The organism is Calothrix sp. FACHB-168 (assembly GCF_963889195.1).
Classification (GTDB): Bacteria; Cyanobacteriota; Cyanobacteriia; order Cyanobacteriales; family Nostocaceae; genus Aulosira; species Aulosira anomala_A.
Window position 1 is genome coordinate 1 of sequence record NZ_CAWPNJ010000059.1, and the last position, 51,489, is coordinate 51,489.

At 37.6% G+C, this 51,489-nt stretch carries 25 protein-coding genes and 8 pseudogenes; 14 read left to right on the forward strand and 19 right to left on the reverse strand.

Annotated elements, in window-relative coordinates:
* The 3 genes and pseudogenes from AACW45_RS29815 to AACW45_RS29825 all read right to left on the reverse strand — a co-directional run.
* Window positions 1-494, reverse strand: a pseudogene (locus AACW45_RS29815) (hypothetical protein); the annotation flags it as partial.
* Window positions 495-622: 128 nt separating this feature from the next.
* Window positions 623-2,323 carry a hypothetical protein gene (locus tag AACW45_RS29820; RefSeq protein WP_190636686.1) on the reverse strand — a complete coding sequence of 567 codons (1,701 nt, stop codon included), beginning with the start codon at window positions 2,321-2,323 and terminating at the stop codon, window positions 623-625.
* A gap of 97 nt (window positions 2,324-2,420) precedes the next feature.
* Complete coding sequence (locus AACW45_RS29825; protein ID WP_190636688.1) at window positions 2,421-3,788, reverse strand: hypothetical protein; 1,368 nt, start codon at window positions 3,786-3,788, stop codon at window positions 2,421-2,423.
* 806 nt (window positions 3,789-4,594) lie between these two features.
* On the opposite strand from AACW45_RS29825, the gene AACW45_RS29830 reads away from it, so the two are divergent.
* The gene (locus AACW45_RS29830) at window positions 4,595-6,736 is read left to right on the forward strand and encodes a lipoxygenase family protein (RefSeq protein ID WP_190636689.1); all 2,142 of its coding nucleotides are present in this window, start codon (window positions 4,595-4,597) and stop codon (window positions 6,734-6,736) included.
* Window positions 6,737-6,758: 22 nt separating this feature from the next.
* Here AACW45_RS29830 and AACW45_RS29835 read toward each other — a convergent pair.
* The 4 genes and pseudogenes from AACW45_RS29835 to AACW45_RS29845 form a co-directional block, all read right to left on the reverse strand.
* Window positions 6,759-6,939: pseudogene (locus AACW45_RS29835) on the reverse strand (transposase); the annotation flags it as partial.
* A gap of 223 nt (window positions 6,940-7,162) precedes the next feature.
* Window positions 7,163-7,351 (reverse strand): annotated as a pseudogene (locus AACW45_RS29840) (hypothetical protein); the annotation flags it as partial.
* Between the two features lie 37 nt (window positions 7,352-7,388).
* Complete coding sequence (locus AACW45_RS38505; protein WP_242045789.1) at window positions 7,389-7,469, reverse strand: hypothetical protein; 81 nt, start codon at window positions 7,467-7,469, stop codon at window positions 7,389-7,391.
* A 132-nt stretch (window positions 7,470-7,601) separates the two neighbouring features.
* Window positions 7,602-7,727, reverse strand: coding sequence for a hypothetical protein (locus AACW45_RS29845; RefSeq protein ID WP_339385102.1), 126 nt, complete (start codon window positions 7,725-7,727; stop codon window positions 7,602-7,604).
* A gap of 657 nt (window positions 7,728-8,384) precedes the next feature.
* Here AACW45_RS29845 and AACW45_RS29850 point away from each other — a divergent pair.
* On the forward strand, window positions 8,385-10,715 hold the full coding sequence (locus AACW45_RS29850) for a CHASE2 domain-containing protein (protein WP_190636691.1): 2,331 nt from the start codon (window positions 8,385-8,387) through the stop codon (window positions 10,713-10,715).
* A gap of 176 nt (window positions 10,716-10,891) precedes the next feature.
* Here the strand turns inward: AACW45_RS29850 and AACW45_RS29855 are convergent, their stop codons facing one another.
* The 5 genes from AACW45_RS29855 to AACW45_RS29875 all read right to left on the reverse strand — a co-directional run bounded on the left by AACW45_RS29855 (window position 10,892) and on the right by AACW45_RS29875 (window position 19,274).
* Entirely contained in the window at window positions 10,892-12,259 is a 1,368-nt protein-coding gene (locus AACW45_RS29855; protein ID WP_190636693.1) for a hypothetical protein, read from the reverse strand.
* Between the two features lie 76 nt (window positions 12,260-12,335).
* On the reverse strand, window positions 12,336-15,032 hold the full coding sequence (locus AACW45_RS29860) for a hypothetical protein (protein WP_190636695.1): 2,697 nt from the start codon (window positions 15,030-15,032) through the stop codon (window positions 12,336-12,338).
* 48 nt (window positions 15,033-15,080) lie between these two features.
* Window positions 15,081-16,235, reverse strand: coding sequence for a TRAFAC clade GTPase domain-containing protein (locus tag AACW45_RS29865; RefSeq protein ID WP_190636696.1), 1,155 nt, complete (start codon window positions 16,233-16,235; stop codon window positions 15,081-15,083).
* A 136-nt stretch (window positions 16,236-16,371) separates the two neighbouring features.
* The gene (locus tag AACW45_RS29870; protein WP_190636698.1) at window positions 16,372-18,699 is read right to left on the reverse strand and encodes a dynamin family protein; all 2,328 of its coding nucleotides are present in this window, start codon (window positions 18,697-18,699) and stop codon (window positions 16,372-16,374) included.
* A 179-nt stretch (window positions 18,700-18,878) separates the two neighbouring features.
* Window positions 18,879-19,274 carry a hypothetical protein gene (locus AACW45_RS29875; RefSeq protein ID WP_190636700.1) on the reverse strand — a complete coding sequence of 132 codons (396 nt, stop codon included), beginning with the start codon at window positions 19,272-19,274 and terminating at the stop codon, window positions 18,879-18,881.
* 337 nt (window positions 19,275-19,611) lie between these two features.
* On the opposite strand from AACW45_RS29875, the gene AACW45_RS29880 reads away from it, so the two are divergent.
* Complete coding sequence (locus AACW45_RS29880; protein WP_190636702.1) at window positions 19,612-20,310, forward strand: DUF928 domain-containing protein; 699 nt, start codon at window positions 19,612-19,614, stop codon at window positions 20,308-20,310.
* Window positions 20,311-20,645: 335 nt separating this feature from the next.
* On the opposite strand, the gene AACW45_RS29885 is transcribed toward AACW45_RS29880, so the two are convergent.
* The 5 genes from AACW45_RS29885 to AACW45_RS29905 all read right to left on the reverse strand — a co-directional run bounded on the left by AACW45_RS29885 (window position 20,646) and on the right by AACW45_RS29905 (window position 33,798).
* Window positions 20,646-20,804 carry a hypothetical protein gene (locus AACW45_RS29885; RefSeq protein ID WP_190636704.1) on the reverse strand — a complete coding sequence of 53 codons (159 nt, stop codon included), beginning with the start codon at window positions 20,802-20,804 and terminating at the stop codon, window positions 20,646-20,648.
* Between the two features lie 97 nt (window positions 20,805-20,901).
* Window positions 20,902-23,631: a CHAT domain-containing protein gene (locus AACW45_RS29890; protein WP_199331267.1), complete on the reverse strand. Its 2,730-nt coding sequence runs from the start codon at window positions 23,629-23,631 to the stop codon at window positions 20,902-20,904.
* Window positions 23,632-23,649: 18 nt separating this feature from the next.
* Entirely contained in the window at window positions 23,650-28,137 is a 4,488-nt protein-coding gene (locus AACW45_RS29895; RefSeq protein ID WP_190636706.1) for a two-partner secretion domain-containing protein, read from the reverse strand.
* A 116-nt stretch (window positions 28,138-28,253) separates the two neighbouring features.
* On the reverse strand, window positions 28,254-30,044 hold the full coding sequence (locus tag AACW45_RS29900; protein WP_190636708.1) for a ShlB/FhaC/HecB family hemolysin secretion/activation protein: 1,791 nt from the start codon (window positions 30,042-30,044) through the stop codon (window positions 28,254-28,256).
* 301 nt (window positions 30,045-30,345) lie between these two features.
* Window positions 30,346-33,798, reverse strand: coding sequence for a two-partner secretion domain-containing protein (locus tag AACW45_RS29905; RefSeq protein WP_190636710.1), 3,453 nt, complete (start codon window positions 33,796-33,798; stop codon window positions 30,346-30,348).
* 249 nt (window positions 33,799-34,047) lie between these two features.
* Between AACW45_RS29905 and AACW45_RS29910 the strand changes: the two genes are divergently transcribed.
* The 10 genes and pseudogenes from AACW45_RS29910 to AACW45_RS29955 form a co-directional block, all read left to right on the forward strand.
* Window positions 34,048-34,194 carry a hypothetical protein gene (locus tag AACW45_RS29910; RefSeq protein ID WP_190636713.1) on the forward strand — a complete coding sequence of 49 codons (147 nt, stop codon included), beginning with the start codon at window positions 34,048-34,050 and terminating at the stop codon, window positions 34,192-34,194.
* The gene (locus AACW45_RS29915) at window positions 34,191-35,747 is read left to right on the forward strand and encodes a hypothetical protein (RefSeq protein WP_190636715.1); all 1,557 of its coding nucleotides are present in this window, start codon (window positions 34,191-34,193) and stop codon (window positions 35,745-35,747) included. Before AACW45_RS29910 ends, AACW45_RS29915 begins: the two co-directional genes overlap by 4 nt.
* A 15-nt stretch (window positions 35,748-35,762) precedes the next feature.
* On the forward strand, window positions 35,763-37,310 hold the full coding sequence (locus tag AACW45_RS29920; protein ID WP_190636717.1) for a DUF1822 family protein: 1,548 nt from the start codon (window positions 35,763-35,765) through the stop codon (window positions 37,308-37,310).
* Window positions 37,311-37,393: 83 nt separating this feature from the next.
* Entirely contained in the window at window positions 37,394-41,881 is a 4,488-nt protein-coding gene (locus AACW45_RS29925) for an nSTAND1 domain-containing NTPase (RefSeq protein ID WP_190636719.1), read from the forward strand.
* Between the two features lie 399 nt (window positions 41,882-42,280).
* Window positions 42,281-43,063 (forward strand): C39 family peptidase, encoded by a 783-nt coding sequence (locus AACW45_RS29930; RefSeq protein WP_190636721.1) that lies wholly within the window; start codon window positions 42,281-42,283, stop codon window positions 43,061-43,063.
* Between the two features lie 15 nt (window positions 43,064-43,078).
* Entirely contained in the window at window positions 43,079-45,385 is a 2,307-nt protein-coding gene (locus AACW45_RS29935) for a dynamin family protein (protein WP_190636723.1), read from the forward strand.
* 128 nt (window positions 45,386-45,513) lie between these two features.
* Window positions 45,514-47,427 carry a dynamin family protein gene (locus AACW45_RS29940; protein ID WP_190636725.1) on the forward strand — a complete coding sequence of 638 codons (1,914 nt, stop codon included), beginning with the start codon at window positions 45,514-45,516 and terminating at the stop codon, window positions 47,425-47,427.
* Window positions 47,428-47,553: 126 nt separating this feature from the next.
* Window positions 47,554-49,593, forward strand: coding sequence for a dynamin family protein (locus AACW45_RS29945; RefSeq protein ID WP_190636727.1), 2,040 nt, complete (start codon window positions 47,554-47,556; stop codon window positions 49,591-49,593).
* A gap of 155 nt (window positions 49,594-49,748) precedes the next feature.
* Window positions 49,749-49,898, forward strand: a pseudogene (locus tag AACW45_RS29950) (TnsA endonuclease N-terminal domain-containing protein); the annotation flags it as partial.
* A gap of 54 nt (window positions 49,899-49,952) precedes the next feature.
* Window positions 49,953-50,291 (forward strand): annotated as a pseudogene (locus tag AACW45_RS29955) (transposase-like zinc-binding domain-containing protein); the annotation flags it as partial.
* A 213-nt stretch (window positions 50,292-50,504) separates the two neighbouring features.
* Here the strand turns inward: AACW45_RS29955 and AACW45_RS29960 are convergent.
* A pseudogene (locus AACW45_RS29960) lies at window positions 50,505-50,744 on the reverse strand (IS1634 family transposase); the annotation flags it as partial.
* A gap of 31 nt (window positions 50,745-50,775) precedes the next feature.
* Here AACW45_RS29960 and AACW45_RS29965 point away from each other — a divergent pair.
* Window positions 50,776-51,189, forward strand: a pseudogene (locus AACW45_RS29965) (cysteine peptidase family C39 domain-containing protein); the annotation flags it as partial.
* A gap of 71 nt (window positions 51,190-51,260) precedes the next feature.
* Here AACW45_RS29965 and AACW45_RS29970 read toward each other — a convergent pair.
* A pseudogene (locus AACW45_RS29970) lies at window positions 51,261-51,386 on the reverse strand (IS4 family transposase); the annotation flags it as partial.
* Between the last annotated feature and the right edge of the window lie 103 nt (window positions 51,387-51,489).

Consider the following 51,489-nt stretch of genomic DNA (forward strand, 5'->3'; position numbering starts at 1 on the left):
AATGAGTCTAATTTATACCGTTCTATTTCCTGTGGGCTGGCTACTAATATTAAAGCGCGTAAATCTCTCCTACCAATGGGGGGAAATCGACGGTCTGTAATCGCTGGTATATAAAGTGAATATGGTGTGCGCTGTTCTAAGCTTAATAAATGCCATCCATCATCGATGTTGGCGCAGAGTCTTTCCCAACGCAGGGTTCTGATTTCTTTGTCTTCAGCTTCAATAAATAACAATACCCTGACTATGGTGTCTGAGTCCCGCAAGGCGCTGACAAAAGCGTCTCTGATTTCTTCTTTAAATAGCGCTTTCCCTAAAAATGTACCGTAGTCTTTGGTCTGTCCTAATAAGCTGGTGAGTTTTTCTAAGTCTGCTGATGTTAGTTCGAGAATTCCTTCCGAACGCGATGAGAGCAGTTCACCAGGGCGACTATGTTCTACAACAATCGGCCAGTGATTTGCTGATTTGCGCTGGATGTTGATCTCGAATGTGTTCATAGTTTTTCAGCTAATAAAGACCCTGGCATATACAGCAGATTGTATTTAAAGGCACTGCTCTGCTACCCCTACCCGCGTACTCATTATCAAGAAAGCGCGTAGTAGCAAACGCTACTACGCACCTATGGTTATTTCAGCTTTTTCAACGCCTCTAATAAACTCATCACTCCAGAAATAGCCGCCTCAAGCTTTTCTGTGCGAGTTGCAGAAGCTTGATCGACATTTTGAATAAACTGTTCTAGAGCTTGATTTAAATCTGTCTGCGCCTTTTTAATTGCTGATGTATCACCAGTGCCATTAGAGCTAGAGGTATTTGGTGCAGCAATCGCAGCAGGTAATTTCACTGACTCTATAGTTTGTCGCTCTGAAGCATTTTGGCGATCGCTCACTACCAACCGCACTGCAGGATCGCCGACAATGGCATAACTACGAGCATCGTTGTTTGCTGTCCACATTCCCGCCAAGCTGACTGGATTGGCTGTCGCGCCAAATTTGATTTCTTCGAGTTCAGTACTCAAATCAGAAGAAAGTTCGGCATAGCGTTCGTTGAAATACTCAACCGCAGACCCTACAGGATGACCCTCTAACAACCGCTTCAAAGTACTTTCAAATACTGCTAACTGCTTACCTGTTTTCTCCCAAACAAACGAACAACCCCAAGCTCTTTCCACATGACCAATTACAGCTAAGGCTCCGCCGTTGGGATGGCTAAGTAAACGCCGGGGTAAAGGTGCAATAAATGCATGGGGAGCAATAGTGGCTCTTTCATTAGAGCCTTTTTGATGGGCAAACTCATCTAGTTTGGGTGTACCCGCACCGTAACAAGCAAAGTGAAAAGCAATTAAGCCTAACAACCGCGCATCAGCGCCAACATCATCTGCTGAAAAGTAAAAGTCTTCTGGTATCGGCTTACCGCGCCATTGTATAGGGCCTGGCCAGTCTTGGCACAGTAGGGCACCTTGATGGCGTAATTGTCGTTCATCCCCATTGGGAAAACCCATACCATGACTACCAGTGAATAACAATGCAGGTGTGTCTTCACCGCCTAAGAGTTTCTTGAGTCTGGACTTGGTGGCTTCTTGTGCCAGGATAGTTTCAACTTTCCAATCTTTTTGCTCTCCAACCATCCATTCAGCAAGAGGTTGAATTAAGTTCTTCGCACTTAATTGTGTAGCTGCATCACCACTGGTTTGGACGCCAAAAAAGCTAGCGCGCCGAGGAAGTGAAAACCCTGGACTTTCAGCTTGTACGACGCTCCGAGCATATTGGGCATACTCTTCAGGGGTATCAAAGTAAATCCGACCGACTGCATACTGCACATCCAGTTGGTACTGAAAGCGATAGGGAATTGTTTCTGGATCGCCAACAATCAGCAGATAATAAGGCATTTTTTCTGGATCTGCTGGGCCTGGCCCAACTCCATGACGCGCCAAAAATGCATTCTTGGACTCCCCAGGACGATAACCTCTAGGGCCAGTATATTCCTGATAATAATGGTCGTAATTTTTGGTTGCTTGTCTTTGGCGATGCTCTAGCAGTTCCTTGAGCGCTTCTTTAATAGCGGGATCGGCATTATAGGCAAAAATAACTCCCCAACCTGTTTCAGCCAGATTTTTGGGATCTACTCCTTCTATCGGGGCAAAGTCTGGTTCTAGACCTTTGACATGGAGATCCTTTTTCTTGAGTTCGCTAATTTCTATTGGGTCGAAGTCTTCGCCTTGAGCAATTCTCGCAACTTGTTCCGGCGTTAAAGGAGGTAACAAATAACCTCCGGAAGCGCCATCAATGCCATTGAAATATAGTTCTTCTGTAAGCTGTTCTACACTCATGCTCTTTGTCTCCTGATGTTTGTGCCAGATATACGTTGTATTGAGAGGGCATTGCTTACCCCATCTGATTGAGAATGATCCTCATAACCTGTAACTGCTAATTAACGAGGGCAGCAGACCAAACAGCATGAGCTACAGCAGGATTATCAATCGCGTTGTGTGCGCCTACAAAAGGATCGGGATTGGGAACAGTAATATAATTGCTGCTTTCTAAGTTGTAAATTTTACCTGGTTTAAAATCATAGGATTTGTTGGGGTTGAGCATATCGATATCCGTAATATCTAAATCTTCCCCTTGAATTCCATAGAAACCTATGCCGCCGACACCTGGATAACTTGGTTTGGAGACATCAAAATGGATATCTTGGCCGATTCCTAATCCCATTGTTCCAGCTACAGGATAAGCTACCCTGACGGCATTATCATAGCGAGATTGAGTTGTGATAATTGGCCCGGACACTTTGCGATCGCTAATGATGGGGTGAAAATAACCAGTAAGATTGTTTCTGTAGGGAACCTTAGCAGTGTAAGACCAAAGCGATACAGCTCCCTGAATTAAGGCTAGAGAATTAACTGGGCGCACAAGTCTATTATTATCTTTTGTACCTGCAACTGTTGCCGATACAAAAATCGTCCCAAAGCTATGCCCCATGAGGTGGAATCGGACGCGATCGTCTGCGACTTGTTGCAGTTTGTTTAATAAGTTAAAGCCACTAGTTTGACCAATTTTACGCGCCAGGTCTTTCATTTTCCAGAAAGATAACAATCTGGGTACATTCAAAAACTTATCCCAAGCTGATGCAATTCCATCGCCTATTCCAAAGCTGACTTCTCCGGTCTCTTCTTCTAAACTGGCTTGGTATACAGTTTCCGGATCAAAATTTAAGGGTTCGGTGTCGTTCCATTCGGAAGTATCTTCACTTTGATTGTATGAGGATGCTTCCATAAGCAATACCTGATAAGCTGCCGCAACTTCTGGTGGTAAGTTTTCTGGTGGCGTGTCATATTCAATAGCCGCACTAAAAATTGTTCTGAGTGCTTCTCTACTAGCTTCTGTGTCTGAAACTTGACGAGCATAATCCTCAATCAAATCATTCAATTGAGAGTCTGCTGTGTCAAAAGAGGGAATTTGAGCGTTTAAGTTTTCATTTCCCCAAGGCTTACTTGGCCAATGCAACCCAATAAGTAATGGACTAAACCCAGGTTGTAGCTGTTGCATTTTTTGAATGTCAGCTTGGTTATCTGCCATAGCTGCAATCCAGCGTTGGTATTGGTCTTTGGCAGCCGGAATGTCTCCTTGCCATCCATGACTCATCAAGAAAACATCTGTAATCGGCTGACTAGTTAAAACATCTAAGACTTGTTGACTAGTTAACTTGCCATTTTCTGGACGTTCGTGGCCTTTCTCATCAAAAGAAATTAGATAGTATTCCAAAGAAGTACCACGTACTTTTTCAAGCGCCATAGGTTAGCCCTTATACATAAAATCTTAGTAATAAACCATACTTCACTTATGAGGATAATACAACTTTTCTTAAATCCGGAAAGAGAAAAATAATCTACAGAATGCTGTGTTTTTTGTATAAAAATATACAAAAAATATATCAATGATAAGAATGTATTAATCTCAAAAAACGCCTTTAGTCTCAATAAAGTTAGCTTATTGACATTTTTTATCTAAAAATTTTACTTCTAAAAAATAAAATCAACGATAAAATCAGATTTTTGCATTAAATGCAAAGTAAGTGCATTTTGTCAATACAGCAATTGGATGATATATTGCAATATTTCGTTATTATTAATTATTTTAATCAGATATTCTGTACACAATGTTATTCTTAAGACATAATTAAATAACATCAAACCCCAGCCGCATTGAGTATATAAAAGTACAGTTAATGCGTTTTTGTGTGACAAGGTTAAAAAATAATTGCACCCTCTAAGTAAGTAGACTTAATTAAATATAAGTCGTCATAAAGTAGCTGAATTCCGGCAGGATGGAGAAACAACAAGGCAATTGTAAAAGCTGGGATTGCTACTCTTCTGCTATCGTGCTACGCGAACAATTTCTCTCAGGTAAGAAGTAGGTTACTCTCTACAAGACACTACGTGTAGCGTCTCCTTGAGGAAAAACTATATGCTGGGAACACAGCATATTATATTTATTTACATCTGCATACTTAGTCTTAATTAATTACTTCTATCCTTGTCAAAATTAATTCTGCTCAACGCTCAACCATCCATGACAATTGATAGCTAAAGGAGAAAAATATGCTGAATCAACAAGATTTGCTTTTACTTTTGTATAAGCTTGTAGATCGTTATATCTTGACTCAAGGTGATAGATATGAATACAACTACAACTATCTAAACCCTTTGGCGATGACAGATGTGCCGAAAATGCCATTAATCAATTTGCCTCGATTGCCAAAAGATGAGCTTCCTAGCCGGGAGTGGCTACTTTTAGTATTAAAGGCAATAAGTGTTTATAATATCAATAACACTTCTAAAGCTAGTGGTGGTAATGTCTCGTTTAGTACAGATGATGTAGACAGCGATAGCATCTTTTTAAGCGATAAAATTAATTCTTTAGAGACAATTGAGCAGGAGATAAACGAAGTTAAGACGACAGAAGATGTCAATGATATTGCTTTTCAGCTAGTATCAACTCTCAAAGAAGTTAACGAGCATCTCTCAATTAATGAACAACTTGATGAGTATCGCAGTCAAAATGATGCTAACGCAACAGATAGTAATACTCAATTTTCATTTGAAGAAGAGTTCCAAAAAATTGATGCTCAGATTGCTGAACATTTAGAAGAGAATCCAGATAATATTTCCTTCGATTTGGATTCTAGCGAACAAATTGCGATCGCTAATTTAAAAAATATCATCAGATATAACGCTCAGTTATTAGAACTTGCTGATATGCAAGCTACTGAGAATGCTGAAGATGCGGCAAATGTTAACTTTGGTTCTGTGGGAGATAATTATTCACATACCCTTGAGGATTACGATAACCTATTTCGACTGATAACCAAACCAGAGATTTCTGCAAAATTCCAACAGGATATAGTTTTTGCCTATATGCAGGTGGCTGGGCCAAATCCAGTCATGCTCAAGCAAATCAAAACAGCAGATCCACGTTTGCCCATCACTGGCGAACAATACCAACAAATTACCGCTAAAATCATTGGTAAAGCCGATTCTCTAGATGTAGCGCTGCAAGAAGGTCGAATTTACTTAGCAGACTATTCTCTATTAGAGGGTATGGCAAATGGGAATTTCCCCAGAGACCAAAAATATATTTATGCTCCCTTAGGACTATTTGCAGTTCCACCAGTTGGTAGTTCCTCTCGCTCTTTGATACCAGTTGCAATCAAGATTCAACAGGCTCTATTTACACCACTACATACAGGAACCTGGATGAGTGCTAAGAGCATTTTACAAATGGCAGATAGTAACTACCATGAGGTTTATAGCCACTTAGGCCAAACTCACTTATTTATTGAGCCTTTTGTAGTTGCAACTAATCATTTGTCTAAGGATCACAATCTCAGAAAACTGTTGAAACCCCATCTAGAAGGTACTGTATTAATCAATTATGGCGCTCATCAATCTTTAGTAGCACCAAAGGGTTCTGTAGATAAGTTGCTAGCTAGTAATATTAACTCTGACCACAAGCTAGCTGTCACAGGAGCGCAGAGTTGCCTATTTAACTTTAATGAAGTTGCATTTCCCAAGACTCTAGAACATCGAGGTGTTAACGATCCGAATCAACTACCTATTTATCCTTACAGAGATGATGGAATGCTGATTTGGAATGCTATCCATAATTGGGTGAAGGGTTATTTAAGCTCTTACTACAGTACAGATTCTTCCGTTGAGAACGATCAAGATTTACAGAAATGGGCTTCGCAATTAGTTTCTCCAACAGGAGGCCGCTTGAAGAATTTCGGTGAGGATGCTCAAGGTAGAATTAAGACGCTCAATTATTTAATTGAGGCTGTTTCAACAGTTATTTTTACTGCTAGCGCTCAACATGCTGCTGTTAACTTTGCCCAACGTGGTTTAATGCTCTATCCGCCAGCATTTCCTTTAGCACGTTATATTCCTGCACCAACAGATCCCAATCAGCAAGAAAATTTTCTAGATGGTTTACCACCACTAGATAGAGCTACAGACCAGATTAATTTACTGTATTTACTTGGCTCTGTTTACTACACGAAGTTAGGCGATTACACTAACTCTGATTTTCACTCTTCGCCACGAGTACAAGATGCTTTGAACAATTTCCAGAAGGAACTCAAAGATATTGAGCAACAAATTCGGCAACGTAATCAAAGTAGCGAAAGATTATTAGCTTATGAGTATTTGCTACCTTCCAAGATTCCTCAAAGTATTAATATCTAAGAGGGTGTTGATAAAATAAAAATTAAGCAGTAGAGCAACGATGATTGCGGGCTAATCTACGTAACATAAGATTTGTCATAGCCGCGCATATCATCGTTTCACTGGTTTGGGGATGATACTCGTAATCCTTACACCAGACGATAGCGACCTAGCCACGCCAGTGTACGCTCTACGACCCAACGGCGAGGTAATACTTTAAATCCGTCTGTGCGATCTGCGCTTCGCAGCAGCGCTTCGCTATCGCAACGTTTAATAATGGCAGGGTGAAAAGTGGTGAACTTGTAGCTTGATCATCGCTGCTGGCGCGAGCCTCATTATTCCTTGGCGAATGCTTGTAATACCTTATCTGTATAGGTGCGTATCTTGGTTCAAGTAGCCAGAAGCTTTTGGTTACCCGAATTAATGTATATCTGTACCCATTCAAAATTACATGCCAGCAGCAGTAAATGCTTGACTCAAAACATCAACCAAATTCAAACTTTCTGCCCATTGTGTCAGGTATGTGTAATCCAAACCCTCTGCCTGCAACTTTAATATCCCTAACACATCGCGCCACTGTTTTTCAGATTGACTCCCTTCACCCCATCGCAATTTTTGTAGAATTGTATCTTCTGCTTGCGGCTGGTAAGTCAATTTTGAACTGATTGTTGTTTTAGCTAACTGCATGTTCTGTAAACTGACACTTAAATTGTGAATGAAAAGCAATCACCATATCTTGTTTAGTTATTCCCAAATTAACCAGTTCTTCTGCTACTTTATCTTCTGTTCTATTGTGTTGTAGCTAGACTTTTTATTCTTTAATATCAATGTGTAAAAAGCAACCATAAATGCGGCGTTGATTTGAATTAGAACTCATCTTGGCTGATTACTTTTCCTTTGCTCGCGCTTTCAGTAAAATCATCAGATGTTCTAATTGCTCGTAAACATCTAATTCTGCTATTTCTATTTGAGTGAGTGAACCAGAGCGATTTTTTCTAATATTGACACTCAAACACACCTCGAAACTCGAAACATACATTGAATTTACTACAAAAAGGGAAGTCAGGGCTGGCGATGGCAGCCCTGACTTCCCCTCTCTATAATGATTATCATTCTTATATATTGGGGATTTTATTTCTTGGAAGTCCCTTACAACATATTGCCACTGCTTGTGCAATCAATTTAAGTCGGTTTTTTAACTGGTCTAATCATGCTACTAAAGCTCCCACTCGTACTAGTTCTTTTGCTAGATTGCGTGTTCATTTTGCTTAACTAACAAGTCTTAAATTCATGATCATTTCTTTGGCAGGGAGACTTACAACTGCCTTGGTCGCCAATTTTCATGCTCAAAAAGGTGCGCTGATTTGAAGCGCACCTTTTTGAGAGGACTTGTTGATTGTTTATTCCCAACGCCAGTTGACTCTTGTGGGGTAATACCCCCTATGCGCCAGCTGTATCCTAAAAGAAGTTGGGTCACTTTTTCTTGCTTTCTATTCATTGCTGCTAAATGCCAATTAGTCCAAACTCAAGTATAAAGAAATAGTAAAGAAACGGTAAAAATATGTGCAAAGCTATTTTGATGTTCTTTCTTAATCTAAGATTATTTTATACATCCTTGCAGGTAAGTAACTACAGGGTTGGTATCATAAAACATAGCTCTGATATCAAAATGAGCAAATTAGTTATTCTTAAATTTAGTGAAGGAAGCTTTGAACAGGGTTTTCCTGTAACTTTGCAAGCTGGTGAAGAAGATAAACCCATGCTTGTTCAGGAAATAGGAAAGTTACCGCCAAGACGAGAGATTCTGGAACTTTATGAAACTTGGTATTTTTTATATATTAATCTAGGCACAAAATCTAGAGTCTTAGAAAAGCGTAGCGGACAAATCACGAATATATCTACTATTGAAAGCTGCCAACAGGCTGGAAAAATTTTAAGTAAAAATTTGAATGATTGGTTGTCTTCTCAGGAATTTATAGAAATTAAAAATAAATTATACCTATATTTAAAAAAAACTGATTCAGTCAGGATACTGTTAGAAACAGATAATCTTCAACTTCAACGTTTACCTTGGCATGAATGGAATTTATTCGCAGACTATCGCCTAGCCGAAATTGCGATCGCTCCACCAAGATATGAAAAAGTAGAACAATTAATCAAATCTGGCGATCGGATTAAAGTTTTAGCAATCTTTGGCGATAGTAATGGTATTAATACCGAAGAAGACAGAAAACAGTTATTAAAAAATATACCAAATAATACAGAAATAAGATTTTTAGTCAATCCAAAACTTAATGACATTAATCAGCAACTGTGGGATGAAAGATATGATATATTGTTTTTTGCTGGTCACAGTGAAACTGTTGCAAATACAGGTAAAATTTATATAAATTCAGAAGACAGTTTAACAATACCTCAATTGCAATTTGCTCTTCGACAAGCAATTGAAAGGGGATTAAAAATTGCGATTTTCAATTCATGTGATGGTTTAGGGTTAGCGCAAGATTTGATTAGTTTGCATATCCCGCAAATTATCGTGATGCGGGAAAGAGTTCCAGATTTAGTAGCGCAAGAATTTTTAAAATACTTTTTGCAAGAGTTTTATCAAAATAATCTTTTTTATTTAGCAGTACGCAGAGCGCGGGAAAGGTTACAAGGCTTAGAACAAAACTATCCCTGTGCTTCTTGGTTACCCATCATTTGTCAAAATCCTGCTTTTAATCCTCCCAAATGGCAAGATTTGTTTGCAATCGAGTCTGTACACCCAAGTACAACGCAACATAATCTAATTAATAATTTTATCTCAGCAAGACCGCGAAATTTTTTAATAGTGCTTTTTGCTAGTATATTTTCGACAATAGCCGTAATAGGAGCTAGACAAACAGGATTATTGGAAAAATTTGAATTAATTGCTTTCGACCAGTTAATGCAAATACGTCCCGAAGAAAAAGTAGATGAACGTCTTTTAATTGTTAAAGCAGACGAGCAAGATATCCATAAATATAACTTCCCATTACCAGATAATATTCTTGCTCAAGCGATAGATAGATTAGAACAATATCAGCCTACTGTCATTGGTTTAGATATCTTTCGCGATGTTCCTAGAGAACCAGGTTATGCTCGATTAGCCAAACAATTTCAAGAAAATTCTCGTTTAATAGCTGTTTGTCGGGTACCAGATGAGAGAGTTCCTAATAATCCCGGTATCGCAGCACCGAAAGCAATAACAGCAGAAGGGGTTGGTTTCGCAGATATCATACTTGATGCTGATCATGTTTTACGTCGTCATCTTTTATTTTTAACACCGCAACAAAATACTGTTTGTAATTCCCACAATTCTTTTAGTATTTTATTAGCATTTAATTATTTAGCATCAAAAGGTATTCGACCTTCACTAATTGAAGAAACACTCATATTAGATTCCGTTGATTTTCGTCCTTTACCTTATCAAGGTCGTGCTGGTGGGTATCATGATATTAATGGAGAAGGAACACAAATATTATTAAACTATCGAGCGACTAAAGACGTTACACAAATTGCCAAAACAGTCTCATTATCGCAAGTTATTAATGGCTCAATCAAAAAGCAAGATGTTGAAAATCGGATTGTGATTATTGGAGTTACAGGTAAAACTGATGGTGGTGATTTGATCGATACTCCTTATGGTAAAATTCCAGGATTGTTGGTACAAGCACATGCTGTCAGTCAGATACTCAGTGCAGTACTTGACCGACCCAAACGAGCATTATTAAGATTTTGGTCGCTAGAAGCCGAAATACTGTGGATTTGGGGTTGGTGTTTGGTAGGAGGTATTTTGGTTTGGCGTTGGCGATCGCCCTTATTTATAATCATAACAATTACAGCTGCTACCGGGATTCTCACCGGATTATGTTTGTTATTGTTAATCCAAGGTATTTGGGTACCTCTTGTGCCATCAGCTTTGGGATTGATTATTACTAGCGGGTTTGTCATCATTTATCAATCTTATGACAGTCATTGAATCGGAGGAGAAGTTTGTAATCGGGCTGTCTTGTGATTAAAACTACAAGTATCGCTGTTATCCAAGCTTTCTGAAAGACAGCGCAACTATGAACAGCCCAATTAAACAAACGCGCAATTAGAAAGTAGTATTTTACACCTTACTTCAGATGAGACTTGAATCAAGAATTCGTTCAATTAGTTTCTTGAAGGCAATACAAAACCTACAATATGAGGAGTTTGAACTGTCTTAGGACTTTTTTGTTCATTTTTTAATTGGTATTTTCTTTCATCGAAATACCATTTTCTAAATTCATCTCGTTTGTTGTCGGATATGTACCATTTTTCAACGTTATCTTCTATATGTACCTCAACCCATTTCAAGTCAGAACTACGCATAGTTTCTAGTAAGAGACGAAAATTTTCGCTTTCTTTGTTTTGAATTAAATTTTCATAGTTAATCAAACCTGTTTCTAGATTTACTTCCTTAAATAAAGTATCTAGAAAACCTAATGCTGTACCTTTTAAAGGTAAATCCAATTTTATTTTTTTACGTTTATCAATTGCTGTTCCTAAAAGGATAATCAAACCATCAACACCAATTGCAAGTAATATTGCAGCGATCGCGGAATCTTCTCCTTTCATTACCTTACGATATGGTGTAAGCAAGGGAATACCAGTGTCCTCATCTAAAAACTTAGGACGTAATTTGTTAAGATTACCTTGATATTCTTGCGGTCGGTACTTATTGGGAATCAACTGTACAGCTTGAATTGTATCCTTGAAAATTTCTTGCGGTGAATCTCCCTGTTTCGGGGATGGATATTTTTTGTCAAATTCAATTACGCTCGGTTTTAGTTTTGCTAGCTCAGATTCTTTTTGTTTAATTTGAATTCTGATTTTTTGAGCTTCATTCCCATCACCTCTTTTACCTGTAAAACTGTTTCCGGGCTGGTTGAGTTCTCTATCTAAATCGATTCGTAACTGCTTAATCTCCCCTTCTAGTTCGCTAACATTGTTTTTTAAGGGAGCAATTACTTCTGTATATACTTCCGCATTAGCAGCAACAGCACGTTCAAACGCTTTTTTTCCTGTATCCTTTGCTGTCAAATGGTCATAATAAGCAAAAAAACTAGTGTAGACGCTGATAAAGGAAAATACTCCAACAGTTAACCATTTACGAACAGGAGCATGTTTTGCAGCAGAACCAGAGAGCAATAGAAAAAGCATTAACTGAATAATTCCACCACTGACATATCCAACTAATCCAGGAAATATCTGAGCAGCTCCTACCATTGTAGTGTAACCACTACCTAAATTTAAGACCGAAAGAGCAGTCAAAAGCACTTTATCTTGAGGTATTTTATCTTGAGTTACTTTATCCAGCTTTTCATTATCTATGTCAGCATCGTTAGTATATATTGTCTTTGGTGTTTTCGGACGATTTAAATTACAACCAGGATAAGTACATTTATCTCCTGTATTTATATGTTCGATGTGACCTTTTTTTCCTCCGGTTTTATTACCGTAGCAATACCATGTAGTTCTAATATTTTCGGATGTCATGATTTTAATTCCTATGGTTTGAAGTTTCACATGTATTTTTTTGGATGTCGTAATTCATAATTGATGATATTGAGAATTAAGACATAATTGAATTTTTAGACAAGTCTTGAATGGGTAGCATAATTTTTTCCACAATATATTGAAGTAGGGGGTTATCTTTTTGAGTGGAAGCAATATCCGTAATGATTGTTTTTCGTGCATAAATATCTAACTTCCATGTATTTTCACTATGAGTGAGTAACTTAACAATTTCATGAGGTTGAAGAGAGAGTTTGGAAATAAGAGAACTGACAAGTTTCTGTATCTCTGATTTATGTAATTTTAAACGATAACAATCATGAATAATCTTTTGTCCTGTTTCTAAATTTGCAGAATCTTTGATAATTTTTGCTGCATATTGATAAGTAATATCTTTTTCGCGATCGCTCAAGTTTACTTCCTCCAGTGATATGACTGTTTCTTGTTCTAAATACCAGCTAACACGAATAAGTTCTAACCAGTCACTACTCTTTAAATATTGATTATTTACAGAAACTATGAAGTTCCATAAATCTAATTGTGTTGAGTTAATGCTTTTATTGGTTAGCCATAATTGACATAAATATTTCAATAAATATCCGCTAATTAATTTAAAACATTTTTTCTTGACTAAATAATGAGATAGAAGCAGTATATTTTGAGAATTATTCAAGTTATAACTGATGAAATCTTGGATTATGTCAATGTCTAATTTTGACCAAGTATTACTAATAAATAAACTTGAAGAGTTGAGCGAATTATTTTGCAGAAGTGATATCCATTTTGTTAATATTTCGACAGAAAAGAGAGGAAAAGGATTAATCTTTTTATCTAAGAATTCAATCTGTTTCTGAGTGTCTTTACACAAGATATTAACAAGGGAATACCAATGACTCCAATTACCAGAATCATTTTCTATTTGATTCAATATTTCTCTAATTTCTGGCTTTAAAGACTTAAAGTAACTAAATGTTTGTGAGAATTTCTCAGTATTTAATTGCAAATGAGGATTTTTTTCGACACTATTTTCAATTAATCTATGTAGTAAAGGTAAACTTTCTTCATAACTGATTCCCGCACAACGATTTAAGAAAGAATTACACGCTTTATCTACATTATGAGAATCCATCTCCATCTCATCAGCAATATCTAAGATACAAGTGAGATTATTTTTTGGATTTTCAAGTAATAAATCTAGATATTCTTTAACTTTCGGGAAAGACTTCTCTAAATATTGTTGATACAAATTGCTACTGTGAATTTTTTCTATATCTACGTAAGCGAGTAAATAAACTATACGTCCGAAATAATTTACATGAAACCTCTCGAAAAATTTGTCATTTAGGAAAACAATATCTAACAGAATAAACTTGTCATTATAATTTGAGAATATACTGATTTTTTCACCAAATTGAACGGCAAGTTTCCATGTTTTTTCTATATCTAGTAAAGATTTACTCTGAAGAATCTTGATGCAAATCTCGCTTAAAATATTTGCAATATGAGAATCATTAATATCTACAATATCAAATAATTCAAATATTAATTTCTCAGCCAAGTTTAAGTTATTTGATAGCCGATGTTCTAGAACATAAACTAATTGCTCTAATTTGAATTTTTGCGTCACTCTTAGAATAAATTGTTCATAACCCAAGCAAGAAGTTTCTAATCTTTCTAGCCCTTGCCATAAACATAATAAGCTATCTTGGTCTATATCTTTCTCAATTATGGCTTCTGGATTATGGAGTATTGGGATATATTTATACCAGGTATCTATTTGATATTTTTCTGGTAGTAAACTGGGAATTATTTGAGCTAAAATATCAGCTTGGTTGAGATTATCTAATCTAAATTCATCACCAGTAAGTTTTTCTAAAAATGTAAGCATTCGTGGAATGCTATCAGAGTCAGCATCAACATAAGCGACGATATCCTCTACATATAGATGTTCTAAGAGATTGTTATCGACTTCTGGTAAGAATTCTTTAGATTTACGGTTTAACCATAAAGTACTTGGAGGTAATTTCCGAGAGTCGGGATAACCATGAGTTTTTATAATTAAATCTGCCCAATCACATCGATTTTCATCTATATTTCCTATAGCGACAGACAATGAGTTACGACAATTCAGAGGTAACAATGATAAGATGCTATCTAAAAACTTCTGAGGAATAGTGGTTGTTTCTCCATCAATGGTTAGTATAATTTTTTGCTGATTTAACAAAGCTGACAGAACTGATAATAATAGCGATCGCTGATTAGCTTGCTTGTCTTTCAGGGAATTTAAGACTTCTAAAATTTCCTCATCAGATGAGTCAGCTTTGGGGGATAGCTGAATTAGTTCGGGTTGGAAGTATTGGATATCTTCGACTAAAGTATCGGGAAAAGTTGGTATTAATATATTCCACAACCTAAGTAACAAAGTAGAATTGTTAACTATATCTTTTCTGGGAACAAAGATATAACGTTGTTGAGTGTACGAAGTTCCTCCACTTGCTTTATTTGCTTGTTCGGTTTGTATGAGTACTAGATAATCTTGTGGAAAAAAAGTACCTAACTGTTTTTTGAGTGGAAATATACCAACCGCTTTTTTATTACCTTCTGGTGGTTGTGACCCCCAAAAGCGATACTCTTTTTGTGCTATTTTCTGTAGCTGTTCCTGATGTTCTTTCAAATCAGGAGTATGAGCAACTAAGCAGTAACCAGAGTTCCAATTGTAAAATTTACCGTAGATAAATTGGCTGTATCCGAGCATTTTAAATTAACCTCCCTAATATGTAAACGCCAGCTAAAGTTACTTAAATTAGTCTCTAATACCAGTAGGAGGGTGTAACTGAATCCCCTCGATTAACCATTCAATTGGTTCGAGTACGCCAAATGGTCTTAGCTCCGAACCAGGTTTAATTTTTCCTCCAGGATTTTTTGATTTCTGATGATGTGTTTGTTCACTGGAGTTATTAATATCACCCCAGTCATTACTTTTGTTACTACCCGATGATGCTGATTGATTTATATTGTTGCTGTAATTTGGGTATGGTTCGTTGTTAGAACCACCATATATATGCTCACCATTATCATCTTGATTCCTTGTAGGTTCATTTTGTTCGGGAAGATATGGTGAAAGCCATTTACCATTTTCTTCATAGCGTCCCAGTACAGATGTATAAAAAAATTGGCAACGATTATGTTCACTCCTGATATTGCGTTGATTTTTATCTGTTTCTAACCAGATATCATTCTTTAATTTGTTAAGTGTCATCATTGGACGTATTAATTCTTCTACATAGGTATCTGCACCTTGGTTCTTGGCTTTTTCCCAAATCTTGTCATGGTCAACTTTTGTGACACAAATAGCAATATAATTCTCTAAACGTTTTTTTTCTTGATTATTTTTTTCTCGATTTCGAGCGTTAAAATCTATAAACAAGTTTCGGAGCATAGTTGAATATTTTGCTTTACCCTGATTTTGCTCGTCAGGATCTGGATCGAGCAAGAATATAATTCCGTCACAACCCATGAGATAATCAATAACATCTGCCTTTGGATTATCTGGGTCATCTACTAAATATTTTTTATTCTTATCTCTTAACCTCTCGTAAAATTCTCCCGGTGCATCAATAAATTTTAATGTAATCGAACCTTGATATTTGCTATTTTCTCTTGTTAGCTTATAGCTGTATATTTTTAATTTTTCATTCTCATCTGGTTCGGTTCTTGCTGGAAATTCACAATTTTCGATTGCTTCTGAATTCCTTGTAATGAATTCATCCGCTTCCTCATTTCCGGGTCGAACTATCCACCCATCTGATTCTTTCAGTACGTCATATAAAATTGTTAGATATGTGGTTTTCCCTGCACCACTAGAACCCCAAATACCTATACGAATATCGCTTGGTAAGATATGTTGAGGTTCAATATCTTCCACTTGTGTTTTTGTTTTACTCCAATTAAAAATCATGATTGTTACCACCGTAGATAAAATAAATGTTGATTTTTTTTGGTAAGTTTGTTCGATATGGCATTTTTATGCTAACAAGGTACATTTTATTTTTATTGATTGAACGTACCTTATTAGACCAGTAAATATCAGATAGCTAGTTAGACTCTCTTATCTGCATAATTTCATAATGTTTTTGTTCTAATCTCTCCATATCAATCCATTCTTGGTCTAGGTTAAAATCCTTGCGTAATGCTTCTATTAAATTAGGATTTTTGTGATTACGTACATCATAAAATCCACCATCAATCACATCAAGTAAGTATTCTGTAATGAGAATTATTTCGTATAAATAAAGGTTTAATAGCAAATTCACACAGTCTCTAAGCACAAACTTCTCATAGAGACTTTGAACTTCTTGAAGTAAGGGTTGGAGGTTTGAAGGATTAACATCTGGTGTTTGAGGAATTTGTCTGAGTTTTTCAAATAGTTGCTTTTGTATGGGTTGTTCACTATCAGTTGATTTTGCAGTAAAGAAAAACTCAGGTCTAGCCATTACTGCAACAGCAATACGTTCTGCAATTTTCTCCATCGTTTTTTCTGTGTTTTCATTCACAAATAATCTAAGCTCCGATTTAACCTTCATTGTTTCTAAACTTCCATAGGAGCTATGAGCTATTTTGTCAGCAATTTGGGAGCTTTCTAAATGACTAATACAAGTACTTATCAAATAAGTAGCAAGTGTTGATAGATTAAGGTTTAGCTGTTTCCAAAGTTCAAGCTGAAGTTCATCTAAGAAATTTTCATAAAATACTTTACCTCTTATTTCTCCTTCTAGTCGTGAGGGTTTAGAATAAAAATTTTCTTTCCATAATAAAGGTGATTTTTTCTGAATTTCTGAATTGATCAGATTACAGATTTTATTTGCTTCCCTTTCTAATTCCTGACGTAATTGTGGCAAACTACTAATTTCTGCTTTCTGAAATGTGAATACAATATTTTTAATGAAAGATTCTCTCTCATTTAAACAGTCATCTATTTTTCTCTGGATATCTACCTTTCTTTGCTGACGATTCGATAAAGATCGAGTCAACTTATTATCAAGTGCATTAATAATCATGTCTAAGGCCTGCTTACCATCATTTATTTGACTTTCTATGCGACGCTCCTTGATAAATTTGGTAAGTTCTTGAACAAGTTTAGGTATATTACTAGCTTCTAAAACTTCGCGATCGCTTTTACCCTGAACTTTGAGACGAACTTTTATTGATTCGTATGTTTCCCTATCTTTTAAATCAATACCTTTGAGATTTTGTTGGGCTGCATACGCACCCCACGCTGAAGTGAGAAAATATGGTTGTTCTCCTCCTCTTTTTGCAAGTAAAGGATATGTTGCATAACCAGGAATTAACAAATCCATTACCTCTTGCATATCTTTAGGTAGGTTGTTCAGATTGCCAATATTATCAACCATGATGCTATCTTTAGCATTTAGGACTAGGAAAACTTTTTCACCCGATTCTGTACTATTTTTAATGCTGATGCGATCGCGGATTCTATTTAGCAGATACTTATCTCCTTTTTCCAAAATTCTAGGTGGACGCGAGATAAAAATAACAGCATCTGCATCTTTAATTCCATCAGCAATAATAATGTCATGTAATGGACTACCATCTAAACCGGGTAAGTCAACTAAACAAACATTTCTGGGTAGTTTTAGACTCTGTAAATTATCAAAATGGCTTTCTGGTTGTATGTGATAGGAAACAGTCTTCACCAAACCGATTAACCGACTAATTGAATTTTCCTCATTCAGAGAACTATTTTCATCAATAAGTTCCATCAGATATCGCTTATCTTGAGGAGAGTCCAAAGACAACTCATTTTGTAGTTGATTTAAGGAATTATTTGTAATATCAGCGTAGCGAACAATAATGTCAGCTAATATCTTGCGAAGTTCAAAAAACTCATTTTTTTCCTGATCATTAAGTTCGCGCGTTGGTTCTAGTCTAGATAAAATACTTGCAAATTTAGAATCTAAGCCACCTTGGAGTGATGAACCATCTATACTATAGCGTCGAAGAAATTCTTTAATTAAATCACTTATATCTTTCTCATTTCGATAAGTAACTATCGCTTTTTCTGCACCACCTTGGGGAACATCCAAAAATATTTCTAATGCAGTTCCTGTTGCAGCTTTTCCAATTGCTTTAGTTAATACTAGAGACCTTCCTAGTAAAGCATTAATAAGCGTACTTTTTCCAGCACCTGTTTTACCAATAATTGCTATACGGTAAGGTTTGGAGTAGTCTAAAGCCTTTTGAGCATGTTTAATTATGTTATCAAACTGTTCATATTCGTCAGTAAATTTCTCAAAAAAAGCCTCTACTTTTTCTAAGCGTTCAACTTGAGTTGCAAAACGCGCTACCTGTTGTTCATTCGCATCTGTGAGGTGTTTGGCAATATCTTCAACAATATTTCTCATGATATTATACCTATTTTAGGTTTTACGTCTTTTTATGGATTAATTTTGAAATTGATTGCTGCGTACATCAAATCAAAAAAATCATCCTAGAAATGAACTATCGCGTGACTAAATTAGTAGAGATTAGCCGATCTGGTTTCTAAAATGGGACTTTGCCATTTCTCGAATTTGTTCGAGGGTCAAATCACATCCTTCTGTAATCCGTAGTAATAATCTTTAAAAGAATTTCCAACTGCGTAAGCGATCGCTGCGACCGTTGGAGGTTGAATTAGTAACGCAACCCAGATATTTACACTAGGAATATATTTAAGTAAACCAGTTCCAACATAGGAAGCTGTTGCAACACTTCCTACTCCAGTTGCGATCGCTTTACCCATATCCACTAGGGTATCCCAACTCAGGGTTACACCGTAAACTTCACCGATTGCAGCACCTAGTTTTGCGAAAACCGCTCCCACAGCCAAAGTATCAAAAGCAGGAGGTAATAAGTTAGCCACTAAAGCCCCAAATATCCATCTAGCAATAATTTCGTCAGCTTTTCGATCCATCATTTGTACATCTTTTGACCAAGACATAAATTTATCTTGTGAGAGTTCCTAGAAGTATCTCGTGTCAAATTTTTGCTTTATGCAGTATCAGTGAAATTTTTTTTTACTTTTCTGTGTTGGTGTAAATTTTCTCAGCTTTACCAAAACTTTAATTTTTATCTACCTTAAGATAGTTGTGCATAGTTTTTATATAAGTATATTTACTGCCATTTTTAGCAAATATTAACTGTATTTAAAATTATCTAAAACTTAGTTAGAACTTAGTAAAAGGCACGTTACTGTTATTAAAGTGTGTGACTCTTTTTTCGCTGACGCAATCAGGCAATAACTTGTATTCCAAAAGTCAATCTAAAAAATTATCAAAATGAATAAGACTACTACAAACCAGATAATTTTAACTTTAGTAATTTTAATAGTTATATTGACTAATTTTACAATTCTGATAACAGAAGCTAACGCTCAAACGACTGCAAGAAAAAGCCAACGGGTAACTTTCACACCACCAAATCGGGGTAAGCCGAAAGACAGGGGAGTTGCTGGTAGTCGTAGAGGTTGTCCGCTTATCAAACAACCTTTGACTGCTTTAGTACCAGCAAGAGATGTTAACTTAACATATTCCGAACATCCGACATTTTTATTTAATATTCCTGTATTACCAGTAGAAGCTAGAACGGGAGAATTTATCGTGCAAGATATGCAAGATAATGATATTTATCGTACTTCCATCACATTGCCGGAAAAAGCAGGTATCATTAAGGTCAAGTTGCCAGAATCAGGGCGATCGCTAAGTGTTAATCAAACCTATCAATGGTATTTCAAGATATATTGTCAACCTCAAGATAAATCAATTTATTATTTTGTTGATGGAAAGGTGGAACGAGTTTCGCGGAATAACTACAGTAGCGAAAATATTTGGTTTGATAACTTGACTGATGTAGCTGAAAAACTTCGCACTTCTCCGCAAAACCCCACAGTTAGGGAAGAATGGACGGCATTTTTACAAGATGGCGATTTAGCAGAATTTGCAAATCAGCCATTATTGCCTTGTTGTTCAAAAGAGTAACATATTCTGATAAATACAGAAATAAAAGTCTGCATTCTGTATAGAATTTCAGTGTAATGTCATAATTAATATTCAAATATAATTTCTATATTGATAGAAATTTATCAAATAAAACCTGTCCAAAAATCTATAAGGTAGTAGATGAAATATGCTAAAAACAATCAAATATGATTTGACTTGTTCTTCTCTTTTTGGTTTATTAGACTTCTTGCATAAATATTTTTGGCGTTGTTGAGTAAAGATGAAAAAGCTCACGCAAAGGCGCAAAGAATAACGCGAAAATTATGACTTTTGCAAGAGGTCTATTTTGGACAGGTTTATTGATAAATTTTAAACTAAATAGCAGGTAAGAACCAAATCACTAAAACAGTAATCAATCCTCCCAAAACACCTAAAATGAACCAAGTTGTTTTATCTCGACGTTTGCTTTCTGCAATCTTAGAACACAGAAAACCCATCCCAATCCATAATAGTAAGATAAATAGCTGTTCCATTTGTTTTGAACCATCCTTGTTTTTTATCTCTATGAGATTGTCATGATGAGAAATGGAAATATGCAGCTATTCATCTAAGTAAGTCATAATCTTTCCCTCATAACCAGTTACCAACTAAGGTATAAGGTGCCCAAAAATACGGTTGGCTTTTTTCCTTCAATAAGAATTTTTGAGCATTTTGCAGGGCTTGAGCTTTTGTAATATTGGGATTAGTTAACTCCTGATAAAATTGTTTCATCAGTAGGCTGGTAGATTCATCATTTACATTCCACAAGGTTGCTACCGTACTACGCGCACCTGCACGGATAGCAATACCAGCAAGTCCTAATGCAGCCCTTTCATCCCCAGAAGCTGTTTCACAAGCACTAAGAACTAATAATTCTATTGGTTGCTGCTGGTTTGGCTTAGTGTCGGTAGTGCGGAGTAAATTATTCAGTTCTTTAGCTTTGAGTAAGTTATCCCATAGCAGTAAAAAGGTTTTTTCAGGATCGGAGCTAAATTGTCCGTGGGTAGCTAAATGTACGACGGAATAATTTTCTCGATTAATTTGACGCTGTAGATTAGATTTGGTAAATTGCTTGTTCAATAGTTGTTTGCTGTCTTGAACTTGGGATTGAATTTCTTGCAATTCTGCTTGTACATATGTAAGTCCATTGAAATTTTGTGCTTCTATATTTCTTTCTTCGCTTATTCCCGCCACGATCGCGCTTAGTTTGACCTTAGCTAAAGGACGGGGGTTTAATAACTGTAATCCGGGAGTGAGAGCGATCGCGTATTTTTCGATTAAGTAATTCTGTCCGTCGTAAAGCGCTCCCATCGGTATATTTCGCAACCCTCCATCAAGAACAAATACTAAATTTTGTATATTGCTAGATTTTAATTTTTCCTGTGCAGGTGCAATCAACCAGTTATAAACCTCTTGTGATAAGGTTCTTACTTCCTTTGTTTTATCTACTTGAGATAATGCTTGTTGCAGTCGCTTTAAGGTATTATTTGCTAAATTTTGTGCGAGAGGGGTGCTGTAGCGTTGTAAATCTTCTCCCGGTAATTTCAGGATAACTTCTAAGCCATGTTCTAAGAAGAAAGCATACAATACTGCTGTGCTGGAATTGGCTTTATCAACTATTTGGTCAATGATTTGCGGTTGAGCATCAACGCAGGCTTCACGGAAGAAATCATCTAGTTCTGCTAACTGTAAAGATTCAATTACTTCGCGAGCTAATTTTAAATTTGGTTGTTTTTGTTTAAGTAATAAATCGACTAATTCCCGGTAAACAGGCTCCACACTTTTACGGAAAGAAAACTGAATATCTGGGTTTGTAGCTACTAAGTCGCTACGTAAAGATTGCAAGTTTTTAAATGCATCAGTATAGTTAGAAGTAGCCTTGTTAAAATCTTTTTGTTGTCTGCCTATCCTTCCTAACTGCCATTGCCAACGGTAGGCAATATCGGGGGCTTTGGCGTTAATTGCTAAATTTAAGGCTTGGCTGGTAAAGCTATCTGCTTCTGGTAATTTTTGTTGTTGTTGGTATATAGCGCCGCGATAACCAAGGCTATAGGCTTCTGCTCGTTTGTCTTGTAAAGTTTGTGCTTGTTCGCTAGCAGTAATTAGTATTTTTTCAATATCTGGCCATTCAGGGACAAGCAAATTTGGGATTTTGTCTTGAAAATTATTATTTCCAATTTGTGTAAGTTGTTGATTATAATTTGATGTAATGCATTGTTGAAGGATTGGAGAATTAAATTCCTGTTCTTTTAAACTTGGTTGTTTTAAACAGATTAAGCTTTGAGTTAGATTAATTTTTCCATAAATATTTGAACTAGTAGCTGGTAAATTATTTAGTTGTTGTAAAATCGGATTCCACATTGCTTGGGCTGGTTGCCATTGCTGGGTTTCTATGAGTAAATTTAGATGATTTAGCTGTGCTTGAACTTTGACAGTGGGGTCGGAAGTATTTTCTGCTTTTTTGTAGTAATTAATTGCCTCGAAAATCTGTTTTTGAGAACGTGCTAAGTTGCCTAAACCTAGGTAAATAGTACTTTGGTCTTGGGGTGGTTGTAACGATTGGGCTATTTTTAAACTTTGCTGCAAGTTAGCTTCTGCTTGTTGTAAATCACCAGTGAGATTCAGAGCATTTCCCAGCATTAATAAAGTTTTAATTTTTAATACTGAATCTGGTTGAGTTTGCAAAGCTTGTTTTACTTCATCTAATATTGTAATTGCGCGTCGGTAAAATCCTAAATTTTGAAAAGCTTGTGCTTGATGAAGTTGACTTTTAATTTTTCCTATATTATCTGAGAGTTTGGAGTAAATTACAGTGGTTTGTTGCCAAGTTTGCACAGCAGAAGCCGCATCTCCTGTTGTTAATTGTAATTCACCTTTAATTTCTAAAGCTTGAGCTAGTATTTTTTGTTTATTTTTATCTAGGTTAGCTTGCAATAAATTAAGACTATTTGTAATTGCTTCTTTGGCCTTTTGCCACTGTCCTAATTGTTGATATGTTAAAGAAAGATTACCTAGTGCTGTTGCTTGATTAATTTTATCTCCTACAGTCGCAAAAGCCTGAGATGCCTTCTGCCACAATTCTACAGCTTCGGTATATCTTCGAGATTCATATAATTTTTTGGCTTTTGTAACTAGCTGCAAACCATTATTTTGAGCTTGAATAGTAGTTGCTGGCTGGGTATTTTGGGCAATTACTGGTGTGGTTGCAATAACTATAAAAAATCCTGCGATCGCTAAAATTAAAAAGCGGGATAAAACTAGCGACTTCCAGTAAAAGTATTGTCTCCAAAAAGCTGGTTTAAATTTCTTCACTTTCATCATCTTAGATTTATTTTCTAATTACTTTGCCGGACAAACTGAAATACTATGAGCTTGTCGCTGTATTTTTGTACCATTAGCAGCATAAGCAGTCAAAATCACCTCATCGCCGTCAGCAACCCATCCTTGAGCAGGTACTACTTTATTGGCATTAATTGCTACAGGCTGTTGTTGGGAAATATCGTTAGAGGTTTTAGTTGGTGGTTGTGTTGGAGTTATTGTTAACGCTGCTGGTTCAAGCAAATCAACTTCTAATATATCTGTATGCAAAGCTTGACTAGGACTAGGTGGTAAGCCTCCTTTTCCTGTAACAATAAATTCGCTACCCCCTCGCCGCAAACAAGGATTTTGAGCAATTAAAGCATCTGGGTCGATAATTGTTTGGGGTAATTCTATTGTCCCTTGACTGGGGTCTAGATCCGGTTGATTTATTTCTGTGCTACCACTTAAAGCAGGGTTTGCACCTGTAGCTGTAATATCGCTTTCTGGAGTTGGAAAATCACGGGTTTGAGTACCGAAGATGCGTTGAGAAGTTATTCTTACACGCCCCCCACGAAAATTGCTAGAATTGGCGCTGATATCGCTGTTTTGTAAGGCTGCTAATACATCTGCGTTAATGTTAATGTTACCACCGATAACGTTTTCGCCTGTGGCGTTGGTGACAATGTTGCTGTTGTGACTAAGGATTAAAGCGCCAGTATTTAGATTAATTGTTGCTTGTTCGCGGTTGGGGTCTTTATTGGGACTGCTGGTGTTAGCATTGAGAAAAGCGTTGTTGTCTAGGCGGATGCGCGAGGCATTGATGGTCATGATACCTGCGTTACCTGTTCCCTGACTGTTGACAAATACCCCAGCGCGATCGCTTATAAATAAATTTTGGGTGTCCACCTTCAAATCTCCTGCATCCCCTGTTGAATCTCTTTCAGCAGAAGCAAATAAACCACTGGGAAAACGACCATCAGCAGACCTACCAATTAATTCAATTTGACGTGAGGCATTTACAGTTAAATTTCCGCCTCGACCAGAACTAAATGTACTCGCTGATATCTGCGCCCCATCCCGCACTATTATATTTTGGGTATCAACCTGCAAATTCCCTGCATCTCCTATTGAACCTGCATAGGCAGAAGTACTCACACCACTAATACTACCATCCGCAGATGTACCAGTCAGTTGCACGCTATTGGCAGCATTGATAATTAAATTCCCTCCTTTGCCTGTACCAAATGTAGCAGTACTAACTGCTGCTCCATCTCGCACAAGTAAATCTTGAGTTTTAATCGTTAAACTTCCTGCATCTCCGGTTGAACCTTCTTGAACAGAAGCCCCCAAACCACTAAGAATAGAACCATCCGCAGACGTACCAATTAATTCCACTTTTTTAGAGGCGTTTACAGTTAAATTACCTCCTTTGCCTCTACCAGATGTTGAAGCACTTATCTGTGCCCCATCTCGCACAAGTAAATCTTGGGTGTTAATCGTCAAATCTCCTGCATCTCCTGTTGAACCCGATCCAGCAGAAGCACCCAAAGCACTCAAAGAACGACCATCAGCAGAAGTACCAATGAGCTGCACCTTGTTAGAGGTATTAATAGTTAAATTACCTCCTTTACCTGCACCGAATGTACCAGTATTAACCTGTCCACCATCGCGCACAAGTAAATTTTGGGCGTTAATCGTCAAGTCTCCCGCATTTCCTGTTAAGCCTTGGTTTGCTGATGTACTCAAGCTGCTGCTGTTAAAAAAACCATCAGCAGAAGTACCAATAATTTCTACGGTACCGCTTGCATTGACTGTTAGATTACCTCCCTTGCCTGTACCATATGTACCAGTATTAACTATTGCTCCATCTCGGACAAGCAAATCTTGGGTTTTGATCGTTAAATCTCCTGCATCTCCAGTTGAATTTTGATTAGTAGAACTACCCAAGCCACTAACAAAACGACCATCAGCAGAAGTACCAATGAGCAGCACCTTATTAGAGGTATTGACTGTTAGATTACCTCCTTTACCTCCACCAAATGTACCAGTATTCACCTGTCCACCATCGCGTACAAGTAAATCTTGGCTGGTAATCGTCAAATCTCCTGCATCTCCAGTTGAGTCTGATTCAGCAGTAGCATCCAAACCAGTAAAAAAACGACCATCAGCAGAAGTACCAATAATTTCCACGCTACCGTCTGCGTTAACAGTCAAACTACCTCCTTTTCCTTGAGCAAAAGTAGAAGTACTGACTCGTGCGCCATCACGAATACTGAAACTACCTGCATTAATCTTTATACTTCCAGCATCTCCAGACCCGAAAGTAGCAGTAGAGATATTGCTACGACTATTAGGTGAGCTAAGTGAGCCACCTACAACCTCTACCGAAGCTTTGACATCTATGGTCAAACTTCCTGCCTTGCCTGTACCAGATGTCAAAGTTGTGATAATTCCACCTTCACGAATACTTAAGCGACCTGCACTAATGTTAAGGCTGCCAGCATCTTTAGAGCCAAACGTACTAGTAGAAATAGTACTTAGAGCATTGGGTGAGCTTCCCACAACCTCTAATAATTCTGTAGCATTTATTGTTAAATCTCCTCCCAGACCAAACTGAGTATTAGTGGTAATTTCTCCACCATCATTAATGCTCAATCGTTGCGTATTAATAGTTAATTCCCCGCTCTTTCCAGTACCAAACGAACTGGTTGCGAACCTACTTCCTGTAGTCTGTGTCTGTCCAGTTTGTGGATAGATAAATGTTGTTGTGCCGCTCAAAGTAACGGAATCTGAAGCGTTAACAAATAAATTGCCGCTTCTACCACTTCCTGATGATTGTGTACCAACATTTCCACCGTTAGCAAGGGTAAGCGATCGCGTATTTAGTTGAATATTTCCACTATCACCTTTACCAGTACTGGAAGACGATATTGATGCTATACCATTTAAACCATTCAACAGAATTGAATCATCAGCGACAATCTGAATATTGCCACCATCCCCTTCATCAAGATTTGCAGAAGTAATTGAGGTATCCCTACCATCAAGTGTGAGGGTTCTGGTTTTGATTTCAATATCACCGCTTGGCTGATTATTAACCTGACCAAAACCAGATGCATTAGAGGAACTCACAATTGTACTTTTAGTAGTGAGCGAAATGCCTTCTTGAGCCTTTAGAGTTATCTTTCCACCTTGCCCTTGCCCATTATTAAATGAACTAATTCCAGATTCGTTGTTGAAATTTATGTTTCGAGCCACAATTGTAATATCACCAGATTTACCTATTGGATTGACGGTTCCAAAAGTGCCAATATAACTATAGCCATCGAGACTGACATTCTCTTTCGCATTTAAAATAATATTTCCCCGACTCCTCGTACCAATGCTAGCTACTTGGCTTTGGTTTGTCAGGCGAATAGATTGGGCATTAATTACAATATTTCCAGTATCGCCCAAAGAGTTTTCTGCACCTTGATTACCAATACTACTAAGATTATCCAGTGTGATATCCCCAGTTGCATTAACTACTACATCTCCGGTAGCCACACCTGGTGTACCTTCCCCAGATTGAAGTATTGAAGTAATAAAACTTCTTCCAGAAAGGCTGATATTACTACCGTTGACTGTAATTGCACCCCCTCCTGATGTACCAATTACACTATTATCAGAAAGACTGATATTACCAGCGTTAACCGTAATTTCACCTCCTCCTGTTGTCAAAACCAAAGCGTTTTTTTGAAACAATACATCCGCCCTTAATACACCTTCAGGAAAGGCTAACTGCATTTGATTACCGTTTCCAACCAAACCAACAGAACCGACTTCTGCAAGTCCCCCTAATTCTGCACGATTATTTACCACACCCCATTGACCATCATCAAAGGTGATATTTCCACCTACCCAATAACGGCTTCCTTGTTGCGGCGCAAATGAACTATTAAGTGCAGCATCATTAGCATTTGGACGAATACGATTGGTGATTCCCTGAGAATTAGTATTAATTCTTGAAAAAAACAAAGCTGAAGGCTGAATAGTTAATAAGGGTGGTGGTTCGGGATTCGTCGCCTGAAAAAATCCCTGTTCTCCAAACTGCACAGCATTCGCAGTAGTTGCGACAAATGAACCCCGCACATCTAATCTTGCATTTTCCCCGAATAAAATCCCATTCGGATTTATCAAAAACAAATTTGCATTGCCATCAACGCCCAATATTCCGAAAATATTCGCTGCACTATTACCAGTCACCCGCGTCAAAATATTTTCTATTCCTGATGGATTGGCAAAATAAATTCTTTGCCCATTATTAATATTAAATTCACTAAAACTATGAAAAAGATTGATACCTCGTTGCGCTCCACCGTCAATTTTGTCTGCATTTACGCCGTTAATTAAAACATTTGGTGTAAGTCGGGAAGCTTCTACACCTAAAGTATTATCAGGTATGATTTGAGCTTTAACTGTTTTATTAAAAAATATTAAAAAAAAGCATCCGAATAATATTTGCAGTAAATTATTTATCTTATTCATTAGATATTATTTGCAAATATAAGAATATGGGAATAAAACTTAAATTAGAGACATATTCGGCAATTTACAAGTAGTTTTTACAAAAATTGACTAATAAGAGCGAAAAAATCAAAGTTCTAAAACGGACTATAATTAACCGAAAAATACAAACCATTTTCTTGTAATGTCTTTTTTCCCCCTCCACCATCAATTAACGGTATCCCCCAATCCAAGCGAATATCCAAGGAGTTTCCCATTTGCCATTGCAAACCCAGACCTGTTGCTAGCAGAGTATTAGTATCTCCCCTTGTTTCTGTTGAACTGTTCCAACCCACACCAAAATCAATAAATGGCGCAATTCGCAAAATCCCCCGCGATTCTGGTACTCTTAGAATTGGTATTTGCACCTCTGCGGATAAAAACGCACCGTTATCTGTTAGTAATAAATCTTGTCGATAACCTCTGACGCTACCAAATCCACCGATCGCAAATTGTTCTAAGGGTACAAGGGAACTACCAGCCAATTGCAAGTCGGAACGTAACAAAAGTAAGGTTTCTGGTGCAAGCAAGCGTACATATTGACCTTGAGTGCGCCAGCTAAAAAAGCGGGTGTCTGGTGGTGTATTATTAGTTGTGGCGTTGAATGCGTCTATACCGATATTAAATTGCGATCGCACCGCAAAAACTTCTCGCGGATTGCGGGTTGTCCATTCTTGAAAAAATCGTAATGCAGAGATGCGAGTTCTACCATTTTCGTCTGCACCTGGAGATAAGGGAAAGTCAAATCCCAGGAGTTTGGTTTTACTTTCCTGTTGGGATAGAGTTAAACCTAAAGCAAATTCCTGGGATGGTTTTTGCAATAGAGGTAAACGCAGACTTATTTCCCAAGCCGATGAATCGCCGAGAATATCTAAACGGTCAAATGGTGCTTCGATGACTTCAGTATTATTTCTGCTATAGTTAAACGTAATTGTCTCATTTCTGGGACTTAAGGGGACTATATAGCCAATTTCCCAAGCGTTACTACCATCGGTATTTGTGTAAGTAGCTCTAATTCCATCACCCCAACCCAATAAATTGCGCTCGTTAATCTGGATACCTCTACGAAAAGTACCGACGCTGGGTGCGCGACCGTTATCTGCAAAGATGCGAGTTGAAAAGGAGTCTGCTTCTACAACTGTGACTTCTAATAAACTTAATTCTGGATTGACTCCAGCAGTTAAATTGGCGGAAATATTTTGAATTAAGGGGTCGAGTTGCAATAGTTGCAGTGCTTCCAATAAATGGTTACGATTTAAAGGCTTTTTTGTCGCCAGGGCTAAACGACTGCTAATATACCCGGGGTTAAGTCTGCGCATACCTCTGACTTTGATTGCTTCGATACCCCCTTCCACAATCTGAATTTTCAGAGTACCACCTCTGCGGGGAAATTTTTGTCCTGCGGGAATAACCGCACCTGAATTTATATATCCTGCATCTTGATATTTTTTGTTAATAATTTCTTCGATTTGCAGAAGTTGAGTAAAGGTGATTGGTTGATTTAAAAGTTGTTGAATATTTTTATCTGTAATTAATTCTTGATTGCTAAAAGCTGTATTACCGCTAAATTCAATCTGTTTAATAATAAATGTACCCGGAATTGGTATTGGTTTTGGTTGAGTTTGACTGGGAGAGGGAATTCCTAGGGGTTGTTCTTCAGGAGGTCTAACCGGAGTGGGGGGTGGTTCGGGAACGGTGGGGGTGACTGGAGAAGGTATTTGAGTAATTGTAGTAGTCTGAGCAAAGACACCTGGACTAAATAGGGTGGCGATCGCCCCAAATATTATCCCATAAATCAGATATCCCCGTTGAGATTCTCTGTATTCAACTTTGCCATGTAATCTAGTTTTGTGAATAGGAAGAGAGTAATTATACTTAAAATTTATCATATAACTGTTCTCATACAAAGCCAGCTGTTTGTGAAATTACGTCAAAATTTAACAGTGAAAAATTCCAAAATTTCTACTAATTAGCTGCATATTATACAGAACTATTAACGATATAAGGATGCAGGTAAGCAACAAAGAGCTGTTAATAATACCTAAAACAACAAAGTTATCATTTTTGATACTTTGTTGTTTTAGGTTTTTATTTGCTCAATTAGAAAAGTTGGGAATGTTATCCAGTAAAGGTTGTAGTTAATCAGCCAAAATTATTCTACCTCCCACAGCATAAATCGAATTTTCATGTTTATTTAGGATATGCACAACCATCAGAGTGATTATCGGATTTTCGCGAATTATCAGTTGTAAGTATCACTTCATCTTTCTCGTTAACTATCCATCCAGTAGCAGGTAATATCTGAGTTGAGGTTTGAGAGAAAGGAAGATTTACCAATAAGAAATCACCAGATTGACCTGATAAACTGCTGGAACTTACAGGTTCAATTAAATTTACCTCTAGGTTACTATCTCCACTTAAAACTTGACTCGGATTTGCTGGTAAACCCCCTCTTCCCGTCACAATAAATTCGCTTCCAGCACGCTGCGTACAAGGATTTTGAGCAACTAATGCATCCGGATCGATAATAGTTTGGGGTAGTTCTACTACACCTTGAGAAGGGTCTACATCGGGGGTATTTAAAGTGATTTCACCATTAAGCGTGGGAGAAAACTGAGAAAAAGCTGTAATATCACTCAAAGGAGTTAATTCATTGCGAATTTCTAACCCAAAGACTCTTTGAGTATTGATATTAATTGCACCACCTCTACCCCCAAAAGAATTAGCCTTAATATCGTTATTTTCTTGAGGAATAGCAACTAAAAAATTTGTATCAATGTTGATATTACCACCATTACCAGAGGCGCGAGAAATACCTGCACTAGTAGAGATTTCACTCCCACGATCCATGAGAATTAAATCAGAATTTTGCAAGCTAATATTTCCCCCATTTCCCGAAGCTGTATCTGCGGCGATCGCTCCTTGATTATCTAGGGAAATAAAAAAAGACAATATCTCGATATCACCCGCATCTCCTCCTCCTTGACTACTAACTGTTACTTTCGCGCTATCTCGAATCGTTAACTCCCCTGTATTTAACTTGAGGGTTCCCCCTTTACCGCTACTAGTTAAAGTTGAACCTGATATAGTTCCGCGATTTTCTACCAGCAAACGTGGGGTAGTAATTTGCATATCTCCAGCATTACCAGTACCGCTTGTTGCTGTGGTGATAGCACTGTTTCTTTGAGTAACAGGAGAAATCCCGCTTACTTCAACTAAATCGGTTGCATTTACTGTTAATTTTCCGCCAATTCCACTATTAAAAGTTTCACTCGATATCAATCCACCATTTTGCACCCGCAGAGTTCCTGAATTAATTTTTAATTCTCCAGCGTTACCACCATTACCTATATTTGTTGGACTTCCAGTTTGAGTCGTCAAAAATCCCCGATTAAGATTAACATTATTAGCTTCTATAAATATATTTCCTGAATTCTTTGATCCAAGTGTACTAGAAATAACCTTAGCACCATCACTTAAAGAAAATAAACTCGTTTGCATCTCCATCTCACCTCCTCTACCAACTGTTGCACCTTCAACAGCAGGTGTTGCAAAGCTAATAATCAAACTTTCTTCATTACTAATAAATATCGAGTCTCTAGCTTTGGTTGTAATTTTACCCGCATTACCTTGAGTAGAAGTAGCAGATTGTAATCTTCCACCATTTACTAAAGAAAGCGAGCCTTTTTCTACATTAATTGTAATATCTCCAGCATTACCTATAGCTTCAGATAGTCCTTGAGAAGTGGGACTAGCAACGGTAGAAATTTCGCTGTTATCGAGAGAGACTAAATTGTCAGAATTGATTAATATATTGCCAGCATTTGCAAAACCAATTGTGCTAGCACTTAAGCTCGAATTATTGGTTAGTGATAGCGTATTTGTTTTGATAGAAATATTTCCACCTTGAAATAATTTACTATTTTCAGGTATAAAAACAGAACCATCTGGATTCAAGCCTAAGAAAATTCCACTAGAAATAAAACTATCATTCTTTAATACAACATCTTTATCTGCATCTATGAAAATATTTCCAGAGTTACCTTTACCAAAAGAATTGGCAAAAATAGCCGCGCTATTTTCTATTAATAAATAATTAGATTCAATATCAATATTTCCTCCTTTCCCTTCTGACTCAAAATCTACACTACTAACTACAGATGCATCATCTGATAGAGATAAATCATTTGCTCTCAGCAAAATATTTCCAGCATTACCTTGACCGCTAGTACTGGCAGATACAGTTGCACTTTCATTTAATAATATAGAATTAGCCTCAATCTTGATGTTACCAGCTTCTCCTTTCGCCTCAAGCGCATCTAAACCACTAGTAACAAAACTATTACTTACAGAGATTTGATTATTAGCCTTTAAAGAAATTTCTCCACCCTCACCTGTTCCGAAAATACTTGTAGATATTCTTGTACCATTATTTAACTGGATATTTTCTGCATCTAGTTTAATAGCAGCACCCCTACCTATAGCACCGTCGTTCACAGCATTAAATATCCGACTGCTATCAAATGAAATTAATTCCAAGGCTTTGATGGAAATATTCCCCAGAGTACCCTCTCCTTGAATACTACTGGAAATAAAACTATTATCAGTCGCCACAAAAGAACCTACATTTATATTTATATCACCACTATTCCCTCTTGCTCCTGCATCAATGCCACCAAGAATCAAACTATTATTTATCATTGACATTTTTCCGGTAGCATTGATGAAAAGATCTGCACCTCTATTGTTAGTTGCAGTATTATCAACAGTAATCGCTGCTTGAATCAAGCTCCCAGAATATTCTAAATTATTCGCATTAATAACCAGGCTACCACCTTGATTGGAATTTAAATCAATCACACTGTCTAAAATAGAAATATTAGCTTTTGGTGTAGATGTAGGATAATCTATGCTGAAATTACTATTGTCAAAATTTAAGTTTACCGTCCCTGGTGTTGATATTCCTCCTAGTTCTAGCCTTCCTCCCCGAGAAATTAAACTTCCTTCGATTAAATTTACATCACCACCAACCAGTGCTAAGGTTTTTCCTGGCTGGAGTTGTAAACCAAATCCTAAAACATTACCTAAAATACCAAAACCTTCGACATTTATGGGTTGGGGTTGCTCTCGAAATTTCAACCCAATCGGGATATCAATTGATAGTAAAGGTGAAGCTTGGGGAGTAACTGCACTAAACTCAATTCCACCATCAAAAAGTAAACTACTTGCGGTCGAAGCAATAAAATTACCTTGTAAGTCTAAAGTAGCGTTTCTGCCAAAAATAATTCCTTGCGGATTGATAAAAAATAAATTTGCATCTCCGATAACACCAAGAATTCCGTAAATTTGAGACGAGTTATTTCCTGTGACTCTAGTAATAATATTTCTAATCCCTAAAGGATTATCAAAGTAAGCAGCGCCAGTTTCACTAATATTAAATTCTTGAAAACTATGAAATAAATTTTGATTGCGTATCGCTCCACCTTCAATAAAATCTATAGATAAACCTGTAATTGGCGTGACAATTGAATTTTCTGCACCGAGAGTATTATCGGGAATTATCTGCGCCCAAGTTTTATTTGCAACAAAGGGAATGAATATTGTTAAGAGGGTTGTAACTGCTAACTGCAAATATAGCTTCATTTAATACTGATAGTATAAATGTTCTTTTAATTACTTTTGCATTTTAGTATCTTAACTCTATAACTTCTAGTCAAAAGGATAAGTTTTTTTAAGTAAAAAATATTACATTCAAAAACTGACTACTGACAAATGACAAATGACTCGCAAAGCGCAATAAAAAAATTAAGATGTTTATTGCATAATTCGCTAACTCGCCACGATGGTGTATTTAGCAAGGATAAGATTGCGTCCCTTTGAGAGGAGATGTAAATGACCCAGAGCATGTACGAACAATCACTACCCAGTGATCATCAGGATTTGAGCGTAGAGCAAGGAAGCGATCGCCGTTTCTCTCAGCAGGTCGAATTTTCTTCTTTAGCTTGCTTAGATCTGAGTAATCAGGAGATAAATTTATGACTACAAATTTATCTCAAACTCAAGCTGACATTATCCGCTCGTTTTCCCAGCGTTTTCGGGGTTGGCAAGATTTTCATCAAAATCGCACGATTAAAAAACCTTATTGGCGAATCGATGCACAATTACAAGCTAGTGTTACAAGTTTATTAGGTGTTAACTCTATCACCAATGCCCAAGATTTTGCGATATATTGTCTAGAAAATTTAGATAATCATCAATTGGCATTAGCGGATAAACATTTATCTGCTTATTTAGAAAATATTGGCTATACAATAGCTAAAAGCGTTTTTAAAACCTTAAGAGAAAGACAAAATAGTAATCAACTATTGCTACTAGAAAACTCTTTAGATGCAGTTTATCAGTATGCATGGTTAGCAGCAAGTAATCCGCGAAATTTCTACGAAAATTTTCAAAGAAAATCACCTTATTTATTACGTTATACTGAAGTAAAAATGAAAGGTGTGATTCATGATGGTATTTTCGCTAGCAAAAATACAAGAATTAGTGGTTATGGTCTATTGCGTAAATTGGGTCCAAGACAGCGAATTAATGCTTTAAGTTTTGATGGACACACAGAACCTTTGCTGAGTCAATACTGCCTAGTTTGGGAGTGCTTTAACGAAATTTGTACTGCTGTTCGCGGCAGAATATCTCCTAATCAAGAGCATTGGCTAGCTATTGCTAAACGATACAATAAATTAAGTCATCAATCACCCATTGACTCTAGTCAAGCTCAAAAATGGTTACATGACTTTTGTATCCCCGCAGCTAGAGAATATTTATTTCCTAAAATCGAATCTATTGATGTTTTAAATGAAGATGACAATGCTTATACAAAAGATTTAGTTGATGTTTCAACTCTGCCTGATAAAGCATTAGAGCAACAAGAAGTACGCCAATTAGTTAATCGCTTGATGACAAAATTATCAAGTATAGATATTTTTCAAGAACTGCAACTAGAAGAAAAGAAAGTTTTATTCTTGAGATACGGATTGGAAATGACACAAGTAGAAGTTGCTAGAGAAATGTCATGGTTGGATAGAGAAAATCGACCACTTAACTCGACAGTTTGTCGATGTGAGGATAGAGTTGTACCTAAGCTATTAAAACAAATCTGTATTTGGGTAGAGCAACAACAGACAAGCAATAATTACCCTTATAATATAGTTTTAAATAGCCATATCGATACCAATTTTCTTAAAGAAATGAAGATTAAACCTGCTGTAGGTAGTTTGTTACACAAATATTATTTAGAAGTGTTGAATTCCATTTTTGAGCAGGTTTTATCACCTGTAAAGGTGAATAACCAACAAACTAGAGAACTTAATGAAACAATCAACAATGAAAATGTGCTGCGATTTGTAGAAAAAATATCAGAGTTGGAAAGTAGCAGTATATTAGCAAATAATCTTATCAACTCGCACCAACTAATTATTCAGCAAATACAAGCCAATTTTGATATTACTCTCCAAACAGGAGGAATAGCAGCAGAAAAGGTTATGGTTCTTGTTTTAGATTGGTTGAAAATTAATGTCAGTCAACCAAATAATTAAAATGGAGGTAATACAATGAAATCAAAAATGAAAATAGAATCGCCAAAATTTGCAATCATCGATGCTGAAGAAAATTGGCTAGCTTTTTCTCAAGAAGATGAACAAGATATTTTATCCTCAGTTGCAGGATATGCTTATGAAGCAGCACGCTGGAATGCTTTTCTTAATCGTTTGTGTCTGAATGCTTTTAGAAGTTGGCTGGAAGAATATCTAGAATTACCAGAAAAAATTTCATTATTACCTAGTGAAAAAGATTGCGATCGCCTTTGGGAATTTCTCAATGGTAGTTCTTTGCAGCTTGGTAACAATCGCATTACAGTTATTCCTACTGAAGACAGTATTGTCGAAGAATTCTGCATACAGCAAGAATGGGTTGATATTCCAGGATGGGAAGCAGATTATTACGTACTCATACAGGTAAATCCAGAAGAACGCTGGTTAAGAATTTTAGGATATGCAAATTACCATACCATCAAGGAGAAAGCAGAATATAACAAGATTACACGTATTTACTCGCTATCTAGAAATCAACTAACTATAGATTTGAACGTAATGTTGATTGAAAAAGCTATCTTGCCCGAAAAAAAACTGAATCAAGTTAATATTAGTTTACCAAAAATATCCGCACAGCAAGCAAGAGAATTAATCAGAAAGATAGATATTCCTTTATGGTATTCTCCTCGTTTAGATTTCGATTTTGGCGATTGGGCTGGAATATTAGTAGAGCCAAATTTCCGAAATCAATTGTATCGACAAATCCAAGCAACCCCAGATCCAAAAATTAATTTATCCGATTGGTTACAAGGATGGTTTGATAAATCTTGGCATACTTTTGAAGAACTTCTTGGTTCAAAAGAAGCGAATCTGGCTTACGGATGGAGAGGAGGATATCATCAGGAGAAAACTATTAGCGAACATACAACAGCAATTCCCGCTTTAATCGAGCTTTTGCATTCAGAAATAGATGAAGAAAAACGGTTGAAAGCAGCTGAATGTTTAGGGACAATTGCACCGGGTAATTTAGAAGCGATCGCGGCTTTAATTGGAATATTGAATAATAGTAAAAACAAATGGCATCGCCAACAAGCAATTGAAAGTTTAGGAGAAATTGGTAACAACAATCAACAAGCTATAGCAGCTTTGTCTCAGCTATTATCTCAGCTATTAACCAATAACCAAGATGATGATTTACGCTGGCAAGTTGCTTTAACTTTAGGAAAAATTGATACTCATAATCATCCCAAAGCTATTGGTAGATGTCGCAAAATTGATTTGGGTATAACAATAGAAGAAAAATCTTTAGTTTTGCTAGTTTACTTAATGCCCAAAGACGATCATAAAGTTGCAGTTTTACTCAAAGTTTTGCCTACAGGTCATCAGATTCACTTACCACCAGGTTTACAGCTAATTATACTAGATGCAACACAAGAAGTATTTGATCAAGTAACAGCCAGAGATGCCGATAACTGTATCCAGTTAGAGTTTACATATCAAGCTGGTGATAGTTTCTTCGCCAAAATAGCTTTAGGAGATGTTAGCTATACCGAAGAATTTGTCAGCTAGTAAGCTTGTAATTGCAATTTATCACTTACATCAATCTTCCCACAAAAGGCAATAACTATCTAAAATGCTATCAGGAAATCACCATGATAAAACTAGTTGTCCTCAAATTTATCCAAGGCAACTTTGAACAGGGATTTTCAGTTATTCTCGAAATTGGCAATAATAATAGTTGTCCCACAACGGTTATTCAAGGCTGCTTACCACCAATGCCAGAGATGATTCAATATTACAAAAACTGGCAGTTAGCCTATCGTCAACTAGCATTACCTTTTCGGGGATTAGAACGTAAAAAAGCTCAAGTAACTAATATTTCTACAACTCAAGATTGTCGCAAACTAGCTTTAATCTTAGGCAATAGTCTGAATATTTGGCTCGATTCTGAAACTTTTCGCCCTGTGAAAGAGGGATTTCTCAAGTATATAAATCCTGATGAGGAAATTCGTCTAATTATTCAAACAGAAAATATTCAATTACGGCAGCTACCTTGGCATTTATGGAAAATTATCGAGGATTATCGGCAAGCAGAAATTAGTTTTAGCCCTCTTGAATATCAGCAGTTAATCATAGCACCACCACAAAATCACCAACAACGAGTTAAAATTTTGGTGATTTTGGGAGAAAGTCCAGATATTCAGGTAGGGAAAGATTTAGAATTCTTACAGCAAAAATTACCCGATGCTGAGATATTACCCCTAATTAACCCCCAAGTTGAACAATTAAGTAGCGAACTTTGGCAACAAACCTGGGACATTCTATTTTTTGCTGGGCATAGTTCCAGTGATTTTATTGATGGGCAAGGAAGATTTTATCTTAACCAAAGCCAAAGTTTGACCATCAATGAATTAAAATTTGCTTTGAAAAATGCGATCGCCAACGGTTTGCGGCTAGCTATCTTCAATTCTTGTGATGGATTGCATTTAGCCAAGCAACTAGAAGATGTACGTTTACCTGCATCGATCGTCATGCAAGAAAGAATTGCAGATGAAGCTGCTCAGAAATTTTTAGAATACTTTCTGACACCTTTTCGAGAAGGTAAATCTTTGCATCTGTGTGTGCGGGAAGCACGAAAAAGACTCCACAGTCTAGATAAATATCCTTGTGCTAGTTGGCTACCTGTAATTTGTTCCTATCCTGCAGCAGACAATATATCTTGGCAGAAATTAGGAGGTATTCCTCCTTGTCCATACAAAGGTTTATCAGCTTTTCAAGCAGAAGATGCATCGGTGTTTTACGGACGAGAAGCTTTGATAAATAAACTAATAGAAGCAGTTAAATATAAAAAGTTAGTAGCGGTAGTCGGTGCAAGTGGAAGCGGTAAATCTAGCGCAGTATTTGCAGGTTTAATCCCTCGCTTGCGTGAGCAAATAACATTAGAATTTCCGCTAAAAATTGCCTGTTTTCGTCCTGGGAATAGTCCTTTTGATGCTTTAGCAACGGCATTATTATCTGTAAATTTAACGGCTTTGAGCGCACAACAACTACAACAGTACCCAGATGTATTATCCCAGGCGATTGATGGTCACAGGCTATTATTAGTTGCCGACCAGTTTGAAGAACTTTACACCTTAGTTTCTGAAGCAGAACGGTTATTATTTTTAGATACTTTACTCACAGCAGTCAATAGCGTACCGGGATTGACTTTAGTATTGACCTTACGGGCGGATTTTTGCGGTAGAGTTTTAGAATACGAACCTCTCGCCAAAGCATTACAGCAGTATCCCCCAGAACTGATAATTCCCATGAATCGCCAAGAATTGCAAGCAGCGATCGCGCTTCCCGCACAAAAACGGGGGGTAAGTTTGCAATCGGGATTAGTAGAGTGCATCATCAACGATATCCACCAACAACCAGGTAAATTACCGCTATTAGAATTTGCTCTGACTCAGTTATGGTCAAAACAGCAACATGGTATTTTATCCCTTGAAGCTTATCAAGAGATTGGTGGTGTTGAAAAAGCTTTAACAAACCACGCTCAAAAAATTTATACTCAACTAGATCGAGTAGAGCGCAAACGAGCCGAACAAATTTTTATCCAATTGGTGCAACCAGGAGAAGGAACCGAAGATACCCGACGAATCGCCACCAAGGCTGATGTCGGGGATAATTGGGATTTAGTCGCACAATTAGCTTCTGCTCGTTTAGTAGTCACCGGGGAGAGGAAAGGTGGCGAAACTGTAGAAATCGCCCACGAAACATTAATTAACAATTGGGGAGAATTACAGCGTTGGATGCAGCAAAACCGCGATTTTCGTAGTTGGCAAGAACGACTGCGAATGGCGATGGTGCAATGGGATAAAAGCAATCAAGACCAAGAAGCTTTATTACGAGGTTTCTTGCTAGTAGAAGCAGAAGATTGGCTACAACGCAGACAGGCAGAATTAAGCTACGATGAACAAAATTTTATTCAAACCAGCATTAACCAACGCAACACAGAGCAACAAGAAAAAGAACAGCAAAGACAGGCTCGAATTGCGGCATTAACCAGTGGTTTAATTTTAGCTATCGGTTTAGCAGGGATAGCTTGTTGGCAATGGCAAAGAGCCGAATTACAAAAACAATTAATCGAAATCACCGCCATTAACACCTTTTCGGAAAATCTATTACTTGCGGGTAAAGAATTCGACTCTTTATTAGAAAGCTTAAAAGCTGCCAAATTAATCCAAAAATTTAACGCTAACCCAGATACAAGTATCCAAGTTGCAACTGTACTCCAGCAAGCACTTTACAAGGTTAGAGAAAGCAATCGTCTAGAAGCACACAGCGATCGCGTCATGAGTGTGTCTTGGTCTGCTGATGGTGAGCATCTTGTTTCTGCTGGTTTCGATCGAGTCGCCAAAATTTGGCGCAAGGATGGAACTTTAGTTAATACTTTATTAGGACATACAGATACTGTTTTTGATGTTGCTTTTAGTCCTGATGGACAGCTAATTGCTACAGCTAGTTTTGATCGCACAGTCAAAATCTGGAGTCTAAATGGAACTTTAATTAGAACAATTACCGGACATAATCACAGCGTCTTGGGTGTTGCTTGGGCACCAGATGGTAAAAAAATTGCGACTGCCAGTGAAGATAAAACTGTAAAATTATGGAACTTAGATGGCGCTTTAATTCATACTTTTGTTGGGCATACAGATACAGTTTTCAACGTTACTTTTAGCCCTGATGGAAATATCATAGCTTCTGCTGGTTGGGATAATACCGCAAAATTGTGGAAGTTAGATGGAACTTTGTTACAAACTCTCACCGGACATACCGACCAAGTAGATAGCGTTGCTTTTAGCCCCGATGGTAATTTAATTGCTACCGCTAGTGCCGATGAAGATAAAACGATTAAACTTTGGCAGAGAAATACTTCGCTGAATAATCCCCAATATCAACAGATTAAAACTTTTATCGCCCATAACGATACGATTTATCACCTCAAATTTAGCCCCAACGGTAATATACTTGCTTCTGGGAGTAAAGACGGAACGGTCAAACTTTGGGATACAAAAGGCAAATTACAGCAAACTTTTACCGGACATACTAACAGCGTCAACAGTATTAGCTTCAGCCCGGACGGTCAAAGTATTGCTTCTGCAAGTACGGATGGGACTGTACGAACCTGGAGCATTACTGGAGCCGTACCCGTAATTTTACAAGCTGTTGGTAAACCTCTATTAGATATCAACTTTAGCCCTAGCGGACAGCAGATTATCACCACAGAACAACAAGGTAAAATTCGACTTTGGCAACCCGACGGACAGCAGCAGCTTGAGTTTGGGGAAGAACAAACTTATATTAGTGCTGCTTTTAGCCCTGATAACGTAACTATTGCTACAGCAGCAAAAGATAATACAGTAAAAATCTGGAGTCGAGATGGTTCCTTAATTCAATCTCTGCATGGACATACAGCAAGGGTGTTTGATATTTTTTTCAGCCCAGATAATGATTTAATTGCTACAGCAAGTGCTGATAGTACAGTAAAAATATGGAGACGGAACGGAGTTTTAGTCACAACTATTCCTGCTCACGATCGTGAAGTATTAGCCGTTGCTTGGTCTCCCGACGGCAAAATCCTGGCTTCTGGTGGTAGCGATCGCACCGTGAAATTGTGGAATTTACAAGGAGAATTATTACAAACAATTACTGGACATAGTGATCGCGTCATGAATATTGCTTGGTCTTTGGACGGTCAAATCATCGCTTCAGCTAGTCAAGACCAGACAATTAAATTATGGAGCCTGGATGGTAGTTTACTACACACATTAACAGGACATACTGACATCGTAAATAGCGTAGCTTTTAGCCCAGATAATCAATTTATCGTGTCTGCTAGCGAAGACAGCGCAGTTAAATTGTGGAGTCTCAATGGTAGTTTACTCGCAACCCTGCGAGGACACAAAGGAGGTATTAATAGCGTTGATTTTAGCCCAGATGGTAAAACTATTGCTTCTGCTGGTAACGACGGTATTGCCATTTTATGGAGTTTAGATTTAAAAAACTTAACAGCCCGTGGTTGTGATTGGGTGCGTAACTATTTACAGAATAATCCCCAAGGCAAAGCAAAACAACACCTGTGCGACATTTAATCAGATATCTTTTTTCGGCAAAAATACTGTATAAAGTAGTACTCATGCAGCAGCAGTCAAAAGTCAGTATGGGCTGGTTTTGGGACATTTTCACAGAGAAAACAGATATGTTGATGAAACCCGCCCGTACAAAAGTCAAAAGGATTTTATTGCGGACTTTTACGCCATTTTAGCAACAATTATTTCCAGACTTATGTTCAAATATTTATTAGGGTCGCATCTGCATATTTGACAAAATCATACCCGATAAATATTTGGAACAGCCCTTTGGCTTTTTTCTGCTGGGTCATTTAGGAGTCAAGTACCAAGTTTCTGGCACATATGTTTGTTGGTAAATATATCACCTTACCATAAAAGCGCCGAGTTATAGATATATAAAAATTTGTAAAGGTTAACAAGATGTTTGCTAACGGTATTTTTTCGATTTTGGATGAGTGGCTCGACCTAGACCATAACTTACAACAAGAGGATACAGACAACTTTGGTGGGGATAAAAATCCGAGTTCATCGGGCGATCGCGAACCTCCGAAAACTTTGAAACAAGCAGATGACAACTATTATCTGAGTGCAGATGCACAAAACTACAATGAATGGTTAGCATCCGATGATAATTGGCATCCTTCCCAATTCGATGGTTGGGGAAATCCGATTGAGGATGCACAATATTGGCAAAAACAACAAGGTAGTAATTCTTGCGCTGTAGTGGCTCAAGTCAGCGTTTTGGAATCGATTACAGGAATTGAAATTAGCGAAGCACAAGCTTGTCAAGTTGCAGAAGCGAATGGCTGGTTTGACCCCGAAACGGGAACGACCCCAGAACAAATCGGTAAGTTTTTGGAACATTATGGTGTACCCTGCGAAAAAAGCTATAACGCCAGCTTAGAAGATATTGCTGATGCTCTAGAAAAGGGTGACAAGGTGATTGTCGGACTTGATGCTCACGAAATTTGGAACCCCCTCAAAGACCCGATGACTGGTTCTCCTCTAGAACAAGCGAATGGAGGTCATGCAGTTTGGGTGACAGGAATCGACACGGAGCCAGATGGTAGCGTCAGAATCATCCTTAATGATAGCGGGACTCCTAATGGTCAAATGAAAGTTGTCGATGCAGAAGATTTTCTCAATGCTTGGGAAGACTATGGGAATTTGTTAGTAGTCGCAGATAGTCCGGAAGTTGTATAAAAAAGAGGTGCAAAAATGCCGATAGATAGAGATATACTTAGACAAGTTTCTGTAAAAACTGATAAACAGACGGGAGTTGGAGCTTTACCGCGCAGCATCCACAAAACACCAAGCCTCAGAAAATGGGTAACTTTAGAGACTATTGCTTTACCGCCAGTACCCGTAAATAAACAGGGAAATTGGCAGCTAATTTCTTTGTTAGTTGTACCCGCATCAGAGGGAGATACTCAACAATGGAAGGCTCCTTGGGGATCTGTAGAATGGTCATGGTGCGATCGCCAAGTAGTGCAAACTATCGATCTGCGCGATCGTCAAGATATAGCATCGCTGCGTGGTTCGGCAATTTCCCTATATCCGACTGCGGCAAATTTGATTTTAAATCCAGCATCTCGGACTCGCAAGGAAAATAATCTATATGCGGCTTTAGATCGTATTTTGGCAACTCCATCTTATGGAGAAGTCGATTTGAGTTCCCTTGCGGTACATTATGCTGCACTTTTACCTGCTGCTATTTATCCTTATTATTGGGCTTTAATTCCAGAGAGTAAAGCATGGTTGCGTTATGATGTTCCATGTTCTTCCCCCATTCTGACTTCCCCAGACTTGACTCCACAGGTGAATCATTGGCTGCATCAAAGTTTGCATTTAGCCGAGTCATCTGGATTAACTGCCGTAGTTGCAGAAATGCAAAAATTAACAACACTGCTGAATTTACCTGGTTTTCGGGTTGGATTAGTCGGAGAATTTAATCGGGGTAAAAGCACCTTAGTTAATCGCTTGTTGAATCGATGTGTCGTTCCCGTAGGAATTGTTCCCACTACCGCAGTTTTAACTTCGATTGCTGATGGAAATCCAGAACGGATGGAAGTACATTCCCGTCAGGGTACTCAGGTTCGACCTTTGGATATGTCTTCGTGGGATGATTTATTAGCTACAGATACAGCTGCTAGTCAAGAAGCGATCGCCGGAGTACAGTTAACTTTAGATGAACCTTGGTTACAAAAGCTTGACATTGAATTAGTTGATACTCCAGGAACCTCTGATTTAGATGGGGTGCGGACATCGTTAGTGTTTAACGTACTCGATCGTTGCGATGCAGTGGTGATGGTTGTAAGTGCGATCGCTCCTTTTAGTTTGACAGAAACTGCTTTTCTCAAACAGCAAGTCATCGGCAGACACATTAATCGGATATTAGTAGTTGTATCTCATTTAGACACAATAGCCTGTTCCGAAAGAAACAGGCTATTTGAGCATATTTGTCAACGGGTGAGGAAAGTCTCAGAAAATATCCCAATTTTACCTTTACATCCAGTTAACGACGATAGCGAAGCCTTGACATTAGAAGCAGTACGCTGTCAAATTGCCACAATGGTATCCGGTTCTCGTCGTGCTTTACGCAGTCAACAAGTCGCTGCACAGCTAGCGGATAGCTTGAGTAATTTGATTAAAATTAGCGAAAATGCAATTATCTCTGCGCGGATCGATCCGGTTGCAAAAGAAAAAGCTTTGCAGCAAGCGCAAGCACAAGCCAAAAAAGCCGCATTTAACTGGCAAAAAATTTGTCGAGAACTTGACAATCGAAAAAATAAATGTTTACAAAAATTACAGGACAAAATTCTTGATTTCAAAGAAGATTTTATCGATATTCTGAGTTTTGAATTGAGTCGCACACCCAATCCTAAATTCTGGTGGGAGAAGGAATTACCCTTTAGATTACGTAGGGAATTACCTGCTATTGGTAAGAAATCAGAAGGATTTTTATTACAGGCGATCGCCAGTGATTTTGAATGGCTGCAAGTAGAGGTCAGTAGAGTTTTTGATATTAAAATGAATTGGAAAGGTGAAAGTGCTATTGTTTTAGCATCACCCATAGATAATAACTATCAACCAGAAAATATGCAACCCCAGCTAGAAATTATTGACATTCAACAATATCGCTTAATGGCGAGAATTGGTAGTAGCATGGCAATGATTGGTGGTTATATTTTTGGTGGGCCTGTTGGAGTAATGGCTAACATGGGAATAGCGGTTTTAAGCGAAGGTTTTTTAAATAAAACCCTAGAAGAACAGCGACAATTAATTAAAGATAAACTCCCCGAAATTATTGACCGAGCCTTTGCAGAACATTGCGAGCAAGTAGCTAAACGTATGAGTAATTTATATCAGCAATTAATCGATGATACCAAACGTCAACAATCGACTTGGGAGTCAGCAAAAAATATAGCAGCAGAAAGCTTAGTCGTAGGTGAAAATGAGGCGATTTGGCAAGAAATGATTACCTCAGCTACAGCTTTAAAAGTAGAAATTAGCAAACATCTATAATTTTAGGCTCGTAATTGCAATGACCGCACAATTACGAGCCTAAAGCTATAGGTACTTGTCAGTAAGTAATCTGCAAATATGAAATCTACTTTTGCACTGTATACTTGCTTTCTTAGACGAGAAATACTATGAATTTTCCAACTTTAGATTACAGAAAATCAGTATTTACGCTGACGAATTATCTTCAGCAGTTGCAAAGCTATTCTCAAAAACTTTATCTTGCAAACTTAAGAGTTAAAATCGATGATACTCTCGAACATTTAGAAACTAATTCGTTTACTATCGGGGTATTTGGTAACTTCAACTGTGGTAAAAGTACTTTTATCAATGCTTTTATTGGTCAGCATATCTTACCTACGGATATTCTCGCGACAACTGCTACTATCAGCAGAATTGTCCATCGAGCAACTCCGGGTGCAACAATTTGTTTCAAAAATGGTAGCAAGCAAAATATTTCTCTCGAACAGTTAGCAGATTTCGTCACTAAACTAACATCAGATGCTGAAAAAAGAGCAGAAAGTCTCCAAGAATCGATAATTTACTACCCGATACCTTACTATCAGAATCAATTAGAAATTATTGACACACCAGGATTAAACGATGATGGAGAAATGACCGCGATTACTTCAGAATTTATCGAACATTGTGATGTAGCAATCATGTTAATTTCTGCTATCTCCCCATTTGGAATTACTGAGGGAGAATTTTTAACTACAAAGCTACTAGCAAATGGGATCACCAAAATTTTATTTGTGGTTAATTTTATTGATTTACTCAATCCCGCAGACATAGAAAAAATCATTAAACTAATTAGCGATCGCATTGAGCAATCTATCCAAGCATGGGCTGAACAACAACCCCACCCTCAGGAAATTTTGGATAAGCTTGGTAAAATCCAAATTCATGGAATTTCCGCATTCCAAGCATTAGAAGCCAAAGCAACCCGCAACATACCTTTACTTGCTCAAAGTTGGTTTGTCAATTTTGAATGTGCGCTGAGGACGGTTATCAACCAAGAGCGGGGTTTGATTCAGCTACAAACAACTTGCGATCGCACTACTACTTATGCAACAGAAATTCTTTCTCATGTAAAGCATCAAGAATCAGAACTTGCAGTAGAAATATCTCAGTTAAATAAAGCCAAAGAAACTATTAACCATCGCGTCAACGAACTTCGTAGGCAAAAAGCTGAGTTAATGACATCATTTAATCATACATTATCTAATATAAAAAAACAAGCAAATTTCTCTGATTCTCTTCTCCAAACTCAATTGAAAGCATCTGCTAAAAGTACGATTAGTTCCACAGAATTTACAATTGATAAACAAAGCGATATTGCCAAATTAATCTTAACAGCCGTACAAAAAGCTACTAACGATGTCGTTAAACAAATTCAATCGGAAATTATAAATTCTTCAAGCTTATGTTTGATAGAATTGAAAAAGTTTATTCAACTCTGCGAGCAATTTATCAATGATTTAGAACTAGATAATCATAAAATCTTAGAAATTATTAGCTTATTCAATCAATATAATCATAAATTGAGTCAATTAAAATCCTTATCAGTTTCTTTTCCCGGTAATTCTGAAATCTTCTGTTTTACCCAAGAAACAAGTGGTGTAGGAACCGCAGCTGGTGCTGCGATCGGCTTTTTTATTCTCGGGCCTATAGGAGGTGGAATTGGTGCTGCAATTGGTGCTGCTGCTGGTGGAAATCAGCGAGCTAATAAATTTAAAGAAAACTATCCAATCCAAGTTATGGCTGTGATTGAAAATCAATTAAAAACGATGAATCTCAATCAACAAGTTTCAAGATATATATCTGAAGTTTTTTCACCAATAGAAAAACTAGAAAATCTATTAGTAGCAGAAGTTAATTCAATGCTAAACGATATGCAAAATCAACTAGCAGAATACTGTGGTAAACAAGAAGTCATTAATCAGACAAAACAACAGTATTTTAGCAAAATCCAAGTAGAAATCACCAAAATCATCAGTGAGATGCAACATTTTTCTCAACAACTAAGCCAAATCAGTGCATAAATCCAGTTATCATCACGAGGAAAATATGAGAACACTATTTTGGGATTCTGGGTGAGTATGAGAAAAATCTCAGCCTACACGAACCTCATATCAATTAAACAAATTTTATTTTAGGACTACTTAATTATGACAGCTACATCCGAACAACATTTTCAGATTGGTTCCGTAATCGAACACAAAAAAATCGAGCAGACGTTAATTAATGATTTGAGAAAGTTACAGGAATTTTCTGCAAAGCTCAAGCTAACTAAATCAGTTGAATTAATCGATGAAGTATTAAAGCGGATAGCAGAAAGAACTTTTTCTGTAGCGATTGTTGGTGAATTTAAACGCGGTAAAAGTACCTTTATTAATGCATTGTTGGGTAAAGATATTTTGCCTTCTGATATTCTACCTTGCTCTGCAACCTTAAATCGCGTTACCTACGGAATCACACCGTCTGTAGAAATCGTTTTTAAAGACGAGAAAACGGAGAAAATTCCCATAGATCGGTTAACTGACTATGTCACTAAACTAACTCCTGAATCTGAACTCAAAGCCGAATCAATTAAAGAAGCGATCGTCGAATATCCCATCCCATACTGTCAAAATGGCATCGAAGTTATCGATACCCCAGGGTTAAACGATGACCATAACATGACTGAAGTTACTCTATCGGTCTTACCCGAAGTAGATGCAGCTATTATGGTGATTTTAGCTCAATCGCCTTTTTCCGAATTTGAGCGTGATTTACTAGAAAATAAGCTGCTCACCAACGATTTAGGTCGAGTTATATTTGTTGTCAATATTTGGGATAATTACACACCCGAACAAGCCGAGCGCGTATTAGCAAGCGTCAAAAGTCGGATTCAAAAGTATGTATTTTCTAGAATAGAAGAAGACTATGGTAAAGATTCTGAAGAGTATAAAAATATCAAGCAGAAAATTGGCGAACCAAAAGTATTTGGTCTGTATATCAAACAAGCTTTGGAAGCTAAACAAAAAGGTGATGATGCTTTATTGACTCAAAGTGGCTTTAAAAATTTTGAAACAGCATTAGAGAAATTTTTGACCCAAGAGCGGGGAGTAATTCTTTTACAGGTACCTGCGAACCGTGCGATCGCTTCCTCAACAGAAATTCTTAAAACTCTTGATATTCAAGAATCCTCACTACAAATGAAGCAAGAAGAATTTCAGGTAGCCTACGATAATAGTGTTGCAGAAATTGAAGCTATCCGCAACAAACAGACAGAAGAGATGAAATTAATTGACCGTTCAGCAGAAGATGTTAAATATCGAGTGCGACCGCTAATTAATCAACTACCTGATGAACTTAAGCAAGCAGCTACCAAAGCAATTGATCAAGCAAATATTGATTCAAAAGGTTTGAAAAATATCAAGAAGCTAACAGAGAATTTAGGCAAAGAAGTTTCTAAGAGTGTGCAAAAAGCCGGACAAAAGTTATCGGAAAAAATTCAGCTAGAAATTCAACAGGGTTTAGCAAAAGAGGTAGAACGACTTAGCGAGTTTGTCGAAGCAGTAGATCAGGCTCTAAATAACATTGAAATGCAATTTGTTCAAATTGAAGCTGATGCAACCCGCAAGCGAGGTGCTGGGGCCCATGCGGCGGCGGCGGCGATCGCTGTTTTTACTGGACTCGGTGGTGTATATACAGGATACCGTGAAGCCGGAGCTAAAGGTGCTTTGATCGGTGCTGGTGGTAGTTTGGGTACTTTATTTGGAGCTGGAGCATTAATTGGCTTGATTGGATTACCATTAACTTGGCCTGTTCTGATTGCTGCAATACTTGTCTCTACCTTTACTGGTGGATGGTTAGCGAAGGTTGTTGGTGGTGGCGATCGCGTGGAAACCTTTAAAGAAAATTTCAAACAAAAAGTGCTGGAAGAAATTACTAAGCAATTACAAGATAAGCATCTTGAACAAACAGTAAACAATCATATTTATGATACTTTTGATGCCCTCAAACAAAAAGTGCGTCAAGAAGTAGATTCTCTACTAGATAATACCCAAAATACATTAGCAGAACTACGGGGTCAGCGAGAGCGTAACGAAGTTTTAACTGAATCCCAATGTCAAGAATTCGCTCAAATTCGCGCTGAAACAGAGAGAATTCTCGGGAATGCTCAACGCTTATCCGAGGAACTTGTAGAAATTAGAAGTGTTTAATTCTTGTCATCAAAACTGGGTAAGGGTCAATCGATTTTGGATTTTCGATTTTGAATTTTGTATCAGAATCTAAAATTGTTTTGGTCAACCCTTACCTGCATTTATCTTTGATTTTCTCTAGCTTTCTCTAAAAGTCCACAAACCAGCCACCCCCCTTCAAAATCCAGTACCAAAACAAAACAGGGCGAAAAATAGGTCACTACCATACCCCAGACTTCTTCGTACTCAGAACTGATGGTGCAGCCTGGGAAGAATGGAAAACCGAAACCGAACTCAAACGACTAGCCGAAAAATATTGTGTGTGACTTAAAGGAATTTTTGGCGTTGCATAATAGAGGGATGAATTGAGGTGCTCTACTGTGAATTGTCCATACTGCGGCTCTACTGAAATTAGGAAAAATGGGTGGCGGCGAGGTAAACAAAATCACATTTGCGTATCATGCGACGTGCGTTCCGCCCCGCTCCGCTAACGCCAATTTATTGATGTCTACAGCCCACCAAAAGGATACTCAAATGAGAAAAAAATAGAATGCTTAAAAGCATACGTTAATGGTGCAGGTTTTAGAGCGATTGAACGTCAAACAGGAGTTCAGACGCTCGCGGACTCGCTAACGCTTCGCTATCACACAACGATAATTAACTGGGTAAAACAAATTGGCGAAAACTTACCGGAGGCACCGCCAACAGATAAAATACCAGTTGATTCAACGATTAAGATACTTTGACCAAATGCACCATTCATGTTCACATGCCTGTTTAACTGGAGCAATCATTCAAGACTGGAGTATTTCCACAGATACTCAGTTGTCGGCGGTGAAATGCGAATACATTTATATGCAATTGCCTACGAAAATAGACCCAGATCCTTGCCGCAAACCAGACAACCGCAATGAGGTTTTTCAGGAGGGAGACTTTGCTGACTCGGCATTAGTGACATACAATCGCCACCCTGCCAAAGCTTCTGCCGACTGAATCGCAGTATCTATCTTCTGGATATGAAGTTGAAGACAAATATCTGTCAATTCCTCAGTGGTCGAGTTTTTTGATGGTCGTCCCCGTCCAAGATGACGAGTTTTTTTAGTGATCTGTTCTGTAATCATGGTTGAGAAAAAATTTTTGACACGATAGCGCTGGAGAATGTTTTCTACTTTAGAATAGGCGATCGCTACCAAGTAAAAGACAATGAAATTCCACCTGATTCAACAGCATAGTGAAGAAGACTGTGGTGCTGCTAGCCTAGCTTCGATAGCTCAACATTATGGCAAAACCTTTAGTATTAGTCGCTGTCGGGAAGCAGTAGGTACAGGACAGCAAGGAAGCACTCTCTTAGGCTTAAAACAAGGTGCAGCGAGCCTTGGTTTCAATGCAAGAGCCGTGAAAGTACCTCTAGAAAACTTCAACGAAAAAATTATCCCCCTACCAGCTATCATCCACTGAAAAGGTTATCATTGGGTATTTTTATACGGTAAGCGAGGTAATAAATACGTAGTGGCTGACCTTGGTGTCGGTATCCGCTATCTCGAAAAAAAGTTGCTTCTAGAAGGATGGACAAACGGGGTAATGCTCCTGCTCGAACCAGACCCAGTGCGCTTTTTTACCAGAAATGTTGAATGCTGATACAAAACTTTACATATTTAGTGACACTAAGTTTAAAAAGCCTAAAATAGTCAACATGACATCATCTCCTCAAACCAATGAACATAACTGATTTTCTGACACATACAAGATTGTAAATAGCGGAATTTATCTAATAGTGTATGTCCCCATTGTGCGGGAACAGATATAATCTGTAAAAAATTTAGCCACAACACTGTTTACTAATCAGTTAATTGACCGACTCATTCTTAAAGTAAACCCATTTTTGATGGGTGCGGGTATTCCACTTTTTGCTGGAGC

Coding starts and splice junctions, on each gene's coding strand:
- AACW45_RS29820 (WP_190636686.1), bottom strand. CDS start 2,323: ATGAGTGTAGAACAGCTTACAGAAGAACTATATTTCAATGGCATTGAT.
- AACW45_RS29825 (WP_190636688.1), bottom strand. CDS start 3,788: ATGGCGCTTGAAAAAGTACGTGGTACTTCTTTGGAATACTATCTAATT.
- AACW45_RS29830 (WP_190636689.1), top strand. CDS start 4,595: ATGCTGAATCAACAAGATTTGCTTTTACTTTTGTATAAGCTTGTAGAT.
- AACW45_RS29850 (WP_190636691.1), top strand. CDS start 8,385: ATGAGCAAATTAGTTATTCTTAAATTTAGTGAAGGAAGCTTTGAACAG.
- AACW45_RS29855 (WP_190636693.1), bottom strand. CDS start 12,259: ATGACATCCGAAAATATTAGAACTACATGGTATTGCTACGGTAATAAA.
- AACW45_RS29860 (WP_190636695.1), bottom strand. CDS start 15,032: ATGCTCGGATACAGCCAATTTATCTACGGTAAATTTTACAATTGGAAC.
- AACW45_RS29865 (WP_190636696.1), bottom strand. CDS start 16,235: ATGATTTTTAATTGGAGTAAAACAAAAACACAAGTGGAAGATATTGAA.
- AACW45_RS29870 (WP_190636698.1), bottom strand. CDS start 18,699: ATGAGAAATATTGTTGAAGATATTGCCAAACACCTCACAGATGCGAAT.
- AACW45_RS29875 (WP_190636700.1), bottom strand. CDS start 19,274: ATGTCTTGGTCAAAAGATGTACAAATGATGGATCGAAAAGCTGACGAA.
- AACW45_RS29880 (WP_190636702.1), top strand. CDS start 19,612: ATGAATAAGACTACTACAAACCAGATAATTTTAACTTTAGTAATTTTA.
- AACW45_RS29885 (WP_190636704.1), bottom strand. CDS start 20,804: ATGGAACAGCTATTTATCTTACTATTATGGATTGGGATGGGTTTTCTG.
- AACW45_RS29890 (WP_199331267.1), bottom strand. CDS start 23,631: ATGATGAAAGTGAAGAAATTTAAACCAGCTTTTTGGAGACAATACTTT.
- AACW45_RS29895 (WP_190636706.1), bottom strand. CDS start 28,137: ATGAATAAGATAAATAATTTACTGCAAATATTATTCGGATGCTTTTTT.
- AACW45_RS29900 (WP_190636708.1), bottom strand. CDS start 30,044: ATGATAAATTTTAAGTATAATTACTCTCTTCCTATTCACAAAACTAGA.
- AACW45_RS29905 (WP_190636710.1), bottom strand. CDS start 33,798: ATGAAGCTATATTTGCAGTTAGCAGTTACAACCCTCTTAACAATATTC.
- AACW45_RS29910 (WP_190636713.1), top strand. CDS start 34,048: ATGACCCAGAGCATGTACGAACAATCACTACCCAGTGATCATCAGGAT.
- AACW45_RS29915 (WP_190636715.1), top strand. CDS start 34,191: ATGACTACAAATTTATCTCAAACTCAAGCTGACATTATCCGCTCGTTT.
- AACW45_RS29920 (WP_190636717.1), top strand. CDS start 35,763: ATGAAATCAAAAATGAAAATAGAATCGCCAAAATTTGCAATCATCGAT.
- AACW45_RS29925 (WP_190636719.1), top strand. CDS start 37,394: ATGATAAAACTAGTTGTCCTCAAATTTATCCAAGGCAACTTTGAACAG.
- AACW45_RS29930 (WP_190636721.1), top strand. CDS start 42,281: ATGTTTGCTAACGGTATTTTTTCGATTTTGGATGAGTGGCTCGACCTA.
- AACW45_RS29935 (WP_190636723.1), top strand. CDS start 43,079: ATGCCGATAGATAGAGATATACTTAGACAAGTTTCTGTAAAAACTGAT.
- AACW45_RS29940 (WP_190636725.1), top strand. CDS start 45,514: ATGAATTTTCCAACTTTAGATTACAGAAAATCAGTATTTACGCTGACG.
- AACW45_RS29945 (WP_190636727.1), top strand. CDS start 47,554: ATGACAGCTACATCCGAACAACATTTTCAGATTGGTTCCGTAATCGAA.